Here is a 57,671-nt window from a genome sequence, read left to right as displayed (position 1 = left end):
AGCACCTGCCGCGCCACCTCCAGCTCAACGCTGCCGAGAGACGCGCGCGCAGACAGCCGCAGCCGCGACGTACCGGCAGGCACAGTCGGAGGCCGGAAGCAGCCCACCCGCACACCGGCGTCTAGGCAGGCAGTCGCGGCGGCCAGCGCTACCTCCGGATCACCCAACACCACCGAGACTACCCCAGATTGCGGCAGCTCAGGAACATCGCAAATTGCGGCCAGGGTGCGAGCGTGCCGCAGCACCGCCTCTGAGCGCCACGTCTCAGCCTTTAGGATTCGCAGCGCGGCCCGCGCGGCACCCACCGCCGCGGGTGCCAGACCGGTGTCAAAAATAAACGGGCGGGCAGTATTGATCAGGTGAGCGCGCACCGCCCACGGCCCAAGAACCGCACCACCTTGACTCCCAAGCGCCTTAGACATGGTCGTCGTAATCACCACGTCGGGCGCACCCGCCAGCCCAACCTCGTGTATCAGCCCACGCCCACCACCACGCACACCGAGGCCGTGTGCCTCATCGACGAGGAGTAGCGCACCATGCCGACGGCACACATCGTGCAATTCCGCGACAGCAGCCAGCACACCGCTAGTGCTGAACACGGAGTCGGTGACGACGACCGCACGTTCCTTGTGACGTGACCTTAGCGCGCTGTCCACAGCGTTGACATCGCGGTGCGGTGTCACCACCACCCGCGCTCGCGACAGCCGGCAGGCATCTACCAAGGACGCGTGCGAATACGCATCGGAGACGATCAACGAACCCGGGCCAGACAAACCGATCACAGCCCCGAGGTTGGCAGCGTATCCGGAAGAGAACAGTAGGCCGGCGGAGGCGCCAACAAAGTCAGCGAGCTCGGATTCCAACTCGTGGTGCAGTTCGGTATCACCGGTAACCAGGCGGGATCCGGTGGCACCTGCACCCCAGACCCGCAGCGCCTCAACGCCGCCGTTGATGACGTCGGGATGTTGAGCGAGACCGAGATAGTCGTTGGAGGCCAGATCTAGCTCGGTGGCAACAGCTGGGCGCGGCCGCAGCGAGCGGCATAGCCCGGCCCCGCGGCGCTGCTGCTCCACTGTCTCAAGCCAAGCCAGCGGTGACGTCTCGATCGGGGCCTTCATGAGCCTTCAGCCTACGAGTCCGGCGACCTCAACCATCGCTGAGGTGATCTGGGCGATCTCAGCGGGCGGGCAGATGTATGGCGGCATCGCATACACCAGGTTGCGGAACGGGCGCAGCCAGACACGCCGGTCTAACGCCGCCGGGATGGCAACGGTGAGGTCAACTGACCGATCGCATTCGATAACGCCGATAGCACCACACACACGCACGTCAGTCACGCCGGATAAGCCCCGTACAGCTTCGAGTCCGGCCGTCAGGCCAGCCGATATTTCGGCAACGCGAGCTCGCCAGTCCTGGTCCAGCAGCACCTCCACGCTGGCCGCCGACACGGCACAGGCTAACGGATTGGCCATGAACGTTGGCCCATGCATCAACCCGCCGGCCGCACCGACGCTGATGGTATGTGCGATATCGGCCGTGCACAAGGTGGCGGCCAGGCTCAGGTATCCACCGGTGAGGGCTTTGCCGACACACATGATGTCCGGGCTCACCGCGGCGTGGTCGGCGGCGAAAAGCTCACCTGTACGCCCGAAGCCAGTCGCGATCTCATCGAAAATCAGCAGCACGTCATGCCGGTGGCACATGTCGCGCACATCACGCAGATACCGCGGATCGTGGAAGCGCATCCCGCCGGCGCCCTGCACCACTGGCTCGATGACCACAGCTGCCAGTTCAGCGGCATGCCGCGCTAGTTGCACCTCAAACGCCGTGCTGTAGGCGGAATCGTAGTCGCGGGGCACCTGCGAGGCGAACACTTGCCGCGTCACAATGTCGGTCCACAACGAGTGCATGCCACCTTCGGGGTCGCAGATGCTCATCGGTGTGAAAGTGTCCCCGTGGTAGCCACCACGCCAGGTCATCAGCCGCCGCTTGGCCAGCTGGCCGCGGCTGCGCCAATACTGCAACGCCATCTTCACCGCAACCTCCACGGAAACCGATCCGGAGTCGCTGAAGAAAACCGTCTCCAAGCCCGCCGGGGTGATGTCCACCAGCAGCTGCGCCAGCCGGGCCGCAGGCTCGTGGGTCAATCCGCCGAACATGACGTGATTCATCACACCCAGTTGGGTGGTTAACGCCGCGTCCAGCACTGGGTGGCCGTGACCATGGATCGCGGTCCACCAGGAGCTCATCGCGTCGAGTACCTCGATCGGCTCACCGTCGCGGATCAGCGTCAGCCACGCCCCGCGAGCGGCGACCGCGACCACGGGTGATTGAGCCTCCTTAACGTTCGAAGCGGTCGCAGCGCCAATAGTACTGTAAGGATGCCACAGATGGGCGGCGTCGATCACACCGATCTGATCAGACGTCAACCCAGAAGTCGCCCTAGACATAGAAATCGAGAGTAAAGCACGAGGACAGATTTGCCGGCGCCGCGCTTGGCCTTCTCGAGCCGTCTTGCTGGGTCGCGCAAACTCCGACCATCGGGAAACATGGGTCAGCACGGCTGCGCCGCCGCAGCTCCAAGACCGCTTTCCGGCCGACGAGATCGACCACCGGCCAGGAGCTAGCGCTAGCCACAACTGCGATGATGCCGCTGACACCGGCGACCAGCCAGCACGAACACCCCGGTTGCGGATGACCGTCTGGGACCTGACGTGCACAGTCGCGCTATTGATGCTGCTCGTCGTTCTGGTCGCGGCAACAGATTGACCAGCACGACTATTCGGTTTCTTCACGACGGTGTGCCCGGCCGGTACGTGCGGACCAGTGTCATATGGAATCGATATGTGGATCCTTATCGTAAGGTCATGGTGTGGTATCGCCGCGGCCTAAAGTGGATTATTCGTATCCCTCTTGCATGGTTGATAAATGTCTTTATTGTCTTTTGGCTGGTCTTGTCATTTGCCTCCTGGTAGTCAACGTTGTGGCCGGTTCTCTGACGACCACCTCCAGCGAACGTTGTTGGCTCTGACGGCACCACTGTGGTGGTTCGCCAATGGTGGGACAACACGTGTAGGTACATGGTGAAACTGAAATCACATCTGTGCAAACAAGATTAAGCGCTTCAGTCACCGTCAGGTCACGTTACGACAAAAAACCTTGGCGGACGACGAACGCTATAGGCCACCGACAATTTTTACTGTAAGAACTACTTACAGTGACTGAATGGAATGTGACTCAGCGGTGATTTACGTTCCCTAGCGGCATATGGCGGCGCTCGGTCCCGGTGGGTAGACCCCGTGTGAGTCATGAATATAGCGGCCGATGTGCGAAGGCAACCGCGCTGAAGCCCAAAACGCCCTTGAGGGCCAAGAAGATTGGGATCCAAATGAATCGCACCTACGCCTTCGTGATTAGCCTGGCACTGCTGGTGCCTCCGATACTCACCTGCGGCCTCGCATCCGCTGACTCGGGCACCAAGACGATGGACTACCAAAAAGTCACCGACATTGTCGTCACGCGCGCTCTCGCACAGTGCGGTGTACCATTCTCCTGGGCCGGTGGCGATGTTACCGGCCCCACTCGCGGGACGGGTACCGATATTAACACTGTCGGATTCGACGCCTCGGGCCTGATCCAATACGCTTACGCCGGAGCCGGATTCAAGCTGCCACGTTCTTCCGGCGAGATGTACAAAGTCGGCCAGAAGGTGCTACCGCAGCAAGCACGCAAGGGCGACCTAATCTTCTACGGTCCCGAAGGCACGCAAAGCGTCGCGATGTATTTGGGCAACGGACAAATGGTGGAGGTCAGCGACGTCGTCCAAGTGTCACCAGTGCGCAGCAAAGGCATGGCGCCTTACCTGGTCCGAATTCTCGGGCCCCAACCGGCGTCAGTGCCGCAAGCACCACTGCAGCAAGTGCCGATACTGCCGGCACCGCAGCAAGCACCACCTAAGCGGGCACCCTTGCAACACATGCCCTCGCAGATGCAAGTGCGACCCGTTCCGATTAGTCCCTCGCGGTAACCCGCCCGAGGCCTGCTAGGCCACCAAACACCGCCACCTGCTCCTTGCTAACAGCACCAATGCTCAGTGAATCCGAGAGCCGTCTCGGCCGGAGTCGCACACTAGGGAGTCGGTGGCGATGTTCGGTAAATTGGCGGTCAATCATGCAGACTCCGTCACCGCCTTTTCAGCCGATCGCCATCGCGACGCCTTTTACTCTGCGAACGCGCGCTGCGGAGCTCTCGGGGTTCTATCGTCACGATCTCGACGGCTTGCGTGGCGTCGCGATCGCGCTGGTGGCCATATTCCACATCTGGTTCGGTCGGGTTTCCGGTGGCGTGGATGTGTTTCTGGTTCTGTCCGGGTTCTTCTTCGGAGGCAATATCCTCCGCGCCACGCTCAACCCGGCCCCCTTATTATCGCCGTTCACCGAAATAATCAGGCTGGCCCGTCGACTGCTTCCAGCTTTGGTCGTGGTACTCGCCGACTGTGCGCTACTCACCGTCTTGGTGCAACCGCAAACTCGCTGGGAGACATTCGCGGACCAGAGTCTAGCCAGTCTGGGCTACTATCAGAACTGGGAGCTAGCCGGCACTGAGTCCAACTATCTGCAGGCTAGCGAAGCCGTAAGCCCTTTACAGCACATTTGGTCAATGTCCGTACAGGGGCAATTCTACATTGCCTTCCTGCTGCTAGTTACCGGATGCGCCTATCTCTTTAGGCGCCCGCTAGGTACCCATATGCGGACCATGTTTGTGGTGCTGCTCAGTACATTGACAATCGCGTCGTTTACTTACGCGACCTTTGCTCATCAGACTAACCAAACTACAACCTACTACAACAGCTTTGCGCGCGCTTGGGAATTGCTGCTGGGAGTGCTTATAGGCGCGGCAGTGCCCCATATTCGCTGGCCGGCCTGGCTGCGCACCGTGGTCGCCACCATCGCGCTGGCCGCGATTCTGTCCTGTGGGACGTTGATCGATGGTGTCAAGGAATTCCCCGGCCCGTGGGCCCTAATACCCGTCGGAGCCGCAATGCTTATGATCCTTGCCGGGTCCAACCGGCAAAGTCGTCCGGGTACCAGTGACAGCTTACCACTACCCAATCGACTGCTGGCGACCGCGCCGCTGGTGGAGTTGGGTGCGATGGCGTACACACTGTATCTCTGGCACTGGCCGCTGCTGATCTTCTGGCTGTCCTATACCGGCCACCACCACGCCAATTTCGTCGAAGGTGCAGCGTTGCTGCTGGTGTCCCTCTTCTTAGCTTACCTAACCACCCGGCTCATCGAGAACCCGCTGCGGTACCGTACACCCGCAAACATCAAATATCCGTCACCCGCCTGCACTACCGCCTGGCAGCTGCGCTTGCGCCGACCGACGATGGCGCTGGGATCAGTGGTGCTGTTGCTAGGCGTCACGCTGACCGCAACCTCATTTACCTGGCGCCAGCACATTAGCGTTTTACGCGCCACCGGCAAGGAGCTCGGCACCCTCAATACCCAAGACTATCCGGGTGCACGCGCCCTGACCTCCCGCGTGCGGGTACCCACCCTGCCGATGCGGCCCACTGTCCTGGAAATCAAGGACGACCTACCGGCCTCTACTCGAGACGGCTGCATCAGTGACTTTGTTAACCCGGCCATAGTTAACTGTACCTACGGCGATGCCAGCGCCAGCCGTACCATTGCGCTAGCGGGCGGGTCACACGCAGAACACTGGCTATCTGCGCTGGACCTGCTTGGGCAGTTACACCACTTCAAAGTAGTGACCTACCTCAAAATGGGCTGCCCGTTGTCCACCGAGCATGTCCCGCTGATCATGGGCAACAACGCGCCGTACCCACAGTGCCGCGGGTGGGTACACACGACAATGATCAAGTTATTCTCCGACCACCCCGACTACGTATTCACTACGTCGACCCGACCGTGGAATATCAAACCCGGCGACGTAATGCCGACAACCTACCTTGGAATCTGGCAAGCATTGTCCGACAAAAATATTCCTATCCTCGCCATGCGGGACACCCCGTGGCTAGTCAAAAACGGCCAACCGTTCAATCCGGCGGACTGCCTGGCCAAAGGCGGCAACGCGGAGTCGTGTGGAATCAAACGTTCCGACGTATTGGCCGACCGCAATCCCACTCTGGATTTTGTCGCACAGTTCCCACTACTGAAGCCACTTGACATGTCCGACGCAATCTGCCGTCCAGACATCTGCCGTGCGGTCGAAGGGAATGTGTTAATTTACCATGGCGCTCACCACCTGTCGCCCACCTACGTACGCACCATGTCCGACGAACTAGGCCGACAGATCGCAGAGAACACGGGTTGGTGGTAGCTAGCGCACCCAGGATCGACCCGAACACAGATAAGGTCAAACGTGTCGTCAAACAATCCAGCCGTGGCTTTGGCACGTTCGGACGCAACGCGCGACCCGGTGTTACCTACTGTGTATCCAGGCACCGCCTATCCACTCGGGACGACCTAATAACGGCGTTGATACCAACTTTCGCTATTCTCCAAAATCACTGACAAGGCTGACTTGTGTCTGATAGCCGACGACGACAGCGAGTCACGGGTCCCTCTCGACAAGGTGAACGGCTATGTCTGGCATGACATCTGCTGAACGTTACCCCGGTCCAGCACTACGGATTTCGTGTTCACAGGCCACTCGATCTGGGGGTCGACCACTGATGTGACCCCAGCAAGCTGCTGCTCGACCCGTACGGGAAATCATTCCACGGTGATTCCACGTTCGGCCAGAAGTTGCTCTCCCACAACGTGAACGCCGTTGACCCGCACGGCGACTCGGCAAACCCCGATACTCCCCCAATGGTCGATTCACTCGGTCACACCATGACCAGCGTGGTGATCAATCCGTTTTTCGGCTAGGCGTTCGACCAGGCACCGCTCATCCCCTACCACGAGACTGTCACCTAAGAAGCCCATGTCAAGAGCATGACACAGACCCACTCGGGCATTCCCGAAGAACTTCGCGACACCTATGCCAGGCTGACTCACCAGGCGATCATCGATCACCTCAAGGCACTCAACGTCACCACTCTCGAGCTGATACTGGTACACCAATTTCTGCACAACCAGCAGCTGCTACAGCTAGAATTGTGAAACTATTTAGTGTACAGCATATTCGGATTCTTTTCTCCGCGCTATCAGCACACGTAGAATCCATAGGCCCACAGTGCAGTAACCAAGTTCAAGACTGTAGTGCGTAACCGACATTAAGCCAACATCCAGGTCAGCCTTTAACGTAGGCTACAACCACACCGCCAAAGGCAACCACCTAGGCCAGACAATCGATTTCCGTAGCATCGACAACGCTAACTAATTACCGAATTGTCGACGAAGGCCTGCGGTTCTACAAGGACTTAACCGGTACCGGAAACAGCATCAATGCCCATCACCCGTACACCTTGCAGCGGATTATGAACTTTCTGCACTACTTGGGGTGCTCGAAATGCACGTCGACAAGTTCCGGTTCGACCTGGCGTCCAGGGTGGCCCATAGATTCTACGATGTCAACCGATTGAGCGCGTTCTTCGATCTGGTGCAACAGGATCCGGTGTTCAGCCAGGTCAAGCTGGCCGCCGAGCCGTGAGACGTCGGCGAAGGTGGCTACCAGGCTAGGCAATTTCCCCAGGCTATGGACCGAATGGAACGGCAAGCACCGATACACCATGCGCAACTACTGGCAAGACAAGCCGGCCACCCTCGGTGAGTTCTCCTCCTGGCTAACCGGGCCATCGGACCTCTACGAAGTAACCGGTCGACGCCCCAGTAGCCAATATCAACTTCGTCACCGCACACGATGAATTCACGCTGGGCCACTCAGTTATCATTCAACGAAAAACACAACAAAAACAACCGCGACGGAGAAGAGTCACAACTGTTCGTGGAATTGCGACGTCGATAGATCCATCGACGACTCTGAAATCCTGGCGCTGCGCGAAATGCGCAACACGTGGACAACCCTGACCGTCAGCCAGGGAACACCTCTGCTCTCTCACGGCGACGAGATCGAGTGTACCGAACTAGACAACAATAGCATGCACTGCCAGGACTCCAAACTATCGGAGATGGATTGGTCATTAGTTGACAATAACGCCGACTTGCTTACTTTTACGCGCAAAACGACACGCTTACGTAAGCAGCATCCAGCGTTTCGTCGCCCTGTCTCTTCGATAGAGTAACCAATCCGAAGCGGTGATGAAGTCCGTGATATCTCCCGGTTGACACCAACTGGCCAGGAGGTGACACACAAGGATTAGAGCAGGGACTTCTATAAGTGCGTGACGGTATTTATCAACGGCGACGCCACTACCGCGTCCAACGCCTGCGGCGAGCTGGTGATCGAAAACTCCATTTTTTGTGTTTCAATGTTCATGACCACGGCACGGAGTTCATAACGCCGCATATAGACCACACTGAAGAGTGGACCGTGGAAGAAAATACCAACGATACTGCTGGTGATGCCAACCTGGTGGTGACCACCTAGTAAAACATTTCAGTGCCGGTACGACCGCTGCTAGTTCTCCGTAAGGCTACCTGATACATAGCTTTTCCGGTTCTTTTCACCTAATCAGTTACAGCTGCGTAGTCCATCCAGCGGATTTAGGTTCACCTTCGCCGACGCCGAAGACTTGCTGGACTATTTCGACGAGCTAAGGGTGACGCATCTTTATCTATCCCCATACTATGACCGCGGTCCACAGGTCCTGCCACGAGTACTACATCACCGACCCGACGACGGTGTCCACAGAGCTGGGCAGTCCCAATGGCTTGGTACGGCTGTCGGCCGCGACACAAACGCGCGGTATAGGCCTGGTTGTCGACATCGTGCCCGATCACGTCGAAATCGACAAAAACAGACAGCACCCGTAGTGGTGGGACGTCTTACACCACGGCCGGAATTAGTCCCACGCAGCTTTCTTTAATATCGACCGGGACTTTGACGCACAGAACCGAACTATATTGCTGCTGTTGGATTGTAACGATTACTTCGGCAATCTCAAAGCCGACAGAGACTTGCTGCGGCTGAGCATTTAGCGCTGATTGCCGCTGGCCCGCCCAAGCTAGACGCTGGAACACCCAGTGGTGTGGATCACCGCAGCGATTGCATCGGCCAATGGCGCGATATCGGTCGACGATCGTGATACGCATGTACGGACAGGTGCAAATCCGGAAGCATGTGCCCAGCGCCGCGACCCAATCACTGTCAAGCAACCAAGTGATCGAAACCGTCTCGTCGGATAACGAGATCCCGATGTTCAGCCCGGACCAACCGTAGGCAGTGACGTCGCGCTCGGTTAGCATGGTACGCAGCTGAATTCAGTTATTAGCGTAGCGCTCCTCAGATGTGCGGAGAAAACATATCACAGCCTGGCAGGACCACAGGCTAACAGCCAGACCTTGCCAGTAGATGGTCTCACCTAGCCCGATCGGAACTGTAGTCGTCTGTCGTGCCCGTTTAACGGTGCGGTGGTCTCCGACCAATCGGGCGACCCATAGGTCAGGTTCGTAAACCTTAGACACTGACCGCCAAGGCCCAGCGGTTGACAGATCCGGCTAATATGTGCAGTGGCGCCCCGGCAATGTCCGCGCAGTGGTCGTCCTCCACAAGTAGCAGATCGTCGAACCGGTCACTCAACAGGCTACAGAGCATGCCGGCACGATCGACGGATAGCGCCGCGGTGGTCGAGTTTTGTGCGTGACCAATGAAGACCACAGCTCGCGTATCACGGCTTACCACCCGAGCCACGTCGGCAACCAGCGGACCGTCATCTACCTGCACCGAATCAGCCGAAAACCCAACGCTGCAAGAAGAGCCAGAAAGTTGGACCAGCTCTGATCCTCGACAGCTACACGGGTACCGGGACACAAGTATACGCCGGGTACTCGCTCGATGCCATCCAGAGCTCCACTGATTACCGCGAGATGGCCGACGGAGACATCGGTGCGACACGGATGTGAGTCTACAAAGCGCCGAGGAAATCGCCAGCTCACCGTACAGCACAGGGCCGCGCGAACTGCCCTGCAATCGGGCAGCAGCGCAGAGTCGGGGTTGCCGGTCAACAAATCGCGCACCCGCCGGAACCCGAATCTCGATCAGTAACCGGGGTGTGATTGCCAGCCAGTTACGCACCCAAGTGCCGCGTCGCCTTGCGGCTTCAATCGCCCCGTGATCACGCAACAGCCGGTACACAGCGACAGCGCTGTTGGCGTTCACACTGACCCGGGTTGTCAGTTCCCGGATTGACGGCAGGACGGCACCGGGCGCTCAGAGAGATAACTTCTTCACTACTGTCTGCTATCGACCCCCGTCACATTCTGGATAAGGCGCTGACCTGTCCCCTTGACTACGTCAAAGCCAGCGAGTTAGTGGTTTTGCAAAAGACACACCCACTTAGGGAACCCCGCACCTGGATGGGTTGATTGGCAGCGGACCAAAATTCACCACCAGGGAAGTCAAGACCATCAAGTAAGGTAAGGCTGCCAGCTTCCGTCACCGCCTCCCCTCATCGACGGATTGATAGGCTGGCCCTCCTGGCCCAGTGTACCGTTCCTTGACCTAATGCTCAGTAGTCGTTGTGGGCGCCGCACCCGTGATCGAAGACTCAACTTGGTCGAAGTCTCGGCAAAAGCACACAGCGGCGGCCTGGCTGATTATCCAAAAGACTATACGTTGCCATGGTATAAGGGAATACTACCGCTGAGCTTGACGGCCAAAATACCGGCAACGACTGGCAACATCGACCCCACGATACCTGACACCTTACCGCAGACCCTAACATGCCATCGCAACGCAAACGCAGTGGTTACAGCAACAGGTAACGGTAGGCCGGCGAACCTGGCTGCAGGGTTTCGATGTGCATTTCGGTCGCCTGCATCCGGGCTAGCAGGCCGTCTAAGTCTGCAGCCGATCCGAGCTGGATGCCCACCAGCGCTTCGCCGGTCTCTCGGTTGTTGCGCTTGACATACTCGAACAAAGTGATGTCATCGTTGGGCCCGAGCACCTCATCAAGAAAACGACGCAACGCACCGGGCTTTTGTGGAAAGTCCACCAGGAAATAATGTTTGCGACCGAGGTGAATCAGCGAACGCTCCAACACCTCGCCGTAGCGCAATACGTCGTTGTTGCCGCCCGAGATCAGACAAACCACAGTAGACCTGGGCTCAATGTCAGTTTCCAACAGCCCGGCTACCGACAGTGCGCCCGCCGGCTCGGCGATGATGCCTTCATTCTGGTAGAGGTCGAGCATCGCTGTGCACACCGCTCCCTCATCTACAGTGGTGATCGACACCATGTCACCTGCGGCAGCCAACGCGGTATAGGTCAACGTTCCCGCCCGATCCACCGCGGCACCATCCACGAATTGATCAACGTGGTCCAGTGTCACCGGCTCACCCGCAGCCAGCGCGGCTATCATTGCCGCAGCACCGGCAGGCTCGACGCCAAGCATCGCGGTGTTCGTCGTCCGTTCAGCTAAATAGGCGGTCATGCCGGCAATGCAGCCGCCGCCGCCCACCGGAACCACCACTAGGTCAGGCTCGGTCTCGAGTTGCGCCAACACCTCGACGGCAATGGTGCCTTGACCTGCGATGGTACGGACGTCGTCATACGGCGGTACCAACGTCGCGCCGGTGCGTTCAACATCGTCAACTGCTGCGGCAGCGGCAAGATCGTAGGTGGCTCCTCCGACAATCAGCTCGACGAATTCCCCGCCATAGTAATGGATCCGATCCCGCTTTTGCTTGGGTGTCTTGGCGGGGACATAAATACGGCCATGCACACCCAGTGACCGACACGCATACGCAAAGCCCTGCGCATGGTTACCCGCCGAAGAACACACCACACCGGCAGCGACCTCTTCGGCGGTCAGTTGCACCAACAGATTGTATGCGCCACGCAGCTTATAAGAACGCACCGTCTGCAGGTCTTCACGCTTGAGGTACACCGCCGCACCGGTGATCGCCGACAACCGATCGCTGAGCTGCAATGGGGTAGGCGTAATCACAGGCGCGATCCGCTTTGCCGCACCATCAATGTCAACCGCGGACACTGGTGGGGTCCGGGAGCTTCTGCTCAGTTCGGCGGACACCGGTCAATGGTGCCATGCTGTCCGACAAGCAATCAGCTCGCCGGGGTCGGCACGAAGACCAGAATTTGGCGCCCAGTCTCAGCCTATTCATTTGGCGTAGTTCGACCAGACCTCGACGGCACACTGCCACCAGGTCGCCTTCTCGTCACCGAAAACCTAGCGCGGCGTCGTAATAACGACTGACGCAACCATCCTACAGCCCCGACACGGGGACTCTGGACGACATTGCACTACTAGACTGGGTGTTTCGGAGCTCCTCCAAGTGGGGCGACGATTACGTACTCGCTACATATCAACGGAGTTTGCCGGTCTTGACACCGACAGTGATCAGCAACACCACAGGCCTTACCTGCATATCTGTGCCCTCGGTTCCGCTGGAGACCGTGTACTTCTCAACTTGCTGGTGCGGCCAGTAGACAGGGCTGGGTACATATTCTCCCAAAAATGCCGTGACACCACCCTAGGCAGTCAGCTGTTCCGGTCTCTGAAATCTTCCGGTTCCCGGAATAAGAATCGGGGGATCCTTGAATCTGTGACTTGCCCGGCCAATACCCCAGATGTGCTGGTCGCGGGTGAGAAGTTACCGCGGTACAAGCTGTTCGTCGTGATCGCCGGGTTCGCTACGCCGCTGGTCGGGGTATCGACCAGCAGTTCGGCACCTACGGTGCTGGGTGGTACCAACGTTGTCATCGTGATCGGTTTGGCCTCTCAAGATACTCTCCTAAGCCCTCCAGGCGCTAGTACAGCCGCATGCTGGCCAGTTCGGCGACGACGTGTTGACCTGCCTAATGGCATCGTCGATCTCGTTGGTAAACTGCTCTCGACGCTGAGCGATGTCGTTGGTATCAACACCCGCAACCACTTTGGCAGCTTAATGTCAGGCTGCGCGAATTTCGACGGCCAGGTCTCCGGCAGGATTCGTCCCGATGAGGTCACGATGGAAAGGTTGGCTCAAGATCGTGATTTTAACCGCGCCGTCGCAGCCACCCAGCGGCGCTGGCGCCGGACCGGAGCTTCCGGTTGCCGATAACGCAGTGTATGCCGAGATTGATGTAATCGGGTATGTAAATAAAGATAGGCCACCCATCGACAAGAGCGTGACACGCCAGAAAATGCCATCTAGATACTTTAGTGCCGTCGCAGGTTGCATTGCCAACCAATGGCACATATCCTGTTACCAGGCCAACAGGAGTAAGGTGGATTACGTCATATGCGGATCCGGACCGGCATGGGCCGTATCGGGGAACAGGGCGCACATCGACAGGGCCAAAATTAGCGACCACACCATTCTCATTGGCTAAGTACCCGAAGCAACAGACTAACCACCCAAACATCCGGGACCCAACAGTGCCTTGAGATCTCCCATCAGCGCCGGCGACGATGTCACCCGTAGCGACTGGTCTAGTTCGAGCGTGGTTGTGCGGTTCTCGCTGATAAGCCGAAGATACACCTGCGATGTGCCGGGATGGCGCGCTAACACTTGTCTGAGTGCACTTACCTTGTCGAAGGTGCATTGCTGAGTCGGCAAACTAACGGCCAACGGCTGGTCTGCTTGCACGTTGGAAAAGTCAGGAACAACAAGCTCATTGGCGATCAGTGCAATCCGGTCATCACGTATCGCCACCTTGGCATTAACCAGCACAACAGCATCATCGATGATGGCGGCACCGTAGCTGGAGTACGTGTGCGGGAAGAACATCACCTCGATACTACCAATAAGATCCTCTAATTGCGCTGATGCCCAAGGAATTCCATTTTTATTAACGCGCCGATTCACCGAGGCCAGAATACCACCCACACGCACCTGAGTGTCATTGGAGACATCACCATCGAGGATCGTTGGAATGGCAGTGTCCACCTGGGCAGCCAATAGGTGTGCTACTCCGTTAAGTGGATGCCCAGAAACATACAGGCCCAACATCTCCCGTTCCAGGGCTAGCTTGTGTTTGTCCTCCCACTCATCGCCAGGCACTCTGATGGTAAACACGGCGTCAGTACCGACATCGGCCCCGCCGAACAGATCGAACTGCCCGATCGCTTCGGCTTTCTTGGTACCCAGCACCGAATCCACAGCGTCAGTGTGGACTAGGAAAAGGCCTTTGCGCGAATACCCCAACGAATCGAAGGCACCTGCCTTGATCAGCGATTCAGTAACCTTCTTATTGCAGACCGAAATGTCAATCTTGTGCAGATAGTCCGAGAAGTCGGCGAACTTGCCCTTGTCACTGCGGGTCTTGATCAACGAACCCACGACGTTGGCACCGACATTGCGCACCGCACTCAATCCATAGCGGATGTCAGCGCCCACTGACGCGAAATTCATGCCAGACTCGTTGACATCCGGCGGCAGCACCGTGATACCAAGCTTGCGACAGTCAGCCAGATAGACGGCCACCTTGTCTTTATCGTCGCCGACCGATGTCAACAGGCCCGCCATGTATTCACCGGCAAAGTTGGCCTTGAGGTAGGCGGTCCAATAGGAGACCAGGCCGTAGCCGGCGGCGTGTGATTTGTTGAATGCGTAGTCAGCGAAAGGCAGGATAGTGTCCCATAGCGCCTTAACGGCTCCGGACGAAAATCCGTTGGCCTGCATGCCTTCCGAGAAGCCCTCGAATTCTTTCTCCAGCACCTCGCGCTTCTTTTTTCCCATCGCCTTACGCAGAATATCTGCTCGCGCCAAAGAGTAGCCAGCCACCTTCTGTGCGATACGCATGATCTGCTCTTGGTAGACGATGAGTCCGTAGGTCTCGGCCAGGATCTCGCGTAGCGGTTCCTTGAGTTCGGAGTGGATAGGCTTGATCGCCTGACGATTGTTCTTGCGGTCAGCGTAGTCGTTGTGCGCGTTCATACCCATCGGGCCGGGCCGATACAGCGCCAGTACCGCGACAATGTCCTCGAACCCGGTCGGTTGCATGCGGCGCAACAGATCGCGCATGGGCCCACCGTCAAGTTGGAACACACCCAGGGTGTCACCGCGGCCCAGCAGCTCGTAGGTGGCCTTGTCGTCCAGTGGCACGGATTCCAGGTCGAGGTCAATTCCCCTGTTTTCCTTGATGTTTTCGATCGCATCGCCGATGATCGTCAGGTTGCGCAGACCCAGGAAATCCATTTTCAGCAGGCCGATGGCCTCACACGACGGATAATCCCAGCCGGTGATGATGGCCCCGTCCTGCGGTCGCTTCCACAACGGAATTGCTTCGGTCAGCGGCTCACTGCTCATGATGACCGCGCATGCGTGCACACCGGCATTACGGATAAGACCTTCCAGTCCGCGCGCAGTCTGGTAAATGGTGCGCACGTCCGGGTCGGTTTCGATCAGGCTGCGAACCTCGGCCGCCTCCTTGAACCGCTCATGGGCCGGGTCAGTGATTCCCAACAACGGGATGTCTTTGGCCATGATCGGTGGAGGTAACGCCTTGGTGATCCGGTCGGCCATAGCAAATCCGGGCTGCCCGTAATGGATACGCGCCGAATCCTTCAGCGCCGCTTTAGTTTTAATGGTACCGAAAGTGATGACCTGGGCGACACGGTCGTGCCCCCACTTGCCGGCGGCGTAACGCACCATCTCACCGCGACGACGGTCGTCGAAGTCGATATCAATGTCCGGCATCGAGGTGCGTTCGGGGTTAAGGAACCGCTCGAACAGCAGTCCGTGCGGTATTGGGTCGATGTCGGTGATACCTAGGGCGTATGCGGCAAGCGACCCGGCGACCGAGCCGCGGCCCGGACCCACACGGATCCCGACCGACCGGGCATAGTTGATCAGATCGGCGACGATCAGGAAGTAGGCTGGAAAGCCCTTGGCACATATGACGTCGATCTCGTAGGCCGCCCGCTCGACGTATACGTCAGGTGGGCTGTCGAGGAATCGGCGAGCCAGGCCGGCGTCAACCTCGTGGCGTAACCAGGACGCCTGATCGTGCCCCTCGGGGACGGGAAAGACGGGCATCCGGTTGCGTGGTCTCCACACGTCCGCATAAGACTGGACCCGTTCGGCGACCAGCAATGTGGAGTCACAGGCCCCGGGAACCTCGTGGTCCCACAACTGGCGCATCTCGGCAGCCGACTTGAGATAGTAACCGTCACCGTCGAACTTGAACCGGTTCGGATCTGACAAAGTCTTGCCGGTCTGCACGCACAGCAACGCCTCATGGTTGTGCGCGGCATCACGGGTGACATAGTGGCAATCGTTGGTGGCCAACGGCAGAATGTTAAGCTTGCGGCCGATATCGAGCAGTCCTTCACGGACGCGGCGCTCGATAGGCAGGCCGTGATCCATCAGTTCAAGGAAGTAGTTGTCGGGGCCAACGATCTCACGCCATTTGGCGGCCGACTCCAACGCTTCCCGGTCGTGGCCGAGGCGAAGCCGAGTCTGCACCTCACCAGAGGGGCAACCGGTGGTAATGATGATGCCCTCGGCATGTTCGGCGATGAGCTCGGCATCCATTCTCGACCACTTGCTCAATTGTCCCTCGAAGGAAGCCAGCGAGGACAACTTGAACAGATTGCGCAGGCCGACCGTATTCTCAGCCACCATCGTCAGGTGCGTGTAGGCGCCACCCGCCGAAACGTCGTCGGCCTTCTGGCTAGGGTCACCCCAGGTGATACGCCGGGTGTCGAAGCGCGATCCAGGTGCGATGTAGGCCTCCACACCAATAATCGGCTTGATCCCGGCTTTGGTGGCCAGGTTGTAAAACTCGCTGGCACCGAACATGTTTCCATGATCGGTCATGCCGACCGCGGGCATCTGTAGCCGTTCCACCTCGGCAAGCATGGGCGTGATCTTAGCGGCGCCGTCTAACATCGAATACTCGGTGTGGTTATGCAGGTGCACAAAGGAGGACTGGTCCATAGGGACGCCAGTCTATCGACCGACCACTGACGACGCTTCGATGTGTCGCCACGGAACCCAGAGGGTCGAACAGTGCAGGGTCAGAGAGCTCGAGGCGTAGACCAAGCGTGGATCCACTATTTTGGGATCACACCGTTAACGTGACGCCGTACTTGGCGCCACCCTTCTCAGATCTTGAAGATGCCGGCTTATTAGGCTGGTCCCATGTTGTGATCGTCCAGGTCGCCCAGTTGCACATCCCCTTGGCACGGGCTACACCCTACGATTTGAGTGCCTGCGGATCAGCTCCTCAGGGAGCTCGCTACACCACTCTTCCGGCATTGCAGGCCAATCGTGTAGCTCTGACAGATCCGAGATTATGGTGCCAGGTACCCTGAGGAATCATCGGTATGTCGGCAGTTATGTCAACAACAGCGATCACTTGAGCATAGCCGCGACGACACCTACGCATACGCTGCACACAAGACACGCGGGGATCCTGGCCTCTATCTCACGGAGAATCGCGCAGAACCGAATCTCCTAGCGACACTGTCCGTCACGCAATCAGTTACCGATCCAGATGGCGAATAATAACAGGCTAAGCGGCGCGTATCTGCCACTAATGCTGACGAACTTGGGCACCACGATGCGCTTACAAGCCAGCATCACGCTAATCGCGGCTCTGCAACGTCAGTCGTGTGATGCGATCTGTACAATGGGAATACTGAACCGGTTGGTATTGGCGATCTCGACCCACTCAATCGGAACCGGACCTGGGCGCAAAACCGTGACCGACACTACCCGTATCGTGTCACTCCTCGTGAATCGCCTCCGAGAATGTCTGGACAAAGGCCTCGGTGGCCGCAAAACGACCATGTAAAGAGTCAGCTAGAGCCCGGTAATGAGGCGATGTTAAGGACCACGTTGGCATCACACTATGACCATGGCCAATAGCATCGCATACGTCGGTGCCATCAACATAAGCACATAAGCGAGTTGAGAGCCACCTCTTTGCTATCGCGTTCGAGTGGTATCATATGTAGTTACATTACTGGTGCCAAAGCCGACACTATTGCGCAATCGGTTCGTGACGGAGCCAGGACGATAACTTTGCATGAACCACGGACGATAACTTTGCATGAACCACGGACGATAACTTTGCATGAACCACGGGGGTCATCGAGGTCAAGTAGCACGACTTCAGCTGTAGCCGAGTATTCCTGGCCTGCCCCGGCTTACAAGCTCATCGAGGTGGTCGCGGTGCCGCACATTACCAGCAGCTAGCGAAAAACCGAGGCGGGCCAAGCCGCGAGCCAGTTCGGCTTTGATGCCTGATGCGGCACCGGTGATGACGATGGTTGTCTCATTTTTCGGCTCCAGAAGGTTCATGGTGTCACTAATGGATCCTGCGAGTCGCTTGGACAAATGTTGCGCTCCGTTTATTGAGCTCTTCTAACTTCGCTGTGCGAAAATCAGATTCACCGACCTTGACTGCGGCGGAATCCGTGAACATACCGAAGGTGCGGTTACGTACCCAGTCCATCACCACAGAGTTAACCACGTCGGCGACGACAGTGAACTGACCGAACAGTGAGTTGACTCGCCGAGAACAATGCAGGATCGCGTCAGCAATCGCCGTTGGCTGTCTGCTCTGGCGTCAACGTCGGGAACTTGTCATATAGAGCTGGTCGGCCTGATCATCAGCGTACGCACCAACGCCATGTACACGGTAGTTAATCGAACGTTGTCGTTCACTATCTCAGCTTGTAGCGCGTCACACAGGCTGCCCAGCGCGACCTTGTTGGCGATGTAAGCGCTAAAGCACGGCACACGGGTTTGCACTCCAACCGACGAAACGTTGACGATCTGCTCGCAACCACGTTCCCACGTCTCAGGGACGAACTTGAGAATGAGCTCAACTGCTCCAAGGTGATTCAGCTGCATCGTCCACTCGTAGTCATAGATCCAGTCGTAGGACAGCGTTAATGACCACCGAATTGAGCGCTTCAGCATTACTTATCAAAATGTCTACGCCGCCTAGATCAACGAGCACCTAGTCGACCATAACGGCGATGGTATTCACGTCAGACAGGTTGCACGGGTATACATGGGCGATCCCGCCGCGAACAACTCGGATCTCCGAGGCGATTTTTTCGAGGTCCTCCAGGGTGCATGACCAACACCACCGTGTCACCTGCTGCGATTTTGGCCGCCGCTGCAACAATGCCCAACGACCCACCGGCAATAAGGATGGTCTTGCTTCCGACCGCTTCGCTAAGTTTGCGGTCCTAAAGCACATCGAAAAGGTTCCGTAGATAGACACAGGCGATATCGCCCCGCAGAGTTAGGGGTGTTGACGATATTAGACATAGCCGCGAACAGCTTTTCGACGAGGTTCGTCAGGCCGCCAAGATTTATCGATCGTCGCTCCTGGTGATGTTCGCGCCAAGACCGCAGCTGCCCTAGTCACCTAACAGAGTCACCTCGCTGGGCGATGTGTGTGATGTGAGACAGATCATCAAGCCCAACCTAGGACATCCCCGATAAATCGATGGGGATTGCCGTCATGTTGCCCAGCTCAGCTGCTGTGCCAACACCAGAACATGCAGCTGAGAACAGGCGATATTCCTGTCATACAAAAGATAATACGAACGTGCTCCGACACTAACGGATGTGCAACGGCGCAGTTCTTGGCTGTTCTAATAAGAACATTGTCACGATCCCACAAGCGTAAACTCGCCGACATCTACAACAGAATTGGTGGGTACAAGGCGATCGAAGTCATAGTCGACGACTTCGATGTTCGCATTCTTGCTGATGATCAACTGTCCAGATTCTTCTCCGGAATGAACATGAGCCATCTTAGGACAAACGGCTGAGTTCATTGCGGCCGACCTCAGCGTGCTCAAGCCCTACACCGGTGCGTCGATGAAACAGGTGCATCAGGACGAGGAATCGCTAGAATAACACTTTACCTTCTTAGCAGGACACTTGAGCGACTCGACCACAGCCGCCAAAATGCCTGCTGAGACTGGGAAGGAAGTACTCGGGGTCATCGCTCCACTAGCCTTTAGCATAGTACCAGGAGAAAACACCACACCATAAATCTGACAGCGATCGACCGCAAATGAAGTTCCGCGCCGGTGCGCGTGTAGCGTTAGCGGGCAGCCGGAAGCTGGATAACCAGTTCGCATGAGATTGATTGTCATCATCGTGGCCACTCTGGTTCTGAGCGTTTGCGAGTCAAACAAGCCATCCGAAGAACAATTCGTCTGACTCAACCACCAGCAACACGACATAACCTACGGCGACGCCATCGACAAGCACAATGTCGCTCGACTGCACAAAAGCCACAACCAACGCGCAGCAACTGGTATGTAGTGAACCGCAATTGACCGAACTCCACTACCAGCTGCAGACCGCCTAGCAGCAGGCACTGGACCGTCCCGGCACAGACCAAACAGCGCTTACGATCACACAAGACAGTTGGACAACGGTTCGCGATGGCTGCACACAAAACGTCAACTTCCGCACCTACGTGATAGCACGTGTACCAGACCCGACTGGTCCAGCTGGCAATCGCCGACCCAACCACCGTGGTACCATGGATAATAATGTACTATTGCCTTCTCCGGGAGTCCGGGACGTTGACCGTTGCAGTTCTACAACCAGCTCAACCTAACGGCCGTCATGCCGAAACTGGAAAAGCAACCAGCACATCCTGTATCGTCTAGTTATCCAGCTCGGGCGCCCGGGCTGGATAACTAGAGCCATCGAGGTGAGATCGGACTTGATTTAAACGGTAACAGGTTCTTCTGTACGGCACTGTCATGACGGTTAACAGGCTACCAGTCAAGCCAAAGCGGGAGTGAGCACTTAGCGCAAATATCGAAACACGAGCGCAGAGTACTCAAGCTGACGACTCCCGGTACTGAAACCTCTGCGAGCCCAAGCTGGGCATTGGCCTGCCACCCTCTATCCTGTTTCAGGACACACTACCCAGATTCGGCGATCGTGCGAACCAAAAGATCTAACGCGAACGCTGAAACTAGCGACGGTGCTCACTAACGGTTGAAGTTGGGGCGGGAGGAGAACCAACAAGGCCGTCATCGCGGCATGGGTCGGGTCATCCAGCTCGACAACATGGTCGTTCCTCTCGCCGGTGTTTGAATGTGGACCACTGATCGGGCGCCCGCAACAGTCCTGCCCGGGTAGTCAGACCCGTGTCCCCCTTTCCTGCCTGGCGGAAGATCGATCTTGAGGCTTGGCTAGGTAACGTTAGGCAGTTACGCGGCCAATACCGAACGCGGCGGTCAACTCCCGCACAAGTTCGCCGGTCGCAGCGGGTCGACGCAATTGAACCTTGCACTCACTCGAGAGCTTTAAAGGCTTGATAGTTGATATCGACGCACCAAGCAAGATTGATTCCCAATATGCTGCAAGGCATTTACTCCCAAGTTCGACGATTGTAGCCACAGATCGTCCCATTGGAGTCCCTGTGTAAACACCTTCACGTAAGATAAGCAACAGGATTCGGTGTTCACTGAGTTCGGCGATGGTGCGGGTGACTGCGTCAGCCGAACGTCCAAGCCAATCAATAGCCACAACAATCGCAGGTCACCGACACAGTCCGCCCACCTGAGTTGGGCAAACAACACGGCTGGGATCTTTCTTGGCTGGACATCCGTACGACCTAGGAAAGGCCATCCTGACGCTACCAAAGGGCGTTGAGCCAACGTTTGGCCAGCATGGTCAGCAGCACTGGACCGTCACACCGGCGGCAACGAGATGCTAGCCGGCGCAATGCCGTTCCAACCCACGATGGCGGCGATCGAGACATGCCCTCCAAGAGCGACGTTGGCAACCAAAAGCTGTTACATCCGCTCGGCGTGATGGTCGTGGCGACTCGGGATGAGCACCCCACTGCCGTTCGTCGACGGGACGTTCGACCTGGTGACCACTCGTCATAAGATCACCGTGTGGTGACGAGATCGTTCGGGTAATCCTGCCGAACAGCACCTACTTTGCGCAACAATATAGAACCCACAACGATGTTGGAGCTGGTCGAGTACTTCAGCGAACCACAACCCGAAAAATAGGCCGAGTGTCATACCAACGTGGTAAGTGCGCAGTAATAAGACACTGGCCTACAGATCGTGGGTTTGCGTATGAAGCGGCTACGAACCGAGTTCTTCGACATCGACACCGTTATCTACTTCCTAAGCAAAGTGATCGGGACGATGCCGGACTTTACTGTGTATCGCTATCGTAACCGGCTTCGGGAACTTTATGAAGGCATCGAGGTCAGTGGGTCGTTTGTCGCGAACTCGAAGCGGGTCCTCATCGATTCACGCAAACCCAACTGAGCATTGACGCCCGTCACTCTTCAGCACGCAGCACATCCAGTGCGTGCTGCAGATCAGGTGGGTAGGGGCTGACGATCTCAACTCGCCTGCCGTCGACCGGATGGTCGAATGACAGCGACCGAGCATGTAGCCATTGACGTTCTAGCCCAACCCTTTTCGCCATCTTAGGGTCGGCTCCATAAACAAGGTCGCCACAGCATGGATGACGCAGTGTGGCAAAATGTACCCGGATCTGGTGAGTACGACCGGTTTCCAGATGCACGTCAAGGAGGCTCGCGGCAACGTAGACTTCCAGAGTATCGTAGTGAGTAATACTGTGCCGACCGTCTTTAGTGACCGCAAATTTCCAGTCGTGACCACGGTGCCGACCAATGGGCGCGTCAATCGTCCCGCTGGACGGATCGGGGTAGCCTTGCACCAGCGCATGGTAGCGCTTGTCGACCGCCCGGTTTTTGAACGCCCGCTTGAGCACAGTGTAGGCACGTTCGGAGATTGCCACCACCATCACACCTGAGGTACCGACGTCGAGACGATGCACAATGCCTTGGCGCTCGTGCACACCCGAGGTGGTGATCCGGTAGCCGGCAGCGGCCAGGCCACCGAGCACCGTTGGCCCGGTCCAGCCGACTGACGCATGCGCCGCCACCGCTGCCGGCTTGTCGACAGCGACAATATCGCCGTCAGAGTACAGGATCGTCATACCCTCGATGTCAACCGGGGTGTTCTCCAGGGGTGCCGGCGCTTCGGGCAAGCACACCTGTAGCCAGGAACCCGCCGTCAACCGATCGGACTTTCCCACCTGCACGCCGTCCAACTCAACACCGCCGTCTTCGACGAGGGCAGCCGCAACAGCTCGGGACAACCCGAGCAGGCGCGCTAGCCCGGTATCAACACGCATGCCTACGAGTCCCTCTGGGACAGACATCGCACGGTCAGCCATCAGAACTGGCCGGTGATGTCGCCGTTGACGTTACGACGCCGATCACCAGTGTCTCCACCGACCGTACGCCGACCGACAGTGTCGAAGTCGAAGCCAAAGATTGACAGGAAGACCAGCAGGACAGCGCCGCCCACCACCGACGGATCAGCGACATTGAACACCGGCCACCAGCCGATCGACAAAAAGTCGACGACATGTCCCCGAAGGGGCGCGGGCGCTCGGAAGAAGCGATCGACCAGGTTGCCCATCGCACCACCGAGGATCATCCCCAGACCCAACGCCCACCAGGGCGACACCAGCCGCCGCCCTATCCAAAAGATCCCAACCACCACACCCGTAGCGATCAGCGTCAACACCCAGGTGTATCCGGTCGCCACCGAGAAAGCTGCTCCCGAATTACGCACCAAAGTCCAGGTAACCGTGTCACCGATGATCGACACCGGCTGCCCAGGGGGCAGCAATTTGACGGCAAGCACCTTTGTGACAATGTCCAGCGTCAACACAGCCGCCGCGACCGACAACAACAGACGCAACCGCCGTGGCGCCGACAGAGCTCGAGGCTCCTCCGCCTCCTTAACTGAAGTCACCGGCTCGGCCGATCCTGTTAGTTCGTCAGGCACTCCCCCATCATCCCCCAATGGCGATACCCCCTTACCGACCCCATGATCGGTCCAGGCCAACCAATCGTGCAGGATAATCTCACCATGGGTTATTGCACCATCATTTCTACCGGAGGAACCATATCGAGCAAAACCAACTACGACGGGGTGCTCCGCCCCGCTTACAGCGGAACGGAGTTGACCGCACGCGTGGCCGTCGATGCCGACGTGGTAGACCTGATGGCTGTCGACAGCTCACAGCTAATACCGACCGATTGGGATCGGATTCGCGCTGCAGTGCACACAGCGACTCGGAACGGCGCCGGAGGCGTGGTTGTCACTCACGGGACCGACACCATGGAAGAGACCGCACTGTGGCTGGACCTCACTTACGAGGGGAACGTCCCAGTCGTCCTGACCGGTGCTATACACAGCGCCGACGCCCCCGACGCGGACGGCCCGAATAATCTGCGCGAAGCACTTGCGGTGGCAGCTAGTCCGGCCACCCGCGGCGCCGGCGTGCTGGTGTCTTTCGCCGGCCAAGTGCTACAACCATTAGGCCTATACAAGGCAACTACACAGGATCTGAGCGGCTTCGCCGGCGAGTTGCTGGGTACCAGCTCGAGTGGTGTGGTGCTGACCGCAGCCAAGACTCGCCTGTATCTCGGGGAGCTGTGCGCCGCCGCCGCACCACGAGTCGACATTGTCGCGGCATACCTGGGCAGTGACTCGGTGGCGCTGGACGCCTATGTGGCTGCCGGAGCGCGCGCCATCGTCCTGGAGGCGCTGGGTTCGGGCAATGCCGGGGCCGCGGTGGTCGATGGAGTACGCCGTCATTGCCGCAGTGGGATCGTGATAGCGGTGTCCACTCGGGTACCCGGCGGTCGTGTCACATCAGCATACGGCCCAGCTCACGACCTGGCAGAAGCCGGAGCTATACTGGTACCGCGGTTGCGGCCACCTCAGGCCCGGGTGCTGTTGATGGCTGCGCTAGCCGGAAAGCTACCAATCGCCGACGTTATCGAAAGGTGCAGCTGACGTACCCTCCTCATCCTTGACCCTCTATAGAAGTAATCTTATAGTTTGAGTTAGTCGAGGCTGTCCAACGAGTTAGTACCGTCGACATCGCAGGTGTTGACGGCGAACATCCCAGGGCTTGCCTCGGACTCCATCCGCAGTTCTCAAACCGCACGATAATCACGCCGCGACCCCGCACCCAGAACACAGCCGTACCGAGGGGGCGACGCTTGACGTCGTTCCCGATCTGCCAAGCCGCGCAATCGTACACGGATGACATGGCGTCTGGCAGGGGTGCGACAGAATCAACGGCCTCGAAACGGCGTCCCCTGACGCACATCACTTAACTCCGACAACTCCACGCTGCGAAGGCGGACGGTCCCGACTTGACGTGGATCCAGCAACAACCAACACGCCGTCCTGGGTCGTCGGGCAGGGCAACGTCACTGACCGAGTCGGTGTGCTCATCTCTGATTGCTTGAGGTTCACCATGACGATACGCGCGCCACAGCCGTTGCCCAGTAGGCAGCTGAGATGCATGGCTCGACCACCTCACACAACTGCTCCAGGCCGGTCAGATCGACCGTAAAGGTGGACCCGGAGTTGATCTGCCTTGCTTCGACACGTTCGGTGATCGGCCGGCCATCGATACCACGAGCTATCGGGTGCAGCACAAGCCTAATTGTCGCGCCCAGACTGTTGGCCGCTTCAGCGTCAGCTAGTGCAGTGAGCTGTCTGATCGTCTCGATGCCAAGCCGATGTAGTTTTTCCTCTGCGACCGGGCCGACGCTCCACAGCCGACGTATCGGCAACCCCTAAGCAGCTACTACTTATCGGCACGATAGACTACCCGAACGCCATCGGCGTTTCACCAGACCAAATGCAATTTTGGCAATCTGCTTTCCCGATTCGGAACCGACCGATGCGGTTAAGCCAGTCGCATCTAACACTCGTCGCCGCAGGCCCTCACAGAACACCTCAACATCGACGGCTGACACCCCGACAATGCCTAGGCAATTTGGCGAACGCCTCATCAAACGACAGTTACTCGACCACGGGCACCGCACTGTGGACTGCATCGATTACCCGTCAACTGGCCAGAGCGTACACCACACCATGCGGCGGCCAACACCGCGGCCACCCACATCGCCTACCAACGCCGGCCACCCCCGCAGGGTCAGCCGTGTGCACTACTCGACGGAGGGTGAAGAACGTACCTCTGTCCAGGTGCCGCACTGAACAGGGACTCCAGACTTACCAATAGTATAATAGTATTTTGGTGTAATGAACTTGGCTTAAAGTCTTTTGGGTATGCTTCTGACCCTCTGCCATAGGTTGTGCTGTAATTCGGACCACTGGGCCAAGGAAGTCGAAAGTCGGCTGTTGCTCTGTTGCACTCACCAACGTAGAACTCGGCGACTACACGCTCGAGATCAGACCAGATGACGGTGCATGTCTGCAAGTGCTGACCGACAGGACGCTAAAACTCACCGCCTTCGAGATCAATACGCGGATAGCCCAACGATTACAGGGCCTCTATGGCGACTATTGTAACATCATAAACGCAGACGACATCAATGCCAGATTGCAGGATGATGAGTGTAGCTAGGTAGTGTCGTTCACCAGGTTGCATCACGTTCCAACTGCGGATCTGCAGTATCGGCTGTTCGCAGAAGCCTTCCGGGTACTTCGTTCCATCGGTGTCTTCACCGACAGCAGTAGCGTGAGCGCGCTTCCCTTCCTTATTTTGCATTTTCGCGATGCCTACAATCCTGTCTTGCCGGAGTAGCTACAGGATCGATTACGCACAAAGCCATTTCATGACGTTGACGTTGACATCCGGAACGCAGCGCTGACACACGATTAAACCTTAGTGATACGCACACGCACACCGTCGCCGATACTCACCGAATCAGCCGACTCACCGAACTCGAAGCTAGTAGCCAGGATTTCACTAGCGATGAGATCACGATGGGTATGAGCCCAATCGACTCGCTCGACCGGCACCGACATCAACACCCGGATGCGATCGGAGACATCCAGCCCGGCTGACTTACGCAATTCCTGCAGTTCACGGATCCGGTCCTTAGCCCAGCCTTCGGCCTCCAGCTCGGGAGTCACCGTGCCGTCCAAAACAACGAGACCAGCCCCATCGGGCAGCTCCGCTGCGAATTCTGGGTCGGCGGCCACCAGTCGTGAGCTGTATTCGCTAGGCTGCAGCACAACTGGCCCGGCAGTCAAGGTGCCATCCAAGTTTACGACACCTTCTCCCGTTTTGACCGCCTTGATTGCGGCCTGCACATCCTTCCCCAACCGCGGTCCGGCCACTCGAGCGTTGACAGTGAACTCAAATCGGCCATAGCTACCAATCACGTCGGTCAGTTCCACCTGCTTGACGTTAAGCTCATCACCGATCAAGTCGATGTAGGGCTTTAGCAGCTGCGGGTTATTCATTACCACAACTATCTTCGGTAAAGGAAGACGTACCCTAAGCTTCTTAGCCTTGCGTAGCGACGACGCCGCCGAACACACTTCCCGAACCTGATCCATGGCGGCAACCAGGTCAGAGTCGGCGGGTAGTTCGTTGGTTTGCGGCCAGTCGGTCAGATGTACCGAACGTCCACCGGTGACACTGCGCCAAATAATCTCAGTGATCAGCGGAAGCAGTGGCGCAGCCAGCCTAGCTGTCACTTCCAGCACGGTGTGCAGGGTATCAATAGAATCAACGTCTTCGTTCCAGAACCGCGCACGTGACCTTCGCACATACCAATTCGTTAGTGCCTCGGTAAAATGGCGAAGCTGCTCGCAGGCTCCAGAGATATCACAGACCTCCATTGCCTGACTTAGGTTATCACGCAGTACCGCTAGCTTCGCAAGAATATAGCGGTCCAGCACATGCGACGAATCTGTGCGCCAAGTACCGACTTTCGGCGCGTAAAGGGCCAAAAAACTATAAGTATTCCACAGTGGCAGCAGTACTTGTCGCATACCTTCGCGGATTCCTGGTTCGGTGACGATCAAGTTGCCACCGCGCAGGATCGGCGAGGCCATCAAAAACCACCGCATGGCATCAGAACCGTCGCGATCAAAAACCTCAGTGACGTCCGGGTAGTTGCGCAACGACTTACTCATCTTCTGACCGTCGGCACCTAGCACGATCCCATGTACCACACAGGATTTAAATGCTGGACGATCAAAGAGTGCGGCAGCAAGTACATGTAGCGTATAGAACCAACCGCGGGTCTGACCAATGTATTCGACGATGAAATCGCCAGGGTAGTGCGCATCGACCTGCTTGTTAGAGTCGGCGCAATCAATCCCGTCGAACCAGTCATTATTTTCAAACGGGTAGTGCACCTGGGCATAAGGCATGGAACCCGAATCAAACCACACATCGAACACGTCCGGAATCCGTCGCATGGCACTAAAGCCGGTGGGGTCATCGGGGTTGGGTCGGGTAAGCTCGTCGATGTAGGGGCGATGAAGATTCGTGGGACGCACCCCGAAATCGCGCTCCAGCTCGTCTAGACTCCCATATACATCAATACGCGGATAGGCTGGATCGTCGGACTTCCAGACCGGAATCGGCGTGCCCCAGTAGCGGTTTCGCGAGATAGACCAATCGCGTGCACCCTGCAACCACTTACCGAACTGTCCGTCCTTGACGTGCTCAGGATACCAGGTGATCTGTTGGTTCAGTTCCACCATACGGTCACGCAATTCCGTCACCGTAACAAACCATGATGACACCGCGCGGTAGATCAACGGATTGCGGCATCGCCAGCAGTGCGGGTAGGGGTGTTCATAAGTTTCGTGACGAAGCAACACCGCGCCATTCACCGCCGCCGGACCACTACAGTTCTTCAGATCACGGATGATCTGGGCAGTGGCCTCAAAGACGTGTTGGCCCTGGTAATCGGGCACGGTGGCATCGAAGCGACCATTAGCATCGACCGGTGTGACCGGAACGATTCCGATCTTGTCGGCGGTCGCCATGTCGTCTTCACCGTAGGCAGGCGCCATGTGGACGATGCCGGTACCGTCATCCGTGGTCACGAAGTCGCCTGGGAGCACCTGAAATGCGTTTCTAGCTGGCTCGTAGAAATACGGGAACGGCGGCAGGTAGTGCCTACCTAGCAAGTCGGCACCACGATAGGTGCCAAACACCTCGGGCTCGTCACCCAGCTCTCGCGCATAGGCGGCCAACCGTTTCTGTGCCAACACGAAACGACGATCGCCCGCCCTAACTTCGACGTAGGTTACGTCTGGATGGACGGCAACCGCTAGGTTCGACGGTAACGTCCAGGGCGTCGTCGTCCAGATTAAAAGGTAAGCACCAACTAGGTCCTCATCGTCACCACCCACCACCTTGAAGCCCACTGTGACCGCTGGGTCCTGGCGGCTTTGATAGACGTCGTTGTCCATCTTCAGTTCGTGGTTCGATAGCGGGGTTTCATCGCGCCAACAGTACGGCAACACCCGATAACCTTCGTAGACCAAGCCCTTGTCCCATAACTGTTTGAACACCCAAAGCACCGACTCCATGTAAGACAGATCGAGTGTCTTGTAGTCATTATCGAAGTCGACCCAGCGCGCCTGACGAGTCACATACGCCTGCCATTCGTCCATGTAGCGCAACACTGATTCGCGACATGCCTCGTTGAACGCGGCAATGCCCATGGCGTCGATCTGGGACTTGTCAGTGATACCCAGCTGTCGCTCGACTTCGAGTTCAGCGGGCAGCCCGTGCGTATCCCAACCAAAGCGACGCTCCACCTTATAGCCGCACATGGTGCGGTAACGCGGCACGATGTCCTTCACGTAGCCGGTGAGCAGGTGCCCATAATGCGGCAAACCATTGGCGAAGGGAGGACCGTCATAGAACACATATTCGGGGGCGTGGTCACGGCGGGCGATACTGGACCGAAAGGTGTCATCTTTAGACCAATAATCGAGAACCTGGGCTTCTAGCGCGGGAAAATCTGGGGACCCGCCACGCTGGCCGGCGCCCAGATCAGTGCGCGGGTAGGCGCTGTCAGTCATCCGTCTCCTATGCCATTTATGCAAGTAGACACGGGGACGACGACGCGCTAGGTGCGCGAGCGCCGCGGTACCACCCCGCTTGCCGCACGCTAGACGCACGGCCACTCATTCGAGGCTGTGACGGGCCCACCCGTTCGGTTCTACTGGGCTTCTACTAGGACGTAGCGCTATTCTTCCGAAGGCTAACCGGTGATGGCCGGATCAAGGCCGTTAACGACGATTCTACTGGTTCACGCGGATTATGGCACTGCCGCCGCGAGGAAGCGAAATCAGGAAAAGTTAAATGCTACTGAAAAGTGAATCCAACAACCATGAATCGTCTAGGCGCAGTTCAGTCTTAGCTAACGAACGTCACTCATTAAACACACGACACATAGGGCGGCGGTACGGACGCCTGCAGCGACGGGGTGGGTCGCGCTTTCTATGTTCCACCACTGTAAGATGAGGGGAGGACAGTACACACAACAGTATCTGCCATATTCTGCGCGGTAACGGCCGATGTATGGCCATCAGCTGGTCGCTAGCAGCGGCCAGCTTCAAGTGCTATCGCAGAAGTGGTAGCGTGATGCAAAGATGATCCCGACAACTGTGTGAGCATGGATAAGGGATAACAGTTCGAATTTTACTTCCTGACTGTATGCACCAATCGCAACCATTTGAAGTTGCGATGACGGTGTATCCGTCGAAGGAATAACAATCGCGGAGCGATTTGGAGGAAAAGTTGTCAGCGTAGGGAAAGCTGAGGTTGCGCCACTCCAGGAATGGATGCCGCAACCAGGTTCGCTCCCGTGTCCTAGCAACCGTCCCTCGCCACGATCGATAAAACCAACCAAGCACCGGTCAACACAGTGCTAGTCAGCTACACGCAAACCCACCGACTTCGTAACTACCGTTCATATGCCGCCCGTGGTCTGGAAATGTCAAGAATGCTTATTCCGTCTGAGACATGCCCTGTAGCTGCGATATCCGCACCAGGACGCACATCATCAATGCGCACCTGCGTCGCCACGACATTTACCGCAGTTGGTTCAAACATACTGCTACCAGCTACAATACGATCAGTTTGCTATACATATAACATCACGCGGGGCGAAGTTAGGCAGAAACAAGCACCACGCTGACGTTACTAGTAGAAGGGGTCGACCTGACTTCGATACCGCTCTGTACGAGCATCGCAAGGACCAGCGCAAAAAAATAATGTTATCAGGTCATCTATGGTGTTCGAAAACACGACCGTCTTTCCAAATCTAAAGAAAACATCACCGAACACCAGCCTCCGATAAGCACTTCAGGGTTCCAGAAGCTGCCCTGTGAGCACTTCGCGCATGGAACCTGCTAGCAGTACGGTCTCCCCTATGCAATTATTCTTCCTTTCAACTGTGCGGGTACCGATGAGCAACTGGGCTATCAAGGGGACGTGAAACTCCAATCGGCAACGTTAAACTCACGATCAGTGACGTCGTACCTGACTTGATTCAGTAGGGTGGTGGAGGGCTAAGACGCACTACACATCCTTGGGGATAGCACGCAGGTACGCCACTACACTTAAACTTAATAGCACCAAACTGGCCTGTAGAATCCGCACGTGCTGGAACACCCAACCGCCCTCAACGGAGACTTCAACCCTTCCACTTTGGAGGCCACGACCAAGAGTTGCAATCTGCCATTTGGGGTGTACTCATCCATCACTTTTCCAGACATGGGTCAGACGCAGGGATACGTATTGTGGACCTTAGGATACGGCTACGACGAGTTCCGGAATCAGGTTAGTGCGACTCGCCCCATCGGTGTCGATCTGAACCCCGACAGTGCCGACATGCTCGAGCCTGGGGTCGAATTCTACGAGGTCCCAACCGACTATCTTCGCCTCCTTGAGGACTGCTCGGTGGATGTGGTTTTCACCAGCAACTTGCTGGAGCATCTGCAAAAGCAAAGTAGATGTTAAACCTGTGATAATCGAAGCCTGGTGGGTGATCAAACCAAGTAGGCGCTTCATCACAACAGTGTTCAATATTCACTTCCTCCCCGGCAACTATTAGAACTTCTGGCACTATGCAGTACCCATCAGCGATCGTTCCCGCATTCAGCTACCGGCGTCCCAGTAGTTCACGGTCGTGGAAAATTACGACCGTTTCCTGTCGTACACGTCGCACTCGTAACCCGATCCTGGTGCGCTCGTGTCTGCGACTCAGGACAGTGTCACCGATCTTCGGCAGGCAGTTCGTGATCCGTTCCCGCAAATCACGACCACCGCCGAAGACTAGGGTAACGAGCGTCTGGTGAGTGTGGTCATTCCTGTCTTCCCACGAGGGCGAGAATATACGAGTCTACATAAGGAGAATAACTGAAGCGTTGGCGAAAACATCCTAAGAATTGTTCATGTGCTACGATTCCGATGAAAACAATACGCTACCGGCACCTGCGGTCATACCCGACCGGCAGGCTACAGTGCGGCTGGTTCGGAATTCGCTGGGCAAGAGAGCGGCAAATGCTCTGATTGCCGGCTTCGTGGCTGCCCGTGGCGATGTCATCATCAGCACTATGGTCGACCCCCTTTTGACTCATCACCGGTAATTCCATTGGTGGAGAACAAGATTCGAGAAGGATACAACGTAGTCAGCGGGACGCGACATATGCTTGGCAGCATACAGGACGGAAGTCTTCGCTTGAAAGGGCTGATGTCGTGGACAGCCGAACTTAGCTTACTTAGCTTACACTACCTAGGGTATGTCGATCCACGACACCACCACGCGCACAGCCACTAATCCCTTGACAAGGTTCGGGTGGAAAGCATGCGTGGGTTCGAGGTGGCACTAGAGCTCACAACGAAGGCGTATATGCTGGGTTTTCGAACCGGCGATGTCCCCAGCGGCTAGCATGACCACGTAGCCGGTACAATCAAAGTCAAACCTGGTCAACTAGCTACGTACTTTCGCTGGTACGGAGAGGCTAATATGGCGAACGATGTTGCGTTGGAACGGTAAGCGGATTGACAACGCTCGGAGCCTTGTTGGCTGCACGACGACACAGACGTGACAGCATGCGACTGATCTGAGTACGAAAAATTATGTCGGCAAAGCAAGTTAGGCTCCTAGTTCGCACCGGTACGCTTGGACAACTATCGATCCAGAAATTAAAAAGCTGCTGGCCCAAGAAACGATACCGTAACCCACCAACTGGGCTACGAACGCCACTGGACCACGGACAAACCTAGTCTGGGATGCCGTCGCAAATCGTTCCTCCATGACGATGCGGTCCAACAGTTCATCCTTGATGGTGCCACGCAAACCTGACAAGCCAGCGTGGTTTTTCATCACCTCACGGACAGTTATCACTATCTTGTCATTGGCCCCAAACGCCGGCCAATGCTTGGCCACCACAACATCGTACTCTATCAACCTCCGGTCAACGAGCCGGTGAATGACGATGACAGCCAAGCCCTTGGTCACGGAGAACACCATCAGAATGGTGTAAGCCATCTACAGCATCTAGCCACGCTAATCCATACGTCAACGAACGATTAGCCGTCAAGATACACGGTCAGGGCCCTCGCCAAATTGACACCCGGGGAACAAGGCAGCAAAACTACGAACGACTCAAGAAAAGTTTGAACCCACTGTGCCGAAGATAGGATGATCAGCTTCAAGGGCGTCATTATACGGCGATCAACTCGGGCTTCCACTCTCACGCTTATGAATTTATGGCGATTTCACATCAGCCATAGGTAAACAATGATTAATTTGCCTTTCTGTTAAATATGTTGCTGCGTGCAGGATTTGTTGGGCAGCCATCACCGGAGTCAGCTCCCCTACCCGTACCTGACGTTCCACCTCGGCACGAATCTCACGCACCGAGGGATTAAACAAAACCTGGTCTAGGACTGCATCGTATACTATCTGCCAGGTCCATTCAACTTGCTGGGCCTGCCTGCGGTTCTCGAACTCTCCGACGGCGGTAAGCACCTGACGATGACGTTCGACCGCTTCCCACATCTGGATCAGACCGGTCCCCTCAGTCGCACTCATCGTGAGAACCGGTGTTTTCCATAGTTTTTCGTTCGGATAGATCAATTGCAACGCCGAAGACACGTCTCGGGCAGCGACCCGCGCCTCGCGCAGATGCTCCCCGTCAGCCTTGTTAACCACCACCACATCGGCCAGCTCCAGCACGCCTTTTTTGATGCCCTGCAACTGATCGCCGGTACGCGCCAAAGTCAACACAACAAAGGTATCTACCATACTAGCCACCGCTACCTCGGACTGTCCGATGCCGACGGTTTCAATCAGGATCACGTCAAAACCAGCCGCCTCCAACAGGACCACTGTTTCCCGAGTGGACTTCGCCACTCCGCCCAGCGTGCCCGACGTGGGTGACGGTCGGATATAGGCGTCCGGATGCACCGCTAGCCGTGCCATTCGGGTCTTGTCGCCAAGGATGGATCCGCCCGTACGGGTCGATGACGGGTCGACTGCTAGCACCGCCACTCGATGGCCTCGTTCGATTAGATGCATGCCGAGCGCCTCGATGGTGGTGGACTTTCCCACCCCGGGCACTCCGGTTATACCCACCCGATGGGTGTTTTCGGAGTCTGGCTGTAACGCCAACAGCAGCTGCTGTGCCTGCTCACGATGATCGACGCGGGTGGACTCCACTAACGTGATAGCCCGCGGTAGTGCGGCGCGATCACCGCTACGAACAGCAGCGGCTAGCCCATCCACGCCACGATCCCCCGCCATCTAGATGAAAGTGTACCCCAACTGCTCAGCGAGCTTATGCAGCAAACCAATTGCGGCATCGGCGATCACTGTCCCAGGCGGGAAGATGGCAGTGGCACCAGCAGCGTACAACTCGCCGAAGTCACCGGGTGGGATCACACCACCCACCACGATCATGATGTCGGGCCGGCCCACGTCGACAAGTGCGTCTCGAAGTGCGGGTACCAGTGTCAGGTGACCGGCAGCCAGCGACGACACACCGATCACATGTACGTCGTTGTCGGCCGCTTGGCGAGCGACCTCTTCGGGTGTGGAGAACAGTGATCCGACATCGACGTCAAATCCGATATCAGCGAAGGCCGTCGCGATAACCTTCTGCCCACGGTCGTGACCGTCCTGACCCATCTTGGCCACCAGAATCCTGGGCCGGCGACCATCAGCCTCGGCGAACTTTTTGACTAGTTCTGTGGCGCTTGCGATATCGGTGACCTTCCCAGCTTCTCTCACTTCCTGGCGGTAGACCCCGGTGATGATACGGATCTCCGCCTGGTGACGCCCGTATACCTTTTCCAGCGCGTCGGAGATCTCACCGACGGTGGCTTTGACCCGGGCTGCGTTGATAGCAAGTGCCAGCAAATTATCACCGGCACCGCCGTGGGTCTCAGCGGCACGAGACAGCGCAGCCAGCGCGGTGTCGACCGCCGACTGGTCCCGATGCGCCCGCAGCTGTTGCAGTTTGGCCACTTGTTCGGCACGCACCCGGCTGTTCTCGACCTTGAGTACCTCGATTTCGTGATCCTCGTCGACTTGATACTTATTGACTCCGATCACCGGCTGGCGCCCGGAGTCGATGCGGGCCTGGGTACGCGCAGCCGCCTCCTCGATACGCAGCTTGGGGATGCCGCCACTGATGGCCGCAGCCATCCCACCGTACTTGGCAACCTCGGCGATATGAACACGAGCACGGGCAGCCAGTTGATGGGTCAGCCACTCCACGTAGTAAGAACCCCCCCACGGGTCGATCGGCTGCGTGGTACCCGACTCCTGCTGCAGTACCAACTGAGTATTGCGGGCGATCCGGGCGGAAAAATCGGTGGGCAGTGCCAACGCCTCGTCCAACGCGTTGGTGTGTAATGACTGGGTATGGCCCTGTGTTGCGGCCATCGCCTCAATACAGGTGCGGGCAACGTTGTTGAACGGGTCCTGGGCGGTCAACGACCATCCGGAGGTTTGTGAGTGGGTACGCAATGACCTGGATTTTGGATTTTGGGGGCCGAATTCGGCGACCAGTTCACTCCATAACAGTCGGCCGGCACGCAGTTTGGCGATTTCCATGAAGAAGTTCATCCCGATGCCCCAAAAGAAGGACAACCGCGGTGCGAAAGTGTCGATGTCCAGTCCGGCATCGAGGCCCGCCTTGATGTAGTCGACGCCATCGGCCAAAGTGTATGCTAGTTCCAAATCCGCTGTGGCACCAGCTTCTTGGATATGATAGCCGGAGATCGAGATAGAGTTAAATTTCGGCATCTTGGCGCTGGTGTAGGCGAAGATATCGGAGATGATCCGCATCGACGGTTTCGGAGGATAGATATAGGTGTTGCGGACCATGAACTCTTTGAGGATGTCATTTTGGATAGTGCCGGTCAGTTTCTCTGGCGGCACACCCTGCTCCTCAGCGGCTATCACATACAGTGCCAGGACCGGCAGCACAGCACCGTTCATTGTCATCGATACTGACACTGCCGAGAGGTCTATGCCATCGAACAATTGCCGCATGTCGAGGATGGAATCGATTGCTACGCCGGCCATTCCAACATCACCTTGGACGCGGTGATGATCGGAATCATACCCGCGGTGAGTCGCCAGGTCGAAGGCCACCGACAGGCCCTTCTGACCGGCAGCCAGGTTGCGACGGTAAAATGCGTTGGAATCCGCGGCGGTGGAAAACCCAGCGTATTGACGGATTGTCCACGGCTGGCTGACATACATCGTCGGATAAGGCCCGCGCAGGTAAGGCGGCTCGCCAGGGAAACTATGCAACGGGTAGCCGGCCGCCTCGGCAGCGACGCGGTCGGCAGCGATGTAAACCGGTTTCACATCGATACCTTCCGGTGTATGCCAGTACAGTTGATCAGGTGTGTACCTGTGTGTTGACGCGGCTGCGATTACATGCTTTTCGACCGCCGCTTCCGACGGCGGCTGCACGTCACGATTGCCGTACAGAGGGATATCGGCGAAACTGCCGATCAGAGAAATAGTTTCGCTATCCGGCTGCCTGACGACGTCATGCACAGTCATCGTGGTTACGCCCCCAATCGGGTGAGCAGATTTGAAAGGGCATCGACCGCATTAATTTTCGCGTTCAGGTACTCATCGGGTCGACGCTTTGCGTCGTCGATGTCACCCAGTACTTTCTCCGATCCAGCCAGATAGATGCGCGATACTCCGGAGCGACGCGCCGCCTCCACCACGTCTACAGCCTCGTCCCGATAACGCAAGTCGGTGCCACAGACAATCGCTACCAGCAACGACCCGGCCTTGAAACCGGCCTGCGTCACGGCTCGTACGACACCCCGTGCGTCCACTGATCCCGGATTGATCGCCACTATGCCGCCCGATGCTAGCAGATTCGTTGCGAATGTAACCCGAAGATTGTTCTCTGCCAACGGTCCCAGCGGCAGCAACAGCACCTGCGGACGTACACCGGTGCGGGCTAGGTAAGCATCCGAACGATCCCGCAACGTTTCAAACTCAGCAGCGTAGCGCACCAGGTTGCCCGCAGTAATCGCCGAAGCAAGCGAACCACCTTGTGGCAAAGCAGGTTCAGCTAGATTCGGATATTCGTTGACACCGGTGACCGTGGTGCGACGATGCGCGATATCGTCAGTGCGACGTGTAGCCGTTTCGTTGATCTGGTCGGCAAGGTAGCTACCGGCGTCAACGAACCCACCGTAGGTTTCGATAGCCTGAAAATGCTGCCAGGCTTGCTGAGCCAGCTGTTCGGTGAGGTCCTCGACGAACCAAGACCCTCCAGCCGGATCCAACACCCGGCCGATGTGCGACTCTTCCAACAGCAGTAGCTGGGTGTTGCGGGCGATCCGGCGCGCGAAGCTAGCTGTCATACCAGGAAAGCCACCGGGAATCGCCACATCGAACGGGAACACCAGAACGGTGTCGGCACCACCAACCCCCGCGCCAAACGCGGCCAACGTACCGCGCAGCATGTTCACCCACGGATCGCGCTGGGTCATCATCGGCAGCGACGTTTCCGCGTGCACGACTGTCGCGCCACCTTCAGGGTCCCCCACCACCTCCGCTACACGCGCCCACAGTTGACGCATGGCTCGCATCTTGGCTATACTTAGAAATTGGTTGTCATCGGCAGCGAGGCGAAAGCTGATTTGCCGTAGAGCCTGGCTAATTGGTATCCCCGATTCGGCGAGTAGCCGAAGGTAGGATACTGCTGCCGCAATCACAGCGGATAGCTCCCACGTCACGCTGGCCCCCAGATTATGGAAGGCAGGCCCATCGACAGTAATCGCCCGCACTCCGCGGTCGCTGGCGACTCGCACCGCGACTGCAGTTACCTGCTCGATCGATGGGGATAGACGACCGCTAAATGACGCGGTCAGCGGGTCGGCTCCCAGATCAATCGATAAAGTTGCGCGCCGACTCGAATCCAGCTGGGCCACCAGGGCCAGCACGGCATCGCAGGCTTCGAGGTAGTCGACGCCCGCGTCGAGAATCACCGGGACCAAGTCCACGTACACACCAAGTAGCAGGCTGTCAAGCTGCCCGGACGCTACCCCGGACTTTCCCACCCGGATTCGCAACGCACTGACTCCGTCTGCGAGCGCAGCCAGTACTGCCGCGTTGCCGGTCTCGACCTCGTCGGCAGCCACGACTGCGGCTGCCGGGTCGACCGGAAACACTTCGGCGACCTTCCAGCCAGAATTGACATCGCGTAACGCGTCGCCGCCGCGTCGGTAAGGCCACTCTCCCGGCAGTGGTGGTTCCGACAGCTCGTCGAAAGCGGTGTACAATGGCCGGATAGCGAACCCATCGTAGGTCGCAGTGTCTAGCAGCCGCTCGGGCGCGTCTCCCAACATGGCGGGGTCGCTGTTCCGGATACTCTTGGAGAGCACACCAGCTACCGCTCTGCGCCACCGTCCGCGAATCTGCTCCAATTCGGCGAGTTCCGGTACATCTACGGACACTGACCGCTCCTAATTTCCCAATAATTAGCAAGCCCTTAATCCAGGGCTTCGAGGATGCCACTTGCTAATCAGGCTAATTGATCGCGATAGTCGTCAAGCGCTGAGGTGAAGCACATTGTAGCAAGTCGACGGCTAAACGCCAACCATGAAAAACAACTTATTCATACTGCACCCCGTAGCCTGAGGAGGCGTGACGGAGTCGCCACCTGCAAAACCACCAGCAAACCGCGCAGTTTTGCCTTTACGCTGAGCGCGGTCGAGCGTCAAGCGTCCTCACCGCGGACCACCACAACCGTGGTTGGAATCATAATTACGATTGTGGTGGCGATACGGGTTCCGGTGCCCACTGCGGCACAGTTACACAAATGGGCGACATCGCTGAGCCCATGGTTTCCGCTGACATTTCGGATCGCACACACGTTATTACGGTGATGCCCGTCCCCACACAACGTTCACCTTGGCTGCCGAGCTGCTGTTTGACCCAGTCGTTGGTGTGCTAATTGCGGTGCTGGCGGCGCTGCTGGTCCGAACCGCCGGGTCACTAGAATCGCCTGATTCCATACCAAACGGCCGGCAGGGTGAACGAACACCTACGGGAGCACAGACTGGTTGGCCGTACCGTCACCGCGGTTGATTCCTGTCGTGCCGTTTCCAGCGATCAACTATACTGCCGGCGCGCGTCCGCCGTGCGAGTGCCCGCCCTACGCATTGACCAGACTGGACAGAAGGAATCACATTAAAATACGCAAGGATCTATGTTGACCGAAACCACAGTCGTCGACAAAAACCTCTTCAACAACTCTTAGTTACAGCCTAGTTATTACCGGAATTTCTTCTCTTTGCTTCATTTACATGACAGTTCCTGATCAGTATACGAGTCTTGGTTGCAGCTCTCGTCATAGTGAGCACGGTAACATTTTCATGTGGCAACACATATTCAATTTCCACTTGCACTATGCTGGTACTCGCCATGTCCGTGCTTGTTCTATTGGCGGTGGGATCTGACTACAACTTGCTCGTGGTCTCACGGTTCAAACAGGAAATGAGCACCAGGCTCAACACGGCCATCATCCGCACGATAGACGGCATCAGCACAGTCGTGACATCCGCGGACCTCGTATTTGCCGCTATAATGGCGTGCATGACCGTCAGCAACCTGCGAATCATCGGTCAGCTAAGCACCGCTATCGTCCCGGGCCTACTACTTCGACACCTTAATCGTTCGTTCATGCTGCCCTCCACCGCTGCCCTACCGGGACGTTGGTTCTGGCGCTCCCTGAGATTACAACAGCCAGCCAGCCGGCATCTGATCCCCGAGCCCGACCAACCTCCTCTGTCCTGATCGCCTGCTGTTGTTGCCGACATAATCATGCATACCCTTGCGTTTAAAGATGACGATCGTCGACGTCATCGTTAATCAGAAGCCGGCCACAATGGCATCAACGGCACACTCAAGCGAAAAAATCTGTCACCAGCAGTAAAGTTCTCCTTAGTGGTCCCGGCTGGGATCGAACCAGCGACCTTCCGCGTGTGAAGCGGACGCTCTTCCACTGAGCCACGGGACCAACACCGAGAGGCGAACGACGTCGAAGACTAGCATGAGCCAAAAACCCGCAGCATACTCCATGTGCTTACCACCTGGCAGTGCGATAACCTGGACACACACCACACTGAAGAAAAGATTTGTGTGCGCCCGCTCACGTGGACTATCGTCGTGCTTCACACCGGACGACGATCTCGTCGGTTGCGCGCGGATGTAGCGCAGTTGGTAGCGCATCACCTTGCCAAGGTGAGGGTCGCGGGTTCGAATCCCGTCATCCGCTCGAAGGTACAAGTGGCATCAACCCCTGCGGTGGAGTGGCCGAGTGGTGAGGCAACGGCCTGCAAAGCCGTGTACACGGGTTCGATTCCCGTCTCCACCTCTAGACTCACCCCTTTAGCGCGATTAGCTCAGCGGGAGAGCACTTCCCTGACACGGAAGAGGTCACTGGTTCAATCCCAGTATCGCGCACCAGATTTTATGCAGTGTGATGGCATCATCTAGATCAGCTAGCCAAATCCTATGTAATAATAAATGAATAAGCGTGTAATTTGTCGGATTCATTGTTGTGGTGACACACAGCCAGCTAAACCCCAGAATTTTTCATACATCGTTGACATGGGCGACAGATAGTGAGGAGCGACCGCACTCGGTGAAGCCCTAACGACATTTAACATTTAAACAGTATAGGCTCAACCTCAGTTTGATCACCGTAACTGGGGTTATCGGGAACTTGTTAAGTAGTCCCATCTCGAAGTGGATCCAGGAAGGCTTTCGGAGCACGGTACCATTCTTGTTGACAAGGACTCCAGAAGTCGCTATTGACGGTGACGCCGATCATCACGTCGTTGGGGGTCTTTGAAGCCTTCGTCGAGAATTTCACCAAGAACGTCATGAAAATTAATTAGGGAAATATTTGACGATAAATGTGTCCTAGCTTTAAAGGCGCAGGTCCATGACCTGCTGGCATCTGAAGAGCAAAAGTTCGACAGTATACCGGTCTATGAATGCCACAGCACAGAAGACACCCACCATCGTTCGCTACGAAGATGTACTGGACTCAGCGGGCAAGTTCCAGGCCTAATCAATGAGGAATTTTCAAAGACATCAGATGATGCGGCACGTGTAGGCACACAATTCCAGTATCGCTGATACTAAGTTCCAAATGCGTCAAGCAAATTAAAATATTATAGCTTCAAGATTGAGTATACTCATCTCCATCGACTACGGCCTAGCGGGACACTGGATACTGGCAACAACTACCTACGGTAGTATTAATCGCGAATTAGCACCAAGCGCAACGCGCCCATCGGCACCGGTAGTTTAAACAACCCGACTGTCGAGACGTTCCGGAACTTCTACGACTAACATCGCATTGCCTAAACATGATGTTGTCGGCGACAACTGAATTTTGACCCGCTTCCTGGAGGCCCTTGGCTTCGGATGAGCCAGGGAGGAAGCGAGTGTCGAGCATGGATGACGAGGCAAAGATCCGGTGGTTGCTCCGGTCGAAGCAGTTGTCGATTTCTGAGGTTGCGCGGGTGGTAGGGATAGCGCGCAATACCGTGAAGGCGGCGTTAGTCAGTGCTCGGCTACTGAGAATATCAGCGAGTTCAGTGGTCAATGCGGTCGAGTCGCGGATCCGGGAGTTGCTCACGACCTATTCGAGTAGGCCGTTGAATGGCTCGCAGAACGGGCTCGTTCAGAGACGTGGAACTATGAGGAGTTCCTGGCGTCATGTCTGCAGCGCAAAGTCTCCGCCCGTGAGTCCCACAGCGGTAAGAGAAAGATTCAGACTGCCCAGTTTCCATTGCGTAAGTCATTCAAGGAATCGACCACGCCTGCGGCCTCAAATACGACACCATCGCTTCACTTGAGCACCTTGGTGGTTTCGTCACCGCTAAGGACAATACCGGATTCCTGGGGCCGCCTGGAACCAGAAAGACCCGTCTGGCGACCGGCATCGTAATCCGGGCGCGCCAGGCTGGACGCCGGGTCTTGTTCGCCACCGCCAGCCACGACAGCATCCTGCAAGCCAAGCTCGTCCACTTGGCCCGTTACCCACTGCTCGTGACCGACAAGGTTGGTTACATCCAGTTGAGCCTTAAGTCGCCGACCTATTCTTCCAGTTGGTGTCTTCCCACTACGAGCTCGCCGGTTTCATCGTTACCTCGAACAAACCCTTCGGCCGGTTGTGTGAAGTTTTCGGTGACTAGGTAGTCGCCGCTACCATGATCGAACGCTTCGTCCACCACGCCAAGGGTATCGCACTCAAAAAAAGACAACTACCGCATCAAAAACCAAGATCTTGGCCGCATCTCTAACGTAACGACCTACGAACAATGAACCCGGCTGGTCCAAATTCACTCGCCGACAAATGACCAGAATTCAGTTGCCGTTGACAGATGCCTCTGCAGCGTGATGATCACCTCTGTATTCCTAATTCAAAGTTCTATTCGGAGTGATCACCACCAGCGGCGCAAGATGATGACTGTTCGTTGGTAGGACACATCGAGGTTCAACAACTCTGAATCTGGTTCTTCATGATTGAGGGTGGCGTTGAGGTCTGAATCCGCCGGTTTTCAGTAGTGATCGGGCGCGATGTAGTGAGTGAGATTGCGCAAGCCGAGGGCGGAGCGGTGTAGGTATTCGAGGTGGCCGTTGATCGCTTCGGTAGGGCCGTTGTAGGTGCCAGGATGATCGAAACAGGCCAGGATATCGGCTACTCGTTTCTATCCAGGTCAACTCGAGGGTGATCTCTTCCTGCAGAGCGTTTAGGACGCTATTGCTGAGCGTGTTGATCAGCGCCAATATCATTGTGCGGCCTTGCGCTTGGTTGGGTTCGTGGTAGACAGCGACGGTTCGCTAAGAGATCGACCAGACGACCTCGACCTCAACATGGGCATTGCTGGTGAACAGAGCGTGAAACTGACTCGCTTACTTGTCGGTAAGCAGATCGGCTCCAGTATGTAGAGTCTGCCGCGAGACGTAGAGCGAATCAATCTTGCGGCCCCGATGCCCGCAGATGTCCAGCTACACGCGACGTCGGCACTCATCGAAGGCGTTGCCGGCCAAACTGACCACATGGAACGAGTCCATCACCGCCACCAACTCGGGTAGCTCTTCAGCAATAGCAGTTTTGAACCAGCTAAATCCTTCCCTGGCAACAACTTCCGCACCATAGCTCGACTTTTGTGGCCGGCAAGCCAACCACTGTTGGAAGGCCTGTTTGGGGTATCCTTCGATGATATAGAGCAGCCGCGCCGACCTAGTACCCGGCGCAACCTTCAGCGGGACAACCCGTCCAGCGGTTCGGCGGCCTTACATGTGTCTTGACACCACACATGAGCGCAGCTGGCACACCGATAGCGACGGACAGAGACCGCCAAGATGATGGGCCGCTACCCAAACGGCTCATAGGCAAGTTGCCGGGCGCAGTGTCACACACAGCGTCTTGCGCTCCACAGCAGCAACACCAGCGGTCCTTGGCGGTGACGTTACAGGCCAATACCGCACGATCGGAATCCATGCACTGAGCTGTCACCTCCAACTCGAACTCATCAAAGAGGCAGAAAATGGCCAGATAAACGCAGACTAAGCTCACACCACCGGTAACGTCATACCGACCTGCACCACACCCGCAACTGCGACAATCCCTTAAACAACGTACATGGAATTTTGAAAATATTTACGCTACTTAATATTTCCAAGATATGACAAATTATTGTGGTCGCAGTGGGGTTGTTCTAAGCGATCCCACTTAAGGTGCAGGTGTTTTAGATGACTGGTCACGGTCGACCCGCAAAATGATGCAATCAACGGTAGAATTTGACGGTGCGTCACAGTCAAAGGCGATTGGTGGTGATCTCGCTGAAAGGAGCGCTGCTGGTGGCAAGCTTGGACAAACCCGGCTCTGACCCTGGTGTCGACTGCTGTGACACCCAGTCGCCTCAGGCGATTCCCGATAGTGGGATCGGTGAGATCGTAATCACCTCACGGGGCCTCGACGAATACCGGGCGATGTTCGCGCTGTCCGTCGCTGATCTAGACGCCACGATTTTGGACTGCCCCGGTGGTGCATCCAGCGCCACGGCTGAAATCAACACTGCCGGCGGTCATTCAATGGCCGCCGATCCCCTGTATGGTCGCCAACTTGCGGCCACAGACCTGGCGTTGTTTATCCAAGCCGAAACTGATCGTGGAAATGCATACGTCCGTGACCATCCCGATGAGTATCGGTGGACTTTCTTTCGTAGCCCGGAGCATCACCATCAGTCGCGAAGCCAGGCAGGTCGATTATTTGTCCGCGATTACCATGCCTACCCGAATAACTATGTGGCCGCCGAATTGCCTCGTCTACCTTTTGCCACTCACACTTTCGACCTTGTGCTTAGTTCACACTTGCTGTTCACTTACGCCGACCGACTCTCGCCGGCTTTTCACCACCAAGCCATTAACGAACTTATGCGTGTCACCCGAACAGAGCTAAGAATTTTCCCGCTGGTGGCGATGGGGTCCATCCGTTATGACCTCGACAACCTGCTGGGCGGGTTGCGCGCCGACGGTGTACACGGCGAAGTTATCGCTGTTGACTACGAATTTCAAGCGGGGGGCAACCAAATGCTTGTCTGCACTCGCGTCGATACGGCCACTTGAACTACGTAAGTTGCCGGTGGCGGCTAGCATGGACACTTCCCGTGCCGACGCGGTCACGCTTGGTTCACTAGGCGGCAGGTCACTGGATTACATGCGTCTGCTGCAGCGCGCACGTGGCGTAGAACCAAGCCATTCCTCAGTATGCCTTTGACCGCAGGTATTTAGCAAGTTTTTCGATGCTGTCCGGGGTTCTTGACCCTATCTATGAATGCGACGTAGGAGAGGGTAACGAAATTGTCCTCCCGGATCGCGGTGGTTGAGGCTATAACGGTTGCATACGTAGTTGCGTAATTTTTACTGCTGGAGTGTTCTCCGGCACGAATCCTTCGTCGACGAGGGTGATCACCTGCGGATCATGTTGCACTGCAGCCTCCTATGACGTGGTCACCCACGAGTCGTACAGTCCCACGAAGATATTGTCGTCGTCTGCGACGTCACCCATGGTGAACGGGGTGGGTGGCACGTTATTGAAGACGAACACTCGCACCCGCTTTGAGGGTATTTGTGCACAAATCTTAGCGACACGATCCCGATGCTGGGCTAGTAGTTTCGTGACGCGGTCCGCGACGCTGAAGACCGTTTCCAGATTCGTAAGGTCGGTGTAGAGGGCATCCGGCGGTGGCATGATCCTGCAGTACGTTCCGTCCTGCTGTTGACACGCTGCGGTCAGCTGATATAACGCACTGTCAATACTATATGATATAATCGGGTGGTACGCCGACAGATTCGTTGAGTCCTATAGTTCCAGCCGGCGAACGTAAGGTCTGGATCTGCGTTCTGGGGTATCTCGCGTGTGAACCCAGAGCCAAGCGACCGAATGTGGTCGAGATCGCTGCGACAGGGCGAAGCCTGATAGGCGACGTGTTTGTCGTCGTAGGTGGTGTGGCCGACCATCCGATCGTAGAACCCGAATAGCAACTCGGTGGTCACTGTGTCGTTGGTGATCACGCGGTTCGGTGGTGACGGCACTGTCAGTGGCGTGCCGCAGCTCGTCACCGTTGTTTCTCGGGCATTAGTTGGCAACGCAGCTTCCCGCATCGTCGCACTGCAGCTGGATGTTGGGCATCGCCACTGTCAACAGGGCTAGGAGTCGCCTCATGCCCATTTCTTTTCGTCGAAGATCAGGGGAGTGCTAAACTACGTCTGCGCGCACATCAAACCAGCGACGCAGCGTGTCGACGGTCAAAACCTCGCGTGGTGTGCTGGAGCACAAGATCTCGCCTGTGATGAGGATGATGTGGATGCGGTCGCAGAATTGTCCTGCGAGGTTCAGGTCATGCAGGATTGTGGCAACGGTCATGTTGAGGTCGAACACCGTGCGGAGCACGGTCAGTTGGTGTCCGCACGTTGAGGTGGCTGGTGAGCTTGTCAAGCGCAAGGCACGCGCGATTCCTGTGCGAAGGACCGGGCGATGAGGCCTCGCTAGGCTTCGCCGCCGGGAAACCGTACCGAATGTTTTGTCCGCCAACCCTTCCGCCCTGGCTGCTAAGAGCGTAGCGGTGCACGCTGTACGGTCGACTCGGGGGCCGTCGCGATGTTAGAGCTGCACGGTGGTAGCGACTTAGCGTACGGTGAAGCCAATGCCAGAGGGTGCCTGCTGAGTTACGACGACAACGTGATGGGCGTTCTGTGTAGGCTCACAGGCCCACACGTCGACCGCGTCGATCGGAAGCTCCTGTGACGGTATGACGATGCGCGCTAAACCGCAGGAGGCGATAGGCATCCACTCAACTGTGTGATCGCGTACCTTAGTACCGTGGCCGCGAGCGGCCCGAGGAACGTTGTCGTCGGCAGTGCGTAGAGGCTGAGTACACCGAATGCGCCGAACGGCACAACCGGGCCGTGGCTCCGACCGATGCTCCAGCGGATACACCGAATACGTACGGGTCGGTGAGCATGCTGTACGCCGTAGCTTGTGCCGCTACGCCGATGGCGGACAAGGTCGTGTCGACCAGTGTTGCGCTGAGTATCCGTGGGATGTGGGAGTCGATAACGATGTGATACAGGATCCGGTCCCGAGCTGCGATGGTGCCGAGGGCGACGCCAACCCATATCGTCCTGAGGAGTGCTGACAGCAGCAGCGCGAATGCTACCGCCACTCATCGTGTTCTCCCCAATACCCGCGTGTCGTCCTTCAGTCGTGAGACAGGCCAAAGACACGCACAATGGGCCTATTTTGCCGCACCATTGGGGTTCTTCTGAGCCGATTAGCGAACCGCCTTAGCCACGGGGTGGCCACGCTCGCCGATATTCAGACTCCCGGACATGTGTACTCATAATTGAGAACTGGTGACAGCGGCCAGTGTAGCGGAAGTTCGCCCAGTTAACATCGTCGGGTATGTAGTGCACTACTCGCGTCCAGTCAAGTGGTTCGGCTATCTCGTCGGGCAAAAGCCCGGCTATGTTCGGTGGTTGGCACTGACTAGGGCTTACCAACCCTCGGTGAACGTCCGCAGCTGCAACACTTGGCTGGGATCCAGCGGAGGATGCACGGTCTTGAGAGCTTCCGCCAGGTCGGCAGTGTAATATGGAACGCCGCATCGCGGTGAGGGCAGCCTTCCGCAGCAGTGCTGCACAGTCGGCAGCGTTGTAGCCGTCGAGTTCGGTTACCACGTCGACGAGGTAGATTTCGGTGCTGAGCGTTATTGATTTCCTTGCAGTGCACAGGATTTCGTGATGCGCGGCAGCGTAGAGCAGTTAGCTAAACACCAGTCGTTCTAGCCGGTCCGGCCATAGTAGTGTTGGGTCGATCAGATCGGGTCGGTTGGTGACGCCCAGTACCACAACGTCACTCAGTGGGTCGATGCCGTAGAGTTTGGTCAGCAGCGCGGTTACTACACGATCGGTGACCCCCGAGTCGAAGTTCTGACCGCAGCGACGCGCCGATGTGTCGGTTTCATTGAGGAACACTAGTGACGGTCCGGAGTCGTGAGCACGCAGGAATAATGCACGGATCGTCTTCTCCGAACTGCCGATCCACTTGTCCATCAGCTCGGAGCCTTTGACGGCGTGCACGCTCAAATGCACGGTGCTGGCCAGCGTGCGAATCACGAAGGTTTTGCCACAGTCTAGCGGGCTGCACAGTAACACCCCACGCGGAGGGTCGGCGGCCCAACCGGGCGAAGGTGCTAGAACGCTGCGACGGCTGCAGCACCGCTTCGGTCAGTGCCTGTTGGACATCGGCCATGTTGCCATCATCCTCCAGAATAACGATTATTAATCGTTAGCCTTTAGCTGGCTGAGTGAGACAACGGCCAGATGACACTGAGCGCACTGGTACGATCGCCTTGGTTGAGTGTGGGTGGGTACCTATCGATACTGGTGCGCGACGCGGCCAGCAGTGCTTCTTTGCGTAACAGCTTAACTAGGCAGGAAACAATTAAAAACTTTGTAAAACAATCAATTTCGTTGAAATTTAGATTGCCAACAGATGCCGGCTTCAGTAGTGTTTGTAGGAGTGCCCTGCGGGTGGCATCGTTGGGCAGCGACAAGCCCAGCTCGAGGGCGCGCAGCTGCGTATCGAGCTAGCCGAGGCACGCTGAGGTGGCAATCGACGCAACGCTGTCGGTGGTTACTGCAGTGTGTGCAGCTCAGCGATGATACGGGTGACGGCTGGCTTAATACTGGCCGGCAGTGCTGCGTCGATATCGGTTACGAGCAGCACGTCGCCACTATCGTGCGCCGCTGTAACCACTTTAGCAACGATCTTGAGGTGGTCTTTGGTGATCAGTGTGTCGACCTCTGGGCCGTCAAGCTCGATCAGCTTGCGGTGCGCGCGCACCGCGCGGACCAGTGTCGCTTTGCCGACATCGACCGGATTTGGCATCAGCACACCCAAATTCGCTGCATTGTCAAGGATTTTCAGCAGGTGCCGCTCGTCGATGGCAAGCTTGAGCCATTCGGTTATCTTGTCGACTTGCACCTGCATATCCTTGAGGTCGTCGATTTGGAATGTGGGGTTTGTGGCGCTGGACCGGTTCCCGTGAGAGCGTCCCGACCCGAGCGGAAAGGGGATGCTGGTACCCCAGGTGAACAGCAAGTTCGACTGTACGCTGACCGGTTTGTCGGGGTCCATGCCGGTGATGGTGAGCAGCTCGAGGTCCAGCTGATGCCGACCGTCACCGCCAGTGCGTGAGTGGTGGCTGACGTTGAGGTATCGAGGCTCAGGGCACGGGGTACCAGTAACACCACGTCACCGACGGTCATCACTTTGCTCAGCAAGTTCTGGCGCAGGGTGACCGACGGAACTGATTGGGTGGTCAGTGACGAGCCGCTCAGCGTGACCGACCGCGCGTCGTAAACGGTGACCGCGCTTACGATTACCGGAGTACCCTCGCGCAGCCCAGGATTAAACAACGTCACTTCGTCAAATACCGTGGCGCCAATCATGGTGTTTTGGCTAGTCAGCGTCGTCATTGCTGCCGTGGTCTGCTAACGTACTCTAACGATATCGTATCTCATTGCCGGGTGCCAAGTGCAGCAATGGTATTCGGGTGTAAACGGATGACGTCGTGGCGGGAGTCGACGGCAGGGGTGTTGAGCCGGGCAGTGAGTGCGAGTTGCGGGTTCGAGTCCTACGACGTCGAACCGGGCTGGGTCATGTTAGCCGCCGGCTCGGTTTCCGTAGCCCTAGCCGCGCCATCGACCGACGGTTCGGACGTGCCCGACGGGTCGCACGCCGCGCGGCGCGGCGCTGCTTGGGTTTGTCGTCCCATACCTCAGGGTGCGCGGCAAGCCAGCGCTGGTTGCGGATTGCGAACGGGATGTGGCAGAGGTAGGCGAGGATAATCATCCAGATCAATAGGTAGGGGGACAGCACTGCAGCTGCCGCGAAGATCGCCAGCATCGCCAGCAACACGGCCGCGTAGTTCGGCGGCACGGACACGGCGTGCATCTTTTTCATCGGGATTCGACTGACCAGGAGCATCGACGTCCCTGCCACCCAGACGCAGAGGAACCAGGTGGACGTCCACCAGCCATCATCGAACTGCAACTTCAGGGTAAGCAGACCGATCACTGATACCGCCCCCGCCGGAGCTGGCATCCCGACGAAGAATTCGTGCGCGTAGGCGGGCTGGGTCCCATCGTCGAGTAGCGCGTTGAACCTTGCCAACCGCAGTACCACGCACACTGCGTACAGAAGCACCGCTACCCAACCGACGGGTGCCGTCGACAACATCGTCGCGTAGAGCACCACCGCGGGCGCCACCCCGAAGTTCACCGCGTCGGCTAGCGAATCGATTTCTTCGCCCATCCGTGACTCGGCGTCCAGGATCCGCGCGACCCGGCCATCTAGTCCGTCGAGGATGGCGGCTGCGGCGATCAGTGCTATCGCAGCCTTTGGCTGGTGCTCTAGGGCGAACCTGATCGAGGTTAACCCCGCGCAGATAGATAGCACTGTCATCGAGCTGGGCAGAATCTGCAGGTTTACCGATCTCCTGCTCCGGGGCTTGCTGGTCATGGCAGGTCAGCCAGCACAGTCTCGCCGGCGACCGCACGTTGGCCCACCTGGACAACTGGCTCGGTATCCGGTGGCAGGTAAGTATCCAGCCGGGAGCCGAATCGGATCAATCCGTAGGTGTCGCCGATCGTCAACTTGTCGCCCAGGCGCGTGTCGCACACGATTCGTCGCGCCAGTAGGCCCGCGATCTGCACCACCGTCACCTCAGCGCCACTGGCCGTGCGGATGCGGACACTGGTGCGTTCGTTCGTGGTGCTCGCCGCGGTAAGATCGGCTGATACAAAGCGGCCCGGCTGGTGTTGTACGGCTATCACCTCGCCGCTGACAGGAGCTCGCTGCACGTGCGCGTCTAAGAGCGACAGGAAAATGCTGACCCGCGGCAGTAGCAGGTCGCCCATGTTGAGTTCCGCGGGCGGCGAGGCGGAGTCGATCACGCAGACCACGCCGTCGGCGGGGGCGACGACGACACCGGCGCGGGTGGGTGGCACTCGTGGCGGATGACGGAAGAACGCTGCGCAGGCACCGGCTGCCAGCAACCCCGTACGGCGTAGCCAGCGCAATTTACGCCCGGTTACGGCCTGCCCCACCGCCCCGGCCGAAGCCACCGCTAGGCCAGCAAAGATGAACGGGTGCCCGGCAGGGTGAGCCGGGGGAACGGCGGAGCGCACCAACTCCAGCAGGTGCGCAGGGCCTTCCTTCCAGGATTCGGCGCGGAGGCGTCTTGCCACCCGTTCATTTTACGGAGCCGCAATGCCCGGCGACGTTACCGGAGGTCGCAGACTTGCAGTTGAGTCCTGGTTGACACCTCCACGAAATCTATTGGGATCTCCAGCAAGATCATTGGCCCGATGCCGGCCACCGTAAGTAGTGGTACGGCTAGTGGGCCGTGACTGGTAACGGTGTCGACTCCATCTACCTCATCTTCGGCGGAATGGAGCAGTGCGCGTCGGAACTGCCGCCTGCCGTGCGGTGAGCTCAGCGCCTCGTTAAGCACCGCGGGTCGGTGTGGTCGCTCCAGGATCCGTCTTAGGAGCATGGCTCTTCACAGTGCGGGATTTCTAGACGGGTGAACTTTCAAAAGGACGCCAGTGCGCTGGCCGGGTTGTCGGGCAGCGTGACAGTCGGGTTGGTGGTCACCCGTCCGATACCCTGCGGCATTCTTGGTTGCATCGCGACCTTGACGAATTCGACATCCTTGGTAGCCGTGCCGGCCGAACGCGTCTTTGACGACCGTTATAGGCGCCGAAGCTGACTTTTCCGGTAGTGATGGATCAGATCGACGTGGTTTTAAGTGCCGGCGTAACGATCCAGAATCGTGCTGAACTGCGCGACGTCATCGCCGACGGTGGCGGTGGCGACCACGGTCGCGCCAGCGTCGCGAACGGCTCCAGCCAGCATGATTGAGTTAGGTTCCTAGATCTGCACCGACTGTAGTGCGAGGTGCTCGGCGACACCAGCTCGGACCCTGTGGAGATCACCAGCACCCGCTGTCGCGGGATCCCGTTGAGTTCGGCCGTACCCAGCGCCGCGATCAAATCAGGCACGGCAGATGTCACCAGCTGACCCGCCCGAAGCACGGCACTGCCGAGGGCAACATCTTTGCCAGCCGTCCGAATATGCTGACCGTGCTTGGCGTTCCACAGGATTGTCATTAACTGTAGCCCGCCTACGGTGTCTTCGACCGGTACGATGGCTTTCGCCGGTATCGGGGCGCCGGTCATGATCCGATGTGCGGTATCGGGTTGCAACGTGAATTGATCGGTGTGTGTGGCGAGAATGTTTTCGGCGACCGGCAGCAGCACCGGGCATTCGGGTGTTGCACCCGCAGTGTCCTTGGCACGCACCGCATAGCAATTTAGCGCCGAGTTGTCAAAAAACTGGCAGTGAAAGTTGCGTGACCGCGTTGTCAACCAGGGCCAGTCTGAGGGCCTCGTTCAGCGACATCATGACCACCGGACAGGAACTGATTATTTCCGTTACGACACGCTGATGATCTTCAATTGACCGTACTCGGTCATGATCGGCCTCGCAATGAGGCGTGCGGACCAGGTGTCAGATCGGATAGCTAACGCCGGTGAGTTCCTCGGAGACTGTCCACAGCCGTCGTTGCAAATCCTTGTCGTGCGACCGTGCGCTGGATGTGACGACTTTGGGATGTCCGCGTTGCTCGGCAAAACCGTCGGGTCCATAGTATTGGCCGCCCTCGACGGCCGGATCAGTGGCGGCCCGTAGCGTCGGCAACGCGCCCATCTCCGGGCTCTGGAAGAGTAACGGGTTCAACAGGTTGGCGGCGGACCGGATGGTCGCAGGTAGGTTGCGGATGAGTTCGGTGTTGGAGCTACCGGGGTGCGCGGCAACGGCGATGGTCTTCGCATCAGACCAGTCCGCCAGCCGGCGTTGCAGCTCGTAGGTGAACAGCAGGTTGGCCAATTTGGATTGCCCGTAGGCAGCGACCCGAGCATAGCGACGTTCCCGCTGCAGATCATCGAAGTGGATTGCGGCTCGCAGCCGGTGACCGAGGCTGCTCACGGTCACTACCCGCGAGCTGCGCACCGGCAGTAACCGGTCGAGCACCAGTCCGGTTAGCGCGAAATGACCGAGATGATTGGTGCCAAACTGCATTTCGAAACCATCCGCAGTGACCTGCTTCGGCGTCCACATCACCCCGGCGTTGTTGATCAGCAAGTCGATGCGCGGGTAGGCGGCGCGCAGCGCGTCCGCGGCAGCCCGCACCGAATCCAGTGAGCTTAGGTCGAGCTCCTGCAGTGTGACGTCGGCGCTCGGGCAGGCGGCAACCATGCGTGCCAGCGCGGTGTTGCCTTTCGCAAGATTGCGCACCGCTAACACGACGTGCGCCCCGCGGTCGACGAGCATGCAGGCCGTGTAGTACCCGATGCCTGTGTTGGCGCCGGTGACGATAGCAACGCGGCCGTTTTGATCCGGGATATCGGCCTCTGACCATTTGCGGGCCTGGGCGTTGAGGGTCATGGGCACAACATACTCGCCTGGAATCGGTCGCTGCGGGGTACGGGACAGTGGTCAGCATAATCACGCCTAGGCTTGTTTTTAGCGGCTTTAGCTAGTGGCCTCGTGGATGTACTGGCCGATCTGGCGCGACGACCTGGAGGACATGTACTTGTCCGGTCTACATGCGGATCTCGGCCGGCACCCTGACGGCCGTCAGTTGCGTCGCGGTTGACTGTGCATCGTGCAGTAGCAACTCAGCTCCGGATATGTGAATCAGTATGCCTGGCAGACCCGGTGCTATGTGGTCCAGCGGCTCGTAGAATTCCTCGGGCGTGCCGCCGGCGTTGTTCTTCGCAGCTGAGTTGGCAACCCACGGGTCCAATGCATCGAACGCATTCGGCGGGAACAGTGCGTCGGTCTTGGCGTTGGGGTGTGTCTGTTTGTCTTCTGTTGCCAGCTGCAGTAGTGATGAGATCGTGGCCAGCGCCGCTGGTTTCTCGCCTAAATTTCCTTTAGCCGCTGGGAAAGCGTCGGCGCGAGATATTTACCTGCTGGCGTAATCGCCGGCCAGCATGATCTGCTCTGGATCGTAATCTAACTGTTGTAGATACTGGTAGCTATCGTGGTAGTAATCGAGCGCCATTCTGATTGAGTGTGTGAGCAGAAGCTGATAGTTGATCAACAAAAATTGGGGAGTAAGCGAACTTCGATAGTGCCTCGACAATTCGACTATGCTAGTTTGGCCCACACCCCAGAAACGCGCTGCTATGCAATGTAAATACCACCTGCCCGGGCCGTCCATGGGACGCACCCTAGCCGTGCGTACCAGCTGCACTGACACGTTATGCAAGTTACTTTGGCCTAAGCCGTGTTCGCGATTCGGGCGCAACACGCGGGCAGCATGGTCGATCAACTGAAACGGCCACGGCGGATACGGGACGTAGCTGCTGATCGTTATAATTGGCCGGCTAGCACGCGGCGGCCTGCACGACTAACTTGGTATCGTTGACCGACTGGCAACGCTTCCAGAAAGCGAGGTCAGTGTCCCAATGACGGACGCCGTATTGCGCGCATAGACATTCATCGCCTCGACGTTGTCGGCCCAGAACTGCTGTTATTTGCATTCAAGCTCTTCGATCCAGTGAGCGTGTCTCTAAATGTATTTGGTTGTACCCGAACAGCCGCGATTGCTTAAAGCGGTTAGTGGTGATCACGCTCGGGCGCACTATCGTTTCAAGCGTTGTCTAGATGGGCTTCCGTGACGTGCTAGACCTGGCAGATGGTCGCTGTGGCGATTTTGCGACAGTTCAACAACTAAGCTTGATCCTGGGCGGCCTACTGGGTCATCAGCGTCATCGCTGGACCCGTTCATGTCCCTGCCAGTATTCTTAGCTCTTCACCAGGATCTTTCGCGGCATGATGCAGCTCAAGCGCCGCCCTATACCCACTTAAGAGTGGTCACTCTTATAGAGCATTGAGTCAATGCCCGGACCGGAATGCCGCCTGGCGATGTTAACCTTTGGCGATGACGCTATCTCATCAGACAAAGTTCTTTGTTCCTGTCGGCTCGTAACGACTGCTGGTGTCGACACCTGTTGTGCTGGTATACGGTCGGCAATGACATCAGCCCATCTGCTCGATGTTGGTGGTCTCGGCAGTTGAATACGTATCTACAGCGTTCGACACACTGCCTGTAAAACAGGTTAAAAATCACTGCGACCCGAGCGCTGACTTTGCTATAGCCTGCCCTCTCCTGTGTGGCGCACTTCTGTCCCGGTAGCTTCTAATGCCTTGCCTGATACGTTCGGATGATTACCCTGAGATGGATAAGGCATTGCACCAGTGGATTGGCCAAATTTGACCACCGCAATAACTCTTTCTCGGGCGACAAGGCCACCATGTCAACGGTACGATGTTTTTAACCGACACTGACAGTCTAAATATCCGTTTACTCAAGTGCAATAGCCAACAGCTATCAAGTTATGTTATCTTGCTTTAACTACGGGGGACAGGTTAAGACTGCACGGTTGGCTCGAAGCGGTGAGGCGAGCGGATGACCAGTACGGCGTCAGTGGGTGTGTCGTCGAGCGTGGCATAGGTGTGGGGGATATCGCTAGCTCCAGGTGGCCGGGTCGCTCGCGGCTAGCTCCACCTCATTCACCGGCGCGCCTGACGGTCGCTTGCCCCAAGGTCATCAACACGTGCTCGACGATACCGCGTCCGTGCGGTGTGGAACGGTGCTGAGCACCGGTTCCCGGTGTCAAGCGATACACTTTGACGATGCCATGTTCGGCTACGGTGACGTCGGGCAGGCTGGCGGCGATTCCGGCTACAGTGATTGCCCATCCCGGGGCAGTCGTTAAGGAGCGTTGGTAGCGGCAGCCTCTGTACATCGGTGACTGCATAGAGTATCCCCAGCGTCGAGTTGCGCGTGCCATTCTCTCTCTCTCTCTCTCCGAGAGAGACTCCTCTATGCCGATGCTCGCCGCAGCCACCAGTGCGGCAAGCGTAAAGGCTGCTTGTCTGTGGCTCGGCACGTACCCGGGCGGCCCACCAAGACTGACATCTCGTCCACGTCCTTGCCATACCTAAGGATTCTTGAAACAGAACGTTGGGAACTAAAATTCTCAAATAAAAAATATGTTTGCGGAACGCAAGTTAAACCGATTCATGCAGAGTCTAGCATCGCGCTAGGAGGCTACACGAATGCATTCGTCGTCGTTTTGGACGGCCTGCAGGCGGTGAGAGTCCCTTTGATCAGGTCACCGCGGGGTTGACGGCGGTGTGCCGCACCCTCGAGCTCGGAACGCTGTGGTTGAGCCGGCGACACCGGCTGCCGCTCACCACCGCCTAGTCGACGCCCGGTGTTGTGGTCCTGTCAGCACTGGTGCTGTAGAGGGGCGGCTAGCCGGCCGCGGTCTGAGCGTTTTTTGCTTGTCAGTGCCCTGCTGCTGGCCGGCGTGTGGACGCGGATGAGTACGCTGATCACCGAGGTCTTGGCACAGATTACCCAGGCGATGCTCGCCGGTGTTGTGTTATAGTTGTGTCTGACCCTGCTCCGTGGCCTGGCCGCGCACCTGTTGGAGATGGCGCCTATCCTGTTGACCTGGCTGGCGTTCACCGGATTCGCTCCACGATGGACGGTGCCGACGGCCTTCGTGGCCACGTTAGGCATGACTGCTCTCACCCACCGCCCCACCCTTTCGAGGCCGTCGCTCCCGTGTCTGGACGACCCCGCAAATGACGCAAATGAGTTTAGGAGGCGGCGGTCGGTATCGCACTAAACTCTACTATATCTTCTATCTTCACGATGGGGGCCCAGAACGTGCCCAGTATTGTGATTATAGGCTCCTATGGCTACCAATGTACCGTGGTGGGAATCAATGGCGGTAACCGCGCTCGGTACGCTAATCGCCGTGGTGTTCGATGGGGCACGTGATTAGCTTGTCCACCATTAGCCCGGCCGTTCCGATCTCTCCGGAGGCACATCGTGATCCGGCGTGGTGGTAACCGGCCACGACGGCCTTCGGCTTTGTCTGCCTGATGCTTGCCGCGTTAATCACGCGCATCTCCACAGCACCCGTCGAGGTGATTAACGCAGTGGCCGGACTCAAGCTACGCGGCACTCTGGGTTCGTCGCTGGTAGCAGCTATGTCTGACCCGACGGACCTCATGGGGCGGGCCCCAGCAGCGATTACGTTAGTTGTGGCCGTATCGGCGGTAAGCCCGACTGATGTGGGCGCCACATTCTGGGCACTGAATACAGGCCTCATATTGTTCACGCAATGCTGCGACAGGCCCGGAGCCTGAACCCGGAGGCTATGACGGGCCGTCCTGTCGAAGTAGATTCGACGTCTGACTGCTCCGAGGCTGGAGCTTAATTTTAATTTCTGAGTCGGTTGCGCACAGGATCCGCCAGCTACTGGACCCAAGTAGTTGTCCATGCCGGACGGACTACTCGCAGCGTTCGTTGTCGATCATAGCCGCCAACGTAGCGAACAGCATCAAGATGGAGGTGGCGGTGTCGGCCTCGTTGTGGCAGCCGTGCAATCCGCCGGGAAGAACGTGGAGAAATTTAGCCCTGCTGAGCATCCTTCCAGTTACGGCCATCGTAAAGTTTCATCGTCTCGGACGAAACAAAGTAAGGTTTCCGGAATGGTGTGGTCCGGGTTCATCATCAGCCGGGGCGATATCG

Annotated in this window: 36 protein-coding genes, 4 tRNA genes and 9 pseudogenes (2 of these 49 only partly in view); 19 read left to right on the top strand and 30 right to left on the bottom strand. The window is 57.4% G+C overall.

What is annotated here, in order from left to right:
* Both MUBE_RS01455 and MUBE_RS01450 read right to left on the bottom strand, forming a co-directional pair.
* Positions 1-1,118 carry the 5' portion of an 8-amino-7-oxononanoate synthase gene (locus MUBE_RS01455; RefSeq protein WP_116539187.1) on the bottom strand. 40 nt of this gene lie to the left of the window's left edge, so the window shows 1,118 of its 1,158 coding nt (coding positions 1-1,118); it begins with the start codon at positions 1,116-1,118; the stop codon falls past the left edge of the window.
* Positions 1,119-1,124: 6 nt separating this feature from the next.
* Positions 1,125-2,450: an adenosylmethionine--8-amino-7-oxononanoate transaminase gene (locus MUBE_RS01450; protein ID WP_116539186.1), complete on the bottom strand. Its 1,326-nt coding sequence runs from the start codon at positions 2,448-2,450 to the stop codon at positions 1,125-1,127.
* A 64-nt stretch (positions 2,451-2,514) separates the two neighbouring features.
* Here MUBE_RS01450 and MUBE_RS01445 point away from each other — a divergent pair, with 64 nt between their 5' ends.
* From MUBE_RS01445 to MUBE_RS19665, 5 genes and pseudogenes are all read left to right on the top strand, one after another.
* Positions 2,515-2,769: a hypothetical protein gene (locus MUBE_RS01445; RefSeq protein ID WP_116539185.1), complete on the top strand. Its 255-nt coding sequence runs from the start codon at positions 2,515-2,517 to the stop codon at positions 2,767-2,769.
* Between the two features lie 619 nt (positions 2,770-3,388).
* Positions 3,389-4,027, top strand: a complete 639-nt coding sequence (gene ripD, locus MUBE_RS01440) for an NlpC/P60 family peptidoglycan-binding protein RipD (protein ID WP_116539184.1) — start codon at positions 3,389-3,391, stop codon at positions 4,025-4,027.
* 143 nt (positions 4,028-4,170) lie between these two features.
* The gene (locus MUBE_RS01435; RefSeq protein WP_116539183.1) at positions 4,171-6,345 is read left to right on the top strand and encodes an acyltransferase family protein; all 2,175 of its coding nucleotides are present in this window, start codon (positions 4,171-4,173) and stop codon (positions 6,343-6,345) included.
* Between the two features lie 42 nt (positions 6,346-6,387).
* A pseudogene (locus tag MUBE_RS01430) lies at positions 6,388-8,574 on the top strand (glycogen debranching protein).
* Between the two features lie 146 nt (positions 8,575-8,720).
* Positions 8,721-8,906 (top strand): alpha-amylase family glycosyl hydrolase, encoded by a 186-nt coding sequence (locus MUBE_RS19665; protein ID WP_243632719.1) that lies wholly within the window; start codon positions 8,721-8,723, stop codon positions 8,904-8,906.
* A gap of 12 nt (positions 8,907-8,918) precedes the next feature.
* Here the strand turns inward: MUBE_RS19665 and MUBE_RS19660 are convergent, their stop codons facing one another.
* The 4 genes from MUBE_RS19660 to MUBE_RS19655 all read right to left on the bottom strand — a co-directional run bounded on the left by MUBE_RS19660 (position 8,919) and on the right by MUBE_RS19655 (position 12,479).
* Entirely contained in the window at positions 8,919-9,338 is a 420-nt protein-coding gene (locus tag MUBE_RS19660) for a hypothetical protein (protein ID WP_243632718.1), read from the bottom strand.
* 211 nt (positions 9,339-9,549) lie between these two features.
* On the bottom strand, positions 9,550-9,816 hold the full coding sequence (locus MUBE_RS16595; protein WP_243632717.1) for a hypothetical protein: 267 nt from the start codon (positions 9,814-9,816) through the stop codon (positions 9,550-9,552).
* 1,024 nt (positions 9,817-10,840) lie between these two features.
* Positions 10,841-12,124 carry a threonine ammonia-lyase gene (ilvA, locus tag MUBE_RS01415; RefSeq protein WP_116539181.1) on the bottom strand — a complete coding sequence of 428 codons (1,284 nt, stop codon included), beginning with the start codon at positions 12,122-12,124 and terminating at the stop codon, positions 10,841-10,843.
* 292 nt (positions 12,125-12,416) lie between these two features.
* Positions 12,417-12,479, bottom strand: a complete 63-nt coding sequence (locus MUBE_RS19655) for a hypothetical protein (protein ID WP_424399012.1) — start codon at positions 12,477-12,479, stop codon at positions 12,417-12,419.
* Positions 12,480-12,656: 177 nt separating this feature from the next.
* On the opposite strand from MUBE_RS19655, the gene MUBE_RS16590 reads away from it, so the two are divergent.
* Positions 12,657-13,154, top strand: a complete 498-nt coding sequence (locus tag MUBE_RS16590; RefSeq protein WP_243632716.1) for a hypothetical protein — start codon at positions 12,657-12,659, stop codon at positions 13,152-13,154.
* Positions 13,155-13,442: 288 nt separating this feature from the next.
* Here the strand turns inward: MUBE_RS16590 and dnaE are convergent, their stop codons facing one another.
* The 3 genes and pseudogenes from dnaE to MUBE_RS01385 form a co-directional block, all read right to left on the bottom strand.
* Positions 13,443-16,976 (bottom strand): DNA polymerase III subunit alpha, encoded by a 3,534-nt coding sequence (gene dnaE, locus MUBE_RS01395; RefSeq protein ID WP_116539179.1) that lies wholly within the window; start codon positions 16,974-16,976, stop codon positions 13,443-13,445.
* A gap of 1,179 nt (positions 16,977-18,155) precedes the next feature.
* Positions 18,156-18,344 (bottom strand): hypothetical protein, encoded by a 189-nt coding sequence (locus MUBE_RS16580; RefSeq protein ID WP_243632715.1) that lies wholly within the window; start codon positions 18,342-18,344, stop codon positions 18,156-18,158.
* Positions 18,345-18,351: 7 nt separating this feature from the next.
* Positions 18,352-19,373: pseudogene (locus tag MUBE_RS01385) on the bottom strand (SDR family NAD(P)-dependent oxidoreductase).
* A 284-nt stretch (positions 19,374-19,657) separates the two neighbouring features.
* On the opposite strand from MUBE_RS01385, the pseudogene MUBE_RS01380 reads away from it, so the two are divergent.
* Positions 19,658-20,060 (top strand): annotated as a pseudogene (locus tag MUBE_RS01380) (group I truncated hemoglobin).
* A 1,538-nt stretch (positions 20,061-21,598) separates the two neighbouring features.
* Positions 21,599-22,321: pseudogene (locus MUBE_RS01370) on the top strand (SAM-dependent methyltransferase).
* Positions 22,322-22,334: 13 nt separating this feature from the next.
* On the opposite strand, the gene MUBE_RS01365 reads toward MUBE_RS01370, so the two are convergent.
* Both MUBE_RS01365 and lspA read right to left on the bottom strand, forming a co-directional pair.
* Positions 22,335-23,261 carry an RluA family pseudouridine synthase gene (locus tag MUBE_RS01365; protein ID WP_116539177.1) on the bottom strand — a complete coding sequence of 309 codons (927 nt, stop codon included), beginning with the start codon at positions 23,259-23,261 and terminating at the stop codon, positions 22,335-22,337.
* Positions 23,261-23,881 (bottom strand): signal peptidase II, encoded by a 621-nt coding sequence (lspA, locus tag MUBE_RS01360; RefSeq protein WP_116539176.1) that lies wholly within the window; start codon positions 23,879-23,881, stop codon positions 23,261-23,263. Before lspA ends, MUBE_RS01365 begins: the two co-directional genes overlap by 1 nt.
* 84 nt (positions 23,882-23,965) lie before the next feature.
* Between lspA and MUBE_RS01355 the strand changes: the two genes are divergently transcribed.
* Complete coding sequence (locus tag MUBE_RS01355) at positions 23,966-24,898, top strand: asparaginase (RefSeq protein WP_116539298.1); 933 nt, start codon at positions 23,966-23,968, stop codon at positions 24,896-24,898.
* 296 nt (positions 24,899-25,194) lie between these two features.
* Here the strand turns inward: MUBE_RS01355 and MUBE_RS19650 are convergent.
* Positions 25,195-26,113: pseudogene (locus tag MUBE_RS19650) on the bottom strand (Y-family DNA polymerase); the annotation flags it as partial.
* Between the two features lie 627 nt (positions 26,114-26,740).
* On the bottom strand, positions 26,741-29,920 hold the full coding sequence (gene ileS / locus MUBE_RS01340) for an isoleucine--tRNA ligase (RefSeq protein WP_116539173.1): 3,180 nt from the start codon (positions 29,918-29,920) through the stop codon (positions 26,741-26,743).
* Positions 29,921-31,505: 1,585 nt separating this feature from the next.
* On the opposite strand from ileS, the gene MUBE_RS16575 reads away from it, so the two are divergent.
* A complete protein-coding gene (locus MUBE_RS16575) occupies positions 31,506-31,865 on the top strand; it encodes a class I SAM-dependent methyltransferase (protein ID WP_243632714.1) in 360 nt (119 codons plus the stop codon).
* Between the two features lie 1,138 nt (positions 31,866-33,003).
* Here MUBE_RS16575 and MUBE_RS01330 read toward each other — a convergent pair.
* The 4 genes from MUBE_RS01330 to mutA form a co-directional block, all read right to left on the bottom strand.
* Entirely contained in the window at positions 33,004-33,399 is a 396-nt protein-coding gene (locus MUBE_RS01330) for a serine hydrolase domain-containing protein (RefSeq protein WP_116539172.1), read from the bottom strand.
* 219 nt (positions 33,400-33,618) lie between these two features.
* Positions 33,619-34,656, bottom strand: coding sequence for a methylmalonyl Co-A mutase-associated GTPase MeaB (gene meaB, locus MUBE_RS01325; RefSeq protein ID WP_116539171.1), 1,038 nt, complete (start codon positions 34,654-34,656; stop codon positions 33,619-33,621).
* Positions 34,657-36,933 (bottom strand): methylmalonyl-CoA mutase, encoded by a 2,277-nt coding sequence (scpA, locus tag MUBE_RS01320; RefSeq protein WP_116539170.1) that lies wholly within the window; start codon positions 36,931-36,933, stop codon positions 34,657-34,659.
* Between the two features lie 5 nt (positions 36,934-36,938).
* Positions 36,939-38,852 carry a methylmalonyl-CoA mutase small subunit gene (gene mutA / locus MUBE_RS01315; RefSeq protein WP_116539169.1) on the bottom strand — a complete coding sequence of 638 codons (1,914 nt, stop codon included), beginning with the start codon at positions 38,850-38,852 and terminating at the stop codon, positions 36,939-36,941.
* Positions 38,853-39,714: 862 nt separating this feature from the next.
* Between mutA and MUBE_RS19645 the strand changes: the two genes are divergently transcribed.
* A complete protein-coding gene (locus MUBE_RS19645) occupies positions 39,715-40,194 on the top strand; it encodes an MMPL family transporter (protein ID WP_116539168.1) in 480 nt (159 codons plus the stop codon).
* Positions 40,195-40,345: 151 nt separating this feature from the next.
* Here the strand turns inward: MUBE_RS19645 and MUBE_RS01305 are convergent.
* A tRNA-Val gene (locus tag MUBE_RS01305) sits at positions 40,346-40,417 on the bottom strand.
* A 185-nt stretch (positions 40,418-40,602) separates the two neighbouring features.
* Between MUBE_RS01305 and MUBE_RS01300 the strand changes: the two genes are divergently transcribed.
* The 4 genes and pseudogenes from MUBE_RS01300 to MUBE_RS01285 form a co-directional block, all read left to right on the top strand.
* A tRNA-Gly gene (locus MUBE_RS01300) sits at positions 40,603-40,675 on the top strand.
* A gap of 28 nt (positions 40,676-40,703) precedes the next feature.
* Positions 40,704-40,774 (top strand) — tRNA-Cys (locus MUBE_RS01295).
* 17 nt (positions 40,775-40,791) lie between these two features.
* A tRNA-Val gene (locus MUBE_RS01290) sits at positions 40,792-40,866 on the top strand.
* A gap of 1,198 nt (positions 40,867-42,064) precedes the next feature.
* Positions 42,065-42,738: pseudogene (locus MUBE_RS01285) on the top strand (ATP-binding protein); the annotation flags it as partial.
* 195 nt (positions 42,739-42,933) lie between these two features.
* Here the strand turns inward: MUBE_RS01285 and MUBE_RS01280 are convergent.
* Positions 42,934-43,996, bottom strand: a pseudogene (locus tag MUBE_RS01280) (transposase).
* Between the two features lie 284 nt (positions 43,997-44,280).
* Here MUBE_RS01280 and MUBE_RS01275 point away from each other — a divergent pair.
* Positions 44,281-45,048, top strand: coding sequence for a hypothetical protein (locus tag MUBE_RS01275; protein ID WP_424399005.1), 768 nt, complete (start codon positions 44,281-44,283; stop codon positions 45,046-45,048).
* Positions 45,049-45,421: 373 nt separating this feature from the next.
* On the opposite strand, the gene MUBE_RS01270 is transcribed toward MUBE_RS01275, so the two are convergent.
* On the bottom strand, positions 45,422-45,673 hold the full coding sequence (locus tag MUBE_RS01270; RefSeq protein ID WP_116539167.1) for a TroA family protein: 252 nt from the start codon (positions 45,671-45,673) through the stop codon (positions 45,422-45,424).
* A gap of 297 nt (positions 45,674-45,970) precedes the next feature.
* On the opposite strand from MUBE_RS01270, the gene MUBE_RS15330 reads away from it, so the two are divergent.
* Positions 45,971-46,135 (top strand): hypothetical protein, encoded by a 165-nt coding sequence (locus MUBE_RS15330; RefSeq protein ID WP_165849622.1) that lies wholly within the window; start codon positions 45,971-45,973, stop codon positions 46,133-46,135.
* A gap of 45 nt (positions 46,136-46,180) precedes the next feature.
* Here the strand turns inward: MUBE_RS15330 and MUBE_RS01260 are convergent, their stop codons facing one another.
* From MUBE_RS01260 to MUBE_RS16570, 10 genes and pseudogenes are all read right to left on the bottom strand, one after another.
* Positions 46,181-46,375 carry an ATP-binding cassette domain-containing protein gene (locus MUBE_RS01260; RefSeq protein ID WP_116539165.1) on the bottom strand — a complete coding sequence of 65 codons (195 nt, stop codon included), beginning with the start codon at positions 46,373-46,375 and terminating at the stop codon, positions 46,181-46,183.
* A gap of 234 nt (positions 46,376-46,609) precedes the next feature.
* Complete coding sequence (locus MUBE_RS15325) at positions 46,610-46,771, bottom strand: hypothetical protein (RefSeq protein WP_165849621.1); 162 nt, start codon at positions 46,769-46,771, stop codon at positions 46,610-46,612.
* A gap of 25 nt (positions 46,772-46,796) precedes the next feature.
* Positions 46,797-47,147 (bottom strand): iron chelate uptake ABC transporter family permease subunit, encoded by a 351-nt coding sequence (locus tag MUBE_RS01255; RefSeq protein ID WP_116539164.1) that lies wholly within the window; start codon positions 47,145-47,147, stop codon positions 46,797-46,799.
* Between the two features lie 330 nt (positions 47,148-47,477).
* Positions 47,478-49,553: pseudogene (locus tag MUBE_RS01250) on the bottom strand (AAA family ATPase).
* A 92-nt stretch (positions 49,554-49,645) separates the two neighbouring features.
* The gene (pssA, locus tag MUBE_RS01245; protein ID WP_116539163.1) at positions 49,646-50,509 is read right to left on the bottom strand and encodes a CDP-diacylglycerol--serine O-phosphatidyltransferase; all 864 of its coding nucleotides are present in this window, start codon (positions 50,507-50,509) and stop codon (positions 49,646-49,648) included.
* Complete coding sequence (locus MUBE_RS01240; protein ID WP_116539162.1) at positions 50,506-51,237, bottom strand: phosphatidylserine decarboxylase; 732 nt, start codon at positions 51,235-51,237, stop codon at positions 50,506-50,508. The genes pssA and MUBE_RS01240 overlap by 4 nt, the downstream gene beginning before the upstream one ends.
* A 35-nt stretch (positions 51,238-51,272) precedes the next feature.
* Positions 51,273-52,558, bottom strand: a pseudogene (locus MUBE_RS01235) (molybdopterin molybdotransferase MoeA).
* Between the two features lie 3 nt (positions 52,559-52,561).
* On the bottom strand, positions 52,562-53,497 hold the full coding sequence (locus MUBE_RS01230) for an SDR family NAD(P)-dependent oxidoreductase (protein ID WP_116539161.1): 936 nt from the start codon (positions 53,495-53,497) through the stop codon (positions 52,562-52,564).
* 2,132 nt (positions 53,498-55,629) lie between these two features.
* Positions 55,630-55,914 (bottom strand): hypothetical protein, encoded by a 285-nt coding sequence (locus MUBE_RS01220; RefSeq protein WP_133297012.1) that lies wholly within the window; start codon positions 55,912-55,914, stop codon positions 55,630-55,632.
* 969 nt (positions 55,915-56,883) lie between these two features.
* A complete protein-coding gene (locus MUBE_RS16570) occupies positions 56,884-57,150 on the bottom strand; it encodes a hypothetical protein (protein ID WP_243632713.1) in 267 nt (88 codons plus the stop codon).
* On the opposite strand from MUBE_RS16570, the gene MUBE_RS19640 reads away from it, so the two are divergent.
* Together MUBE_RS19640 and MUBE_RS01210 are read left to right on the top strand one after the other, a co-directional pair.
* Positions 57,065-57,286, top strand: coding sequence for a benzoate/H(+) symporter BenE family transporter (locus MUBE_RS19640; protein WP_424399011.1), 222 nt, complete (start codon positions 57,065-57,067; stop codon positions 57,284-57,286). The genes MUBE_RS16570 and MUBE_RS19640 overlap by 86 nt on opposite strands.
* 132 nt (positions 57,287-57,418) lie before the next feature.
* Positions 57,419-57,671, top strand: partial view of a hypothetical protein gene (locus MUBE_RS01210; RefSeq protein WP_116539158.1) — the 5' portion only. 62 nt of this gene lie beyond the right edge of the window; only the first 253 of its 315 coding nucleotides appear in the window; the start codon lies at positions 57,419-57,421; its stop codon lies beyond the right edge, outside the window.

It is taken from the genome of Mycobacterium uberis (assembly GCF_003408705.1).
GTDB classification, from domain to species: domain Bacteria; phylum Actinomycetota; class Actinomycetes; order Mycobacteriales; family Mycobacteriaceae; genus Mycobacterium; species Mycobacterium uberis.
The sequence above is the reverse complement of the archived record's forward strand: the minus strand, read 5'-3'. Positions and strand labels throughout refer to the sequence as shown.

Excerpts from the sequence above, each read along its gene's own strand:
- ileS (WP_116539173.1), bottom strand. The coding sequence starts at position 29,920 with ATGACTGACAGCGCCTACCCGCGCACTGATCTGGGCGCCGGCCAGCGT.
- MUBE_RS19660 (WP_243632718.1), bottom strand. The coding sequence starts at position 9,338 with ATGCTAACCGAGCGCGACGTCACTGCCTACGGTTGGTCCGGGCTGAAC.
- MUBE_RS16570 (WP_243632713.1), bottom strand. The coding sequence starts at position 57,150 with ATGAGGTCCGTCGGGTCAGACATAGCTGCTACCAGCGACGAACCCAGA.
- ripD (WP_116539184.1), top strand. The coding sequence starts at position 3,389 with ATGAATCGCACCTACGCCTTCGTGATTAGCCTGGCACTGCTGGTGCCT.
- MUBE_RS01435 (WP_116539183.1), top strand. The coding sequence starts at position 4,171 with ATGCAGACTCCGTCACCGCCTTTTCAGCCGATCGCCATCGCGACGCCT.
- MUBE_RS15325 (WP_165849621.1), bottom strand. The coding sequence starts at position 46,771 with ATGCCTATCGCCTCCTGCGGTTTAGCGCGCATCGTCATACCGTCACAG.
- MUBE_RS16580 (WP_243632715.1), bottom strand. The coding sequence starts at position 18,344 with ATGAACCTTCTGGAGCCGAAAAATGAGACAACCATCGTCATCACCGGT.
- dnaE (WP_116539179.1), bottom strand. The coding sequence starts at position 16,976 with ATGGACCAGTCCTCCTTTGTGCACCTGCATAACCACACCGAGTATTCG.
- MUBE_RS01270 (WP_116539167.1), bottom strand. The coding sequence starts at position 45,673 with ATGCCACCGCCGGATGCCCTCTACACCGACCTTACGAATCTGGAAACG.
- MUBE_RS01355 (WP_116539298.1), top strand. The coding sequence starts at position 23,966 with ATGGGTTATTGCACCATCATTTCTACCGGAGGAACCATATCGAGCAAA.
- MUBE_RS01365 (WP_116539177.1), bottom strand. The coding sequence starts at position 23,261 with ATGGCTGACCGTGCGATGTCTGTCCCAGAGGGACTCGTAGGCATGCGT.
- MUBE_RS19665 (WP_243632719.1), top strand. The coding sequence starts at position 8,721 with ATGACCGCGGTCCACAGGTCCTGCCACGAGTACTACATCACCGACCCG.
- MUBE_RS01230 (WP_116539161.1), bottom strand. The coding sequence starts at position 53,497 with ATGACCCTCAACGCCCAGGCCCGCAAATGGTCAGAGGCCGATATCCCG.
- scpA (WP_116539170.1), bottom strand. The coding sequence starts at position 36,933 with ATGACTGTGCATGACGTCGTCAGGCAGCCGGATAGCGAAACTATTTCT.
- meaB (WP_116539171.1), bottom strand. The coding sequence starts at position 34,656 with ATGGCGGGGGATCGTGGCGTGGATGGGCTAGCCGCTGCTGTTCGTAGC.
- MUBE_RS01220 (WP_133297012.1), bottom strand. The coding sequence starts at position 55,914 with ATGGCACGCGCAACTCGACGCTGGGGATACTCTATGCAGTCACCGATG.
- pssA (WP_116539163.1), bottom strand. The coding sequence starts at position 50,509 with ATGACCAGCAAGCCCCGGAGCAGGAGATCGGTAAACCTGCAGATTCTG.
- MUBE_RS01450 (WP_116539186.1), bottom strand. The coding sequence starts at position 2,450 with ATGTCTAGGGCGACTTCTGGGTTGACGTCTGATCAGATCGGTGTGATC.
- MUBE_RS01330 (WP_116539172.1), bottom strand. The coding sequence starts at position 33,399 with ATGGCTTACACCATTCTGATGGTGTTCTCCGTGACCAAGGGCTTGGCT.